This window comes from Nocardioides sp. NPDC057767, assembly GCF_042798275.1.
Classification (GTDB): Bacteria; Actinomycetota; Actinomycetes; order Propionibacteriales; family Nocardioidaceae; genus Nocardioides.
On record NZ_JBHVKJ010000049.1, the window covers coordinates 1 to 44,125 of the forward strand.

At 69.8% G+C, this 44,125-nt stretch carries 42 protein-coding genes; 28 read left to right on the forward strand and 14 right to left on the reverse strand.

All coding sequences use genetic code 11. The features are described from left to right. Positions 1–24: 24 nt before the first annotated feature. Positions 25–834, reverse strand: a complete 810-nt coding sequence (locus ACFVDI_RS21910; RefSeq protein WP_350715953.1) for a glucose 1-dehydrogenase — start codon at positions 832–834, stop codon at positions 25–27. A gap of 63 nt (positions 835–897) precedes the next feature. Between ACFVDI_RS21910 and ACFVDI_RS21915 the strand changes: the two genes are divergently transcribed. The 5 genes from ACFVDI_RS21915 (at position 898) to ACFVDI_RS21935 (ending at position 4,871) form a co-directional block, all read left to right on the forward strand. After that, positions 898–1,521, forward strand: coding sequence for a TetR/AcrR family transcriptional regulator (locus tag ACFVDI_RS21915; RefSeq protein WP_350715954.1), 624 nt, complete (start codon positions 898–900; stop codon positions 1,519–1,521). A 29-nt stretch (positions 1,522–1,550) separates the two neighbouring features. Beyond that, positions 1,551–2,330: an SDR family NAD(P)-dependent oxidoreductase gene (locus ACFVDI_RS21920; RefSeq protein ID WP_350715956.1), complete on the forward strand. Its 780-nt coding sequence runs from the start codon at positions 1,551–1,553 to the stop codon at positions 2,328–2,330. A gap of 223 nt (positions 2,331–2,553) precedes the next feature. Beyond that, positions 2,554–3,777: an amidohydrolase family protein gene (locus ACFVDI_RS21925; RefSeq protein ID WP_350715957.1), complete on the forward strand. Its 1,224-nt coding sequence runs from the start codon at positions 2,554–2,556 to the stop codon at positions 3,775–3,777. 11 nt (positions 3,778–3,788) lie between these two features. Further along, entirely contained in the window at positions 3,789–4,028 is a 240-nt protein-coding gene (locus ACFVDI_RS21930) for a hypothetical protein (RefSeq protein WP_350715959.1), read from the forward strand. Between the two features lie 51 nt (positions 4,029–4,079). Further along, positions 4,080–4,871: an SDR family NAD(P)-dependent oxidoreductase gene (locus ACFVDI_RS21935; RefSeq protein WP_179658677.1), complete on the forward strand. Its 792-nt coding sequence runs from the start codon at positions 4,080–4,082 to the stop codon at positions 4,869–4,871. A gap of 22 nt (positions 4,872–4,893) precedes the next feature. On the opposite strand, the gene ACFVDI_RS21940 is transcribed toward ACFVDI_RS21935, so the two are convergent. Further along, positions 4,894–5,481 (reverse strand): TetR/AcrR family transcriptional regulator, encoded by a 588-nt coding sequence (locus ACFVDI_RS21940; RefSeq protein ID WP_378910167.1) that lies wholly within the window; start codon positions 5,479–5,481, stop codon positions 4,894–4,896. A 422-nt stretch (positions 5,482–5,903) separates the two neighbouring features. Between ACFVDI_RS21940 and ACFVDI_RS21945 the strand changes: the two genes are divergently transcribed. After that, entirely contained in the window at positions 5,904–7,997 is a 2,094-nt protein-coding gene (locus ACFVDI_RS21945; protein ID WP_350715962.1) for a PKD domain-containing protein, read from the forward strand. 64 nt (positions 7,998–8,061) lie between these two features. On the opposite strand, the gene ACFVDI_RS21950 is transcribed toward ACFVDI_RS21945, so the two are convergent. From ACFVDI_RS21950 to ACFVDI_RS21960, 3 genes are all read right to left on the reverse strand, one after another. Beyond that, positions 8,062–8,925 carry a mycofactocin-coupled SDR family oxidoreductase gene (locus tag ACFVDI_RS21950; protein WP_350715964.1) on the reverse strand — a complete coding sequence of 288 codons (864 nt, stop codon included), beginning with the start codon at positions 8,923–8,925 and terminating at the stop codon, positions 8,062–8,064. A gap of 28 nt (positions 8,926–8,953) precedes the next feature. Then, positions 8,954–10,438 carry an aldehyde dehydrogenase family protein gene (locus ACFVDI_RS21955; RefSeq protein WP_350715965.1) on the reverse strand — a complete coding sequence of 495 codons (1,485 nt, stop codon included), beginning with the start codon at positions 10,436–10,438 and terminating at the stop codon, positions 8,954–8,956. 228 nt (positions 10,439–10,666) lie between these two features. Further along, complete coding sequence (locus ACFVDI_RS21960) at positions 10,667–11,281, reverse strand: cysteine hydrolase (protein ID WP_350715967.1); 615 nt, start codon at positions 11,279–11,281, stop codon at positions 10,667–10,669. Positions 11,282–11,490: 209 nt separating this feature from the next. Here ACFVDI_RS21960 and ACFVDI_RS21965 point away from each other — a divergent pair, with 209 nt between their 5' ends. Genes ACFVDI_RS21965 through ACFVDI_RS21985 form a run of 5 tightly spaced genes read left to right on the forward strand, consistent with a single transcriptional unit; the run spans position 11,491 to position 16,650 of the window. Continuing rightward, positions 11,491–12,738, forward strand: coding sequence for a cytochrome P450 (locus tag ACFVDI_RS21965; protein WP_378910175.1), 1,248 nt, complete (start codon positions 11,491–11,493; stop codon positions 12,736–12,738). Between the two features lie 9 nt (positions 12,739–12,747). Further along, complete coding sequence (locus ACFVDI_RS21970; protein ID WP_350715971.1) at positions 12,748–13,578, forward strand: enoyl-CoA hydratase-related protein; 831 nt, start codon at positions 12,748–12,750, stop codon at positions 13,576–13,578. Between the two features lie 10 nt (positions 13,579–13,588). After that, positions 13,589–14,008, forward strand: a complete 420-nt coding sequence (locus tag ACFVDI_RS21975) for a Zn-ribbon domain-containing OB-fold protein (RefSeq protein ID WP_179658671.1) — start codon at positions 13,589–13,591, stop codon at positions 14,006–14,008. A gap of 37 nt (positions 14,009–14,045) precedes the next feature. Beyond that, positions 14,046–14,969 (forward strand): SDR family NAD(P)-dependent oxidoreductase, encoded by a 924-nt coding sequence (locus ACFVDI_RS21980; protein WP_378910181.1) that lies wholly within the window; start codon positions 14,046–14,048, stop codon positions 14,967–14,969. Positions 14,970–15,015: 46 nt separating this feature from the next. Next, complete coding sequence (locus ACFVDI_RS21985; RefSeq protein ID WP_378910186.1) at positions 15,016–16,650, forward strand: bifunctional 3-(3-hydroxy-phenyl)propionate/3-hydroxycinnamic acid hydroxylase; 1,635 nt, start codon at positions 15,016–15,018, stop codon at positions 16,648–16,650. Here ACFVDI_RS21985 and ACFVDI_RS21990 read toward each other — a convergent pair. From ACFVDI_RS21990 to ACFVDI_RS22030, 9 genes are all read right to left on the reverse strand, one after another. Next, positions 16,642–17,544 (reverse strand): LLM class flavin-dependent oxidoreductase, encoded by a 903-nt coding sequence (locus ACFVDI_RS21990; protein WP_378910192.1) that lies wholly within the window; start codon positions 17,542–17,544, stop codon positions 16,642–16,644. The genes ACFVDI_RS21985 and ACFVDI_RS21990 overlap by 9 nt on opposite strands. 12 nt (positions 17,545–17,556) lie before the next feature. Next, positions 17,557–17,751 (reverse strand): ferredoxin, encoded by a 195-nt coding sequence (locus ACFVDI_RS21995; protein ID WP_378910195.1) that lies wholly within the window; start codon positions 17,749–17,751, stop codon positions 17,557–17,559. 5 nt (positions 17,752–17,756) lie between these two features. Then, positions 17,757–19,313: a class I adenylate-forming enzyme family protein gene (locus ACFVDI_RS22000; RefSeq protein ID WP_378910198.1), complete on the reverse strand. Its 1,557-nt coding sequence runs from the start codon at positions 19,311–19,313 to the stop codon at positions 17,757–17,759. Further along, complete coding sequence (locus tag ACFVDI_RS22005; RefSeq protein WP_350715981.1) at positions 19,310–20,461, reverse strand: acetyl-CoA acetyltransferase; 1,152 nt, start codon at positions 20,459–20,461, stop codon at positions 19,310–19,312. The genes ACFVDI_RS22000 and ACFVDI_RS22005 overlap by 4 nt, the downstream gene beginning before the upstream one ends. After that, on the reverse strand, positions 20,458–21,486 hold the full coding sequence (locus ACFVDI_RS22010; RefSeq protein ID WP_350715983.1) for an acyl-CoA dehydrogenase family protein: 1,029 nt from the start codon (positions 21,484–21,486) through the stop codon (positions 20,458–20,460). Before ACFVDI_RS22010 ends, ACFVDI_RS22005 begins: the two co-directional genes overlap by 4 nt. Positions 21,487–21,510: 24 nt before the next feature. Then, complete coding sequence (locus tag ACFVDI_RS22015) at positions 21,511–22,683, reverse strand: acyl-CoA dehydrogenase family protein (RefSeq protein ID WP_350715984.1); 1,173 nt, start codon at positions 22,681–22,683, stop codon at positions 21,511–21,513. An 88-nt stretch (positions 22,684–22,771) separates the two neighbouring features. Further along, positions 22,772–23,527 carry an HpcH/HpaI aldolase/citrate lyase family protein gene (locus ACFVDI_RS22020; protein ID WP_350715985.1) on the reverse strand — a complete coding sequence of 252 codons (756 nt, stop codon included), beginning with the start codon at positions 23,525–23,527 and terminating at the stop codon, positions 22,772–22,774. Continuing rightward, positions 23,524–24,351 (reverse strand): 2-oxo-hept-4-ene-1,7-dioate hydratase, encoded by an 828-nt coding sequence (gene hpaH / locus ACFVDI_RS22025; protein WP_343051618.1) that lies wholly within the window; start codon positions 24,349–24,351, stop codon positions 23,524–23,526. The genes ACFVDI_RS22020 and hpaH overlap by 4 nt, the downstream gene beginning before the upstream one ends. Continuing rightward, positions 24,348–25,262 carry an alpha/beta hydrolase gene (locus ACFVDI_RS22030; RefSeq protein ID WP_350715987.1) on the reverse strand — a complete coding sequence of 305 codons (915 nt, stop codon included), beginning with the start codon at positions 25,260–25,262 and terminating at the stop codon, positions 24,348–24,350. Before ACFVDI_RS22030 ends, hpaH begins: the two co-directional genes overlap by 4 nt. Before the next feature lie 250 nt (positions 25,263–25,512). Here ACFVDI_RS22030 and ACFVDI_RS22035 point away from each other — a divergent pair, with 250 nt between their 5' ends. The 17 genes from ACFVDI_RS22035 (at position 25,513) to ACFVDI_RS22115 (ending at position 44,089) form a co-directional block, all read left to right on the forward strand. After that, positions 25,513–25,797 carry a hypothetical protein gene (locus ACFVDI_RS22035; protein ID WP_350715989.1) on the forward strand — a complete coding sequence of 95 codons (285 nt, stop codon included), beginning with the start codon at positions 25,513–25,515 and terminating at the stop codon, positions 25,795–25,797. After that, entirely contained in the window at positions 25,794–26,951 is a 1,158-nt protein-coding gene (locus ACFVDI_RS22040; protein ID WP_350715991.1) for a thiolase family protein, read from the forward strand. Before ACFVDI_RS22035 ends, ACFVDI_RS22040 begins: the two co-directional genes overlap by 4 nt. Then, positions 26,948–27,391, forward strand: a complete 444-nt coding sequence (locus tag ACFVDI_RS22045) for an OB-fold domain-containing protein (RefSeq protein WP_350715993.1) — start codon at positions 26,948–26,950, stop codon at positions 27,389–27,391. The genes ACFVDI_RS22040 and ACFVDI_RS22045 overlap by 4 nt, the downstream gene beginning before the upstream one ends. Then, on the forward strand, positions 27,388–28,689 hold the full coding sequence (locus tag ACFVDI_RS22050; protein ID WP_350715995.1) for an aromatic ring-hydroxylating dioxygenase subunit alpha: 1,302 nt from the start codon (positions 27,388–27,390) through the stop codon (positions 28,687–28,689). The genes ACFVDI_RS22045 and ACFVDI_RS22050 overlap by 4 nt, the downstream gene beginning before the upstream one ends. After that, positions 28,686–29,219, forward strand: a complete 534-nt coding sequence (locus tag ACFVDI_RS22055) for an aromatic-ring-hydroxylating dioxygenase subunit beta (protein WP_179658658.1) — start codon at positions 28,686–28,688, stop codon at positions 29,217–29,219. Before ACFVDI_RS22050 ends, ACFVDI_RS22055 begins: the two co-directional genes overlap by 4 nt. 30 nt (positions 29,220–29,249) lie before the next feature. After that, on the forward strand, positions 29,250–30,803 hold the full coding sequence (locus tag ACFVDI_RS22060; RefSeq protein ID WP_350715997.1) for an AMP-binding protein: 1,554 nt from the start codon (positions 29,250–29,252) through the stop codon (positions 30,801–30,803). Continuing rightward, the gene (locus ACFVDI_RS22065) at positions 30,800–32,413 is read left to right on the forward strand and encodes an AMP-binding protein (protein WP_350715999.1); all 1,614 of its coding nucleotides are present in this window, start codon (positions 30,800–30,802) and stop codon (positions 32,411–32,413) included. The genes ACFVDI_RS22060 and ACFVDI_RS22065 overlap by 4 nt, the downstream gene beginning before the upstream one ends. After that, complete coding sequence (locus ACFVDI_RS22070) at positions 32,410–33,192, forward strand: enoyl-CoA hydratase/isomerase family protein (protein ID WP_350716001.1); 783 nt, start codon at positions 32,410–32,412, stop codon at positions 33,190–33,192. The genes ACFVDI_RS22065 and ACFVDI_RS22070 overlap by 4 nt, the downstream gene beginning before the upstream one ends. Before the next feature lie 28 nt (positions 33,193–33,220). After that, positions 33,221–34,708: an aldehyde dehydrogenase gene (locus ACFVDI_RS22075; RefSeq protein WP_350716003.1), complete on the forward strand. Its 1,488-nt coding sequence runs from the start codon at positions 33,221–33,223 to the stop codon at positions 34,706–34,708. 25 nt (positions 34,709–34,733) lie between these two features. Then, positions 34,734–35,939, forward strand: coding sequence for a thiolase family protein (locus ACFVDI_RS22080; protein WP_350716005.1), 1,206 nt, complete (start codon positions 34,734–34,736; stop codon positions 35,937–35,939). Between the two features lie 5 nt (positions 35,940–35,944). Then, complete coding sequence (locus ACFVDI_RS22085; RefSeq protein ID WP_350716006.1) at positions 35,945–36,862, forward strand: alpha/beta hydrolase; 918 nt, start codon at positions 35,945–35,947, stop codon at positions 36,860–36,862. Positions 36,863–36,866: 4 nt separating this feature from the next. After that, complete coding sequence (locus ACFVDI_RS22090) at positions 36,867–37,451, forward strand: flavin reductase family protein (protein ID WP_179658652.1); 585 nt, start codon at positions 36,867–36,869, stop codon at positions 37,449–37,451. Beyond that, the gene (locus ACFVDI_RS22095) at positions 37,451–38,626 is read left to right on the forward strand and encodes an acyl-CoA dehydrogenase family protein (RefSeq protein ID WP_350716008.1); all 1,176 of its coding nucleotides are present in this window, start codon (positions 37,451–37,453) and stop codon (positions 38,624–38,626) included. Before ACFVDI_RS22090 ends, ACFVDI_RS22095 begins: the two co-directional genes overlap by 1 nt. 25 nt (positions 38,627–38,651) lie before the next feature. Further along, the gene (locus ACFVDI_RS22100) at positions 38,652–39,566 is read left to right on the forward strand and encodes an LLM class F420-dependent oxidoreductase (RefSeq protein ID WP_350716010.1); all 915 of its coding nucleotides are present in this window, start codon (positions 38,652–38,654) and stop codon (positions 39,564–39,566) included. 215 nt (positions 39,567–39,781) lie between these two features. After that, complete coding sequence (locus ACFVDI_RS22105) at positions 39,782–42,544, forward strand: branched-chain amino acid ABC transporter permease/ATP-binding protein (RefSeq protein ID WP_179658649.1); 2,763 nt, start codon at positions 39,782–39,784, stop codon at positions 42,542–42,544. Beyond that, positions 42,541–43,287 (forward strand): ABC transporter ATP-binding protein, encoded by a 747-nt coding sequence (locus ACFVDI_RS22110; RefSeq protein WP_179658648.1) that lies wholly within the window; start codon positions 42,541–42,543, stop codon positions 43,285–43,287. The genes ACFVDI_RS22105 and ACFVDI_RS22110 overlap by 4 nt, the downstream gene beginning before the upstream one ends. Positions 43,288–43,333: 46 nt before the next feature. Further along, on the forward strand, positions 43,334–44,089 hold the full coding sequence (locus ACFVDI_RS22115; RefSeq protein ID WP_350716012.1) for an SDR family oxidoreductase: 756 nt from the start codon (positions 43,334–43,336) through the stop codon (positions 44,087–44,089). The last annotated feature ends 36 nt before the right edge of the window (positions 44,090–44,125 follow it).

Consider the following 44,125-nt stretch of genomic DNA (forward strand, 5'->3'; position numbering starts at 1 on the left):
ATGACGCGCCGACTCGGCTAGGGCCTACGGGATGCCGCCGTCCGAGCGGACGATCGTTCCTGAGGTGTAGCTGGAGGCGGCACTGGCCAGGAACAGCGCGGCCCCGATGATCTCCGGCGGGTTGCCGACCCGCTCCAGGTGCAACCGAGCGGCCATCTTGTTGGTGTGCTCCATGTCCCAGGCGCCGGCGACGTCGGTGAGGTACTGCCCCGGCATCAGCGTGTTGACCCGGACCTCGGGCCCGAGGAGGTCGGCGAAACCCTCGGTCATCGCGTTGAGGCCGTTCTTCGCCGCGGCGTACGGGATGATCGAGCCCATCGGGCGCAGCGACCCGGTGCTGCTCACGTTGATGATGCTGCCCGAGCCCTGCTCCTTCATCCGCGTCCCGACCAGCTGGGTCAGCCGGAAGGGTCCCTTGAGGTTGAGGTTGAGGACGCTGTCGTACATCCTCTCGGTCACGTCGGTGACCTTGTCGTAGACCGGTGACATGCCGGCGTTGTTGACCAGGACATCGACCCGGCCGAAGCGGTCGTACGCCGTGTCGACCAGCCCTTCGATCTCGTCCCAGCGGCCCAGGTGGCAGCCGTAGGCGAGACCGCGGCGGCCGGTGGTCGAGGTGATCTCGGCGACGACCTCCTCGCAGGCCTCGAGCTTACGGCTGGTGACGATCACGTCGGCTCCGGCCCGGGCGAAGGCCAGACTCATCTGGCGGCCGAGGCCCCGGCTGCCGCCGGTGACCAGTGCGACCTTCCCCTCGAGGCTGAAGAGGTCGAAGGGCGAGCCCATGGTGGCCTCGTGCCTCGGCTCTGTGGTCTCATGGCTTCCGGAAGTCATTGGTCTCCTCAGAACAGAATCGGATTACTCTCAGTGAAGAAAGATATACCACCAACGAGTGTCATGGGGTCGGGCGAGCGTGCTGCCCGGGCCACCGAGCGCCGCCTCGAGAGCCAGCGACGCTCGGCGGCTGAGGAGGTCGACCGGATCCTGGAGATCACGCTCGGGCTGATCGAGCGGTCCGCACCGGTGATGCCGTCGGTCTCGGACATCGTGGCAGCGGCAGGAATCTCCAACCAGACCCTCTACAAGACCTTCGGGAGCAAGGACGAGCTGGTTCTGGCCGTGCTCGAACGGGGGGTGCTCCGGGTCGCCGAGACCGCGCGTGCCCGGATGGGCGAGATCGATGACCCGCGTGACCAGATCCGGGTCTGGGTGCGCATGGTCCTGCGCCAGGTCAGCGCCGTCGATGCTGCCGAGACCAGCCGCTCGGTCCTCGGCTACCTCCACCAGGCGGGCGCTGTCGAGGGCGCGAACCAGGCCGAGCTGCTCGCTCCGATCAGTGCCCTCGTTCTCGACCCGGTCATCTCGCTCGGCGGTGATCAGGTGAGCGCCGACTGTGTCTCGGACCTGGTGCTGGGTGCCATGCGCCGCCAGCTGTGGACGAAGACGGTGCCGACGCGCGAGGAGATCGACGAGGTGGCGGCGTTCGTGCTGCGCGGCCTCGGCGCGGACGGGGCGAGATGAGCGGGGCCGAGGGGAGGGAGCCGGGATCCATGGACGGCAGGGTCGCCGTGGTCACCGGCGGCGCATCAGGCATCGGGTATGCGCTCGCGCGGGCGATGAGTCGCGAGGGCGCTGCGGTGGTGATCGCCGATGTCGAGCAGCCCGCGCTCGATCGCGCCGCGGCCGAGCTCGGAGCCGTGGGCATACTCACCGACGTCAGTCGAGCCGCCGACGTGGAGCGGCTCGCCGGGGAGGTGATCGGTCGGCACGGGCGGGTGGATCTCGTGATCAACAATGCCGGCGTCGCGCGGATCGCGCCCTTCCATGAGCTGAGCGAGGACGACTTCGCCTGGGTGCTGGACGTCAACCTGTGGGGCGTCATCCATGGCATGCGCACCTTCGTCCCACTCCTCGAGAGCACGTCGGCGGACGGCTTCCTGCTCAACACCGCCTCGATCGCCGGCCTGCGCAACGGGCCTGGCCTGGCGGCGTACTCCGCATCGAAATTCGCGGTCGTGGCCCTCACGGAGACGCTGGACCAGGAGCTGCGGGCACGGGACTCGAGCCTTGGGGTGGGGGTTCTCCTCCCAGCGATGGTGCGGACCGGCATCGCCGACAGCGAGCGCAACCGGCCCGGCGCGGAGGCGCGAGCGGCCGCGTCGACGAACGAGATGCCCGACCGTCCCGGCCTCCTGGGTGCGGAGGCCGTCGCGGAGATCACCCTGGCCGGAATCGCCCGTCGTGACCTCTATGTGATCACGCATCCGGAGACCCTCGACTCGGTCAAGGAACGGCACCGCCGCATCGAGGACGCTTTCGTGCGCAGCTGACGAGGTGGCCGCCGAGGAGGTTGAGAAAGTTGCACAAGCCGTCAGAGTGGCGGGATCACGACGGCGGAGCGTTCGCGGAAGGCACGTCGATTTTCGGTGAATCAAGCGGTCGCCATTGACCGATGTGATTGCGCTCACTAATGTACGAGGTGTCAGAAGCCCCGTGATCTGACGCGTGCGACAGCTGCGCCTGGGGCTGCCCCGACCCTATCGAGGAGGCTCCATGCCGCTCCAGGACCACATGCAACTCATCTCCGTGGACGATCACCTGATCGAGCCCAAGAACCTGTGGAGCGACCGCCTCCCCAAGAAGTTCCTCGATCAGGGCCCTCGCATCGTCGAGATGGACATGAGCAAGGCCCACGGTGACGAGGGTCTCTCGGCCGCCCTGATCGACGCCTCCCGCAACGGCAAGGAGGGGGAGGCCGTGAAGGCGCCGCGCCTGGCCGAGGTGTGGAACTACGAGGGTCGCATCTACCCCAACATCGGTCTGAACGCGGTCGCCGGTAAGAAGCCGCAGGACTACGGCATGGAACCGACCCGCTACTCCGACATGCTGCCGGGCTGCTACGACATCAAGGCGCGCGTGGCCGACATGGACATCGACGGCGTCCAGGCCGCGATGTGCTTCCCGTCGTTTCCGCGCTTCGCCGGCACCGTCTTCCTCGAGCACGACGACAGCGAGCTCGCCCTGCTCTCGGTGCAGGCCTGGAACGACTTCCACCTCGACGAGTGGGCCGCGAGCGCGCCCGACCGGATCATCCCGATGATGATCCTGCCGCTGTGGGACCCGCAGCTGGCCGCCAAGGAGATCTACCGTTGCGCCGCGAAGGGCGTCAAGGCGATCACCTTCCCCGAGAACACCGTGAGCCTGGGTCTGCCCTCGTTCTACACCGACCACTGGGACCCCGTCTTCCGTGCGGCCGAGGAGTGCAACCTGCCCCTGTGCATGCACTTCGGCTCTTCGGGCAAGCCGCCGATCACCTCGCCTGAGGCGCCGATGGCGGTCATGATCGCGCTCTTCGGCACGAACTCGATGGACGCGACCGCCGACCTGCTCTTCTCGCCGGTGTTCTACAAGTTCCCCAGCCTGAAGGTCGCGCTCTCCGAGGGTGGCATCGGCTGGATGCCCTACCTCCTCGAGCGCATCGACCTGACCTGGGAACGGCACCGCTGGTACCAGAACGTCAACAAGGAGGTCCGCCCCTCTGACCTCTTCCGCGAGCACATGTACGGCTGCTACATCGACGACTTCGAGGGCATCGCGCGCCGCCACCAGATCGGCATCGACAACATCCTGTGGGAGTGCGACTACCCGCACTCGGACTCCAACTGGCCCAACAGCCGGGAGTACGCCGCGAAGCTCCTGCAGGACGTGCCCGACGACGAGGCGCACCAGATCGTCGAGCTCAATGCCCGCAAGCTGTACAACTTCCCGCGGGCCTGAGGCGGACCACGATGCCTGAGAAGGACATCGACGCTCCCGACTGGGTCGACCAGGACCTGCTGACCAAGGACGAAGCCGCCGAGCGGCTCGACGAGGAGATCGTCCTCGTCCGGGAGCGGCTCGCGCGGCTGGAGGCCGGGTCGGCGGGGCCCGATCCCGAGTCGGCGATCGCGATGGTCCGGCGCCGGCTGGTTGCCATGGAGGAGCTGCGCGCCTCCCTGCGCGAGGAGCTCGAGACCGCGGCGCCCTGAGATCGGGCGCCTGACATCACAGCGCACTGGCGATGTACGAGAGGATCTGCAGTGGGTAACAGATTGAATGGCAGGGTCGCGCTGGTCACCGGCTCGACGCGGGGGATCGGGCGCTCGATCGCGGAACACTTCGCCTCCGAGGGGGCGAAGGTCGCGGTCACCGGACGCACCCTCGACAGGGGCAAGAAGGTGGTCGACCGGATCCTGGAGGCGGGCGGCGACGCGGAGTTCTTCGAGCTCGACGTGACCTCCGAGGCCAGCGTGCGGGAGGTCGTCGAGGCGACCGTGGCCAGGTTCGGCGGGCTCAGCACCCTGGTCAACAACGCCGCGCCCACCGGCGCCGTCGCCACGAGCGTGAAGCCGCTGCACGAGTACTCCACCGAGGAATGGGAGGCGATCCTGTCCGGCACACTGACGGGCAACCTCTTCTGGGCCTGCAAGTACGCCTGGCCCCACCTGGCGCAGGCGGACGGCGCCTCGATCGTCAACATCTCCTCGGGCCAGTCGGTGGCCGGCTTCAAAGGCTTCAGTGCGTACGCGGCAGCCAAGGGTGGCGTCAACAGCCTGACCCGCTCGCTCGCCGCCGAGGGCAGCGAGGACGGCATCCGGGCCAACTGCATCCTGGTCGGCCGGGTCGTCGCACTCAAGGGTGACATCGGCGGACACAAGGGCGGTGGGCGGCTGACCAGGATCGGCAACCCGATGGACATCGCCTATACCGCCACCTGGCTCGCCTCGGACGAGGCAGCCTTCGCGACGGGCAGTATGGTCACCGTCGACGGCGGTTTCTCGATCAACGGGGACGCCGCCTCGGGGGCTGAGCAGGAGGCGGCGCTCGCCTGAGCGGCTTCTCGCTACGACCTTTCTACGCCTCCGACGGGCGGGCGCTGCCCGGCTCGTCGGAGGCGTAGCTGCGCAGGATGAAGTCGATCCCGGACACGATCAGCTCCCTCGTGTTGCTCGCTGGATGGGGCGACGTCGGTCGGTTGGCTGCCATCAGCGCACCTGCGGTGTAGAGCGTGAGGATCAGGCCGACCTTCTCGACGTTCGCCTCGCTGTGGCCCGCCTCCACCAGCGACGCCCGGACGGCCGCGGAGAGATCCGGGTCGAGGTTGCCGGCGAAGAGCGTGTGGTCGGCCATGCCCGGGTGCGCCCGGAGCAGGTCGTAGAAGTGCATCACCTGGTCGCGTACCCAGGCCAGCGGATCGGATCCTGGAACGCGTTCGAGGTAGCTGCGGGTGTAGAGCCTGCGTCCGCAGAGCACGAGCAACTCGTCCTTGCTGGCGACGTGGCGGTAGGTCGCGCCGAGCGAGACGCCGAGCTCGGCGGAGAGCTGTCGCATCGAGAGGGTGTCGGCGCCGTCGCGTGCGATGAGCCGAAGCGCGGTGTCGACGATGAGCTCGGTGCTCAGACCGGGGCGCGGGGCCGGGGCTGCGGTCACGGGATCTCCCATCGCAGCATGATGGACCACCGCGCGGGGTCCTGCGCATCCGGGGAGCGATCGACCGACGCGGCTCCGCCGCCACGGAAGTTATCGAAAGTGTCAGATCGGGTCCTGAGTGGCGCGTTCTCGGGTCCGGAGGGGCTTGGTGGAGAGTTGGTCGCGCCGAGGTGGCGCCTCTTCACTCGAGTTGATCGCAGTGGCGAGTTATCCCCGCAGGCGCCGCAAGAAGTGGGCGGATTTCGCGTGAGCGTAGTCACATACTGGCCCGCAGTCAACAGTGTTCACACGTTTGCCAGATAGCTGGCGAAGGGCCGTTGACAACACATGACGAAAGCGTCAGAGTCGGTCGGGCAAGCACGTGCTTCAGAGCCGACTCGTGCACCAATTGGCGCATCGCCGGCCGACTCTGCCCTCGCAGGGAAGGACCACCAATGACCACCAACCCCTCTTCGCTGGACACCGCGAGCTACCAGGTCACCGACGGGCACTTCGGTGCTCCGTACATCGACCTCGACGAAGAGCGCGACCTCCCGGTCCCGCACCGTCACATCCACGGCGGCTTCGCCGACTGTGACACCCGATTCACCTTCTACTTCCCGCCCGAGGAGCAGTGGCAGGGCCGCCTGGTCATGCCGATGGAGGGCGCCCACGCCGGCCACGAGGACTTCTTCGGCGGCGCGCTCGGTGAGGCGATGGGCGGCCTGCCGCTCACCACCCGCGTCGGCGGCTACATGGTCGAGACCAACATGGGCCACATCGGCGACGACATCGATCCCGTCGGAGGCGAGGACCCCACCCTCTACGGCTGGCGGGCAGCCGTAGAGGGCGCCCGCTTCTCCAAGTACGTCGCCAAGCAGGTCTACGGCGACGAGCCGCACCACTCCTATGTGTGGGGCGGCAGCGGCGGCGGGCGGCGCTCGCCGCTGGTGCTCGAGAACGCCCCCGACGTCTTCGACGGCGCGATGCCGTTCATGGGTGGTGGCGACGTGCGTCCCTTCCCGGCGACCGAGCGGATCAAGGGCGCGCAGGTGATGAGCTTCGCCTGCATGTTCAACGTCCAGCGGCTGCTGCGCGACTCGGCGACTTCGGCCCGGCTGATCGATGCGATGCAGCCCGGTGGCAGCGGAAACCCGTTCGCGGGGCTCGACTCCCACCGCGCCGAGGAGCTGGCCAGCCTCTACCGGCAGGGCTTCCCGCACGGCAACGAGTTCATGATCTTCACCCCGATGGGCCAGATCTGGCTGTGGTCGTCGATCGCCGACCTCCTGGTCGAGCAGGATCCGACGTACTTCGAGAGCTTCTGGACCGAGCCCGGATACATCGGCCACGACCTGCCCTCCGCGGTCGAGCCCGACATCATCGACGTGGAGACCACGGTCACCCGGGTCGTGACTGTCCGCGACCTGCTCGCCGACCCCGCCTTCGAGGGGCCCGAGTACGCGATGACGAAGACCATGGCCGGGCTGATGGCCGGCGAGGCCGGCATGGACATGGCGTACGCCCTGGAGATCAAGGGGCTGCCGGACGGCTTCCGGCTGGGCGCCGGCATCAAGCTCACCAGCGGGAAGGCCGCCGGGCGCCAGCTGTACGCGATCAGCACCGTCGGTGACCTGTTCGCCTGCGACGGCCACGGTGAGGCCAACCTGCTGCGGTTCGAGGGCGTGGAGGCCGGCGACGGCGTGCACGTCGACAACCGGAAGTTCCTCGCCTTCTGCTACTTCCACCGCCACCACCTGATGGACGACCCGCAGTTCGACTCGCTGCGCCACGACGGTGCGCCGCTCTACGCCCAGCACCCGGTGCCGCTGATGTCACCGCTGATGGGCGTCTCCTACACCGGCCACTACTCGGGCAAGCTGCTGTGGATGCACCACACCCATGACTCCTCGTTGTGGCCGGGTCAGGGGCTCATCTACCGCGACGCCGTCCTGGCCACCGGGGGTGAGGAGTTCGCCGCGGACCACTACCGGCTGCAGTGGACCCAGAACGCGGAGCACATCCCGCCGTCCTACCTGCCGAACTCCTCGAGCCGGGCCACCGCGACCTGGCTGATCGACTACTTCCCGATCATCGAGCAGGGCCTCGCCGACCTGATCGCCTGGACCGAGGGTGGCGAGGCCCCGCCGAACACCGCCTTCGACTGGGTCGACGGGCAGATCAAGCTGCCCGCCTCGGCCGCCGAGCGCGGCGGGATCCAGCCGGTCATCGCGGTCACCGCGAACGGCGGCGCCCGTGCGGAGGTCGCCGCCGGCGAGGCCGTCGACCTCGTCGTCGAGACCGAGGCGCCTCCGGGTGCCGGCACGATCGTGTCGGTCGAGTGGGACTGGGACGGCTGGGGCTCCTTCCCGTATGCCCACGAGGTCAGCGGCAAGGACAGAGCGCTCACCTTCAAGACCGCCCACACCTACGACCAGCCCGGCACCTACTTCGTCACCGCCCGCGTACGCTCCCAGCGCGACGGCGACATCACCCAGGTCAACCGGCTGATCACCAACGTCGCCTCCGCTCGAGTCGTCGTCTCCTGAGCAACAATCTGCCGAGTCGGCGCGTCATGACGCGCCGACTCGGCATCGGGCTTCGTACGGTCGATCAGGCCGGGCCGCTCGGGAACTTGAGCAGCGAGCCGGCGTCGACGCGGATCTGCTGGCCGGTGATGTAGCGGGCCTCGTCCGAGGCCAGGAAGAGCACCAGGTTGGAGATGTCGACCGGCTCGACGTAGGGGATCGGCATCGCCTGGAACATGTTGAAGGCCGGCTCGGCATCCTCGCGGGTCGGGTGCTCGAGGTCGGGGCGGAACTGCTGGTAGATGCCGTCGTTGTGGAGCAGGTGGGTGTTGACGTTGGTGGGGTGGACGCAGTTGACCCGGATGAACTGCGATGCCAGGTGCAGCGCCATCTGCTCGGTGTAACCGATGAGCGTCTTCTTCGACCAGCCGTAACCGGCGCTGCCCGGGCCCATCGCGGGGTTGTCCGTCGTGTTCGGCAGCATCGCGGCCGTCGATCCGGTGACCACGATCGAGGCGTACGCCTGCAGGTGCGGGATCGCGACGGCGACGGTGTTCATCACGCCGACCAGGTCGACGTCGGTGACGTCGACGAAGTCGAGCGGGTCGGGGTCGCCCATCGCCATCGGCAGGATGCCGGCGTTGGCCACGACGATGTCGAGGCGGCCGAGCTCGGAGACGCCGGCGTCGAGCGCGTCGCGGAGCTGGTCGCGCTCGCGTACGTCTGCCTTGCTGGCGACGATGTTGCGGCCGAGATCCTTGACCAGGCGGACGGTCTCCTCCAGGTCCTCCGGGGTGGCCAGCGGGTAGGGGTTGGACTCGATCTGCTCGCACAGGTCGACGGCGATGATGTCGGCGCCCTCCTCCGCGAGCCGCACCGCATGGCTGCGGCCCTGCCCCCGCGCGGCGCCGGTGATGAATGCGACCTTGCCTTCAAGGCGACTGGTCATGGGATGACTCCTTCTCTGGAGGTGGTGATCAGGGCTGGACGGGGAACGAGACGGCCTTGGTCTCGAGGTACTGCTCGAACCCCTCGATCCCGTTCTGTCGCCCGAGCCCGCTGGTCTTGTAGCCGCCGTAGGGCGAGTCGGCGCCGTACCAGAGGCTGTTGTTGACCGCGAGCGAACCCGTGCGGACCCGACGGGCGACCGACATCGCTCGCTCGGGGGAGCCATGGACCGCTCCGGAGAGGCCGTACCTGCTGTCGTTGGCGATCCGGACCGCGTCGTCGTCATCGTCGTAGGGGATCACCGCGAGCACGGGTCCGAAGATCTCCTCCTGGGCGATCGTCATCGCGTTGTCGACGTCCACGAAGAGGGTCGGCTCGACGAAGAACCCCTTGTCCTGGCCGGCGGGGCGGTCCGGGCCGCCCACGACGAGCTTCGCCCCTTCCTCGATCCCGGTGCGGATTAGGCCGGTGACCCGCTCATGCTGGCGAGCGCTGATCAAGGGGCCCATGAACATGCTCGGGTCGGTGGGGTCGCCCCACGGAACCTGTCGCATCGCAGCGGTGATCAGCTCCACACCCTCGTCATAGCGTGAGCGGGGGAGCAGCATCCGGGTCTGCATCGCGCATCCTTGGCCCGCGTGCATGCACACGCTCATCCCGGCCGGCACGGTGGAGGCGAAGTCCGCGTCGTCGAGGATGATCGCCGCCGACTTCCCGCCCAGCTCCAGGAACACTCGCTTGAGCGTGGCGGCGCCCTTCTCCATGATCCGCTTCCCGGTGACGGTGGAGCCGGTGAAGGAGATCAGGTCGACCCGCGGGTCGAGGGTGAGGAGCTCGCCGACCAGGTGGTCGGAGGAGGTCACGATGTTGACCACCCCCGGCGGGATGTCGGTCTTCTCCGCAATGAGCCGCCCCACCCTGGTCGCGTTCCACGGAGTGTCGGGGGCGGGCTTGACCACGACCGTGTTGCCCGTGGCCAGGATCGGGCCGAGCTTGCCGATGAGGACTTCGAACGGGTAGTTCCACGGCACGATCGCGCCGACGACGCCGATGGCCTCCTTCCAGACCAGCCGCCGGCTGTTCATCCCGGCCAGGCTGCTCTGCGGTAGCTCGCGCTCCCAGCCGAACTGCTCGATCTCCTTGGCGGGCCACAGCAGGCCGTCGGCCAGCGGCCAGTCGAGCTGGGCCATGTAGGTCACCACCACCGGCGTACCGGCCTCGGCGACCAGCTCGGCCCGGAACTGCTCGCGCTCCGACTCCAGCGCCTCCTGCAGTTGCTCGAGGCCGCGCTTGCGGAAGGCATGGTTGGTCGACCAGTCGGTCTCGTCGAAGGCTCGCCGGGCAGCCGTGATCGCCCTGTCCATCTCGACCGCCGCCCCGTCGGCCACCTGGCCGATGGTCTCTTCGGTTGCTGGGTTGACGTTGGCGAACGTTCTGCCAGATGTCGCCTCGACAAGCTCTCCGTCGATCAGCATCCGAGTCTCGCCGAGCGTCACATCCTGGGTCACCGACATCATCTGCTCCTTCGCGCACCGGCTCGACTCACTTGTCGCGAGAGGGTCGCTGCGGTGCTGAATCACGCGCTCATGATCTGCGCTGGTACCCGCAATGTAGTGGGAGTCACATCGAAATGGAAAGGTGGCTGGCGCTTTTGTCAACTGCGTTTGGCACGGTTGACACAAGCCAAAAGCGGGAGGAAAAGTGCCTTGATGGGCATGGATTCTGACGATATCGTCGGGAGTCTATGGAAGGCGGGCGGCGACGTCGGCGGCGGTGGTGATGCGGGCGAGAAGGGCGAGCTGGTTGCGTACGAAGAACTCGTGGGCCTCGGCCGAGGAGCCGGCGGTGCAGTCCTCGGCGAGGGCGACGTCGTAGCCGCGGTTGACGGCCTCCATCGCGAGTCCGGGCAGTGCCACGTTGGTCGAGACGCCGGTCAGGACCAGGGTGCGGACCCGGCAGTGGCGCAGCATGGCGTCCAGGTCGGTGCCGTAGAAGGCGGTCAGGCCGGTGGCACGGCTGCTGACGATGTCGGAGGGCTTCGGCCCGAGCGCGGCAGGCACGGCCACGTCGCGCGTGCCGGCGGTCATCGTCCTCGACCGAAGCGCCATCGCGCCGAGGTAGGAGTTGGGCAGCATGCCGATCTGGTCGGCGCGGTGCTCGATGAGGCAGTGCACGACCGGGAGGCCGCGTTCGCGGAACAGGTTCGCGAGCGTGCCGATGCGGTCGACGATGCCACGGATCTCTGCCTGCTCGGCCAGGCCGCCGGTCACGGATCGGCCCGGCTCCAGGATGCCTACCTGGCACTCGCTGATCACCAGGGCGGGGGAGTCGTAGGGATCGGGATTCTGGTCGCTCATCGGGGTATCGGCCTCTCTGGGTCGGAGATCGTCGGCGACCTCCTCTGAAGGTGACATTAGCGCCAGTTTGGTGGCCCGTCGATCGTCGGCAAAGGGGCACATCAAGCCGAGCCTGGGCCTTGTCAAAAAGTGACACAACTGCCAGAATCGGAAGTGGCGGCCGCTGATCGGCCGTCCGTCCAACCTCAACCCTGCAGGAGCGTTGCCACATGTCCGGAGCAGAGTCGCTCGCGTCGAGTCCACTCAACGATCTCAGCTGGTGGCACGCCGACGCGGATGAGCGCGAGCGTACGTTCGCCCGCCACCGTCGCGAGGACCCCCGGCCGTTCGTCCGGGTCAGCGCTCAGAGCGAGTCGGGCTTCTGGGCCCTGACGCGCCACGAGGACATCCTCGAGGTCAGCCGTCGTCCCGAGGACTTCACCTCGGGGGACGGCGGCACCCAGATCTTCGACCAGCCGGCCGAGCTGCGGGAGTACCGCGGCTCGATCATCGACATGGACAACCCCGAGCACGCTCGGCTGCGCAAGATCGTCTCCCGCGGCTTCACGGTGCGGTCGCTGCAGGCACTGCGCTCCGACATCGAGGACACGGTCCGCGAGATCATCTCCGAGCTGCCCGCCGACGGGCGCTGTGACTTCGTCACCGACTTGGCCGCCCCCCTCCCCCTGCGGATCATCAGCAACATGCTCGGCATCCCGCGCGAGCACGAGCAGTTCATCTTCGAGGCCACCAACGTGATCCTCGGTGCCAGCGACGCCGAGTACATCCCCGACCAGACCGGCGCCGGGATCAACAAGGCGGTCACCGCGGCCAGCGTCGGCCTGATCGAGCTGCTCGAGGATCTCGCCAAGGACCGGATCGCGAACCCCACCGGTGACGTGATCAGCCAGCTGGTCGCGGCCGATGACGAGAACCTCACCCCGGCCGAGATGGCGAAGTTCTTCATCCTGCTGGTCGGCGCCGGCAACGAGACCACCCGCAACGCGATCACCCACGGTCTGATCGCGCTCACCGACCATCCCGAGCAGCGTGAGCTGTGGCGCGCCGACTACGACACGTACGCCGTCTCCGCGGTCGAGGAGATCTTCCGGTGGGCGACGCCGGTGATCCACTTCCGGCGCACGGTGGCTCGTGACGGGGTCATGCTCGGTGAACAGGAGCTCACGAAGGGGGAGAAGGTGGTGCTCTTCTACAACTCCGGCAACCGCGACGAGTCCGTCTTCGAGGACCCCTACACCTTCGACGTCACCCGCAACCCCAACCCGCACGTCGCCTTCGGGGCGGCCGGGCCGCACTTCTGCCTCGGCGCGCACCTGGCCCGGCTCGAGCTCCAGGTGCTGTTCAAGATCCTCTTCGAGGAGCTGCCCGGCCTGGCGGCCGCCGGTGAGCCCGACCTGCTGCGATCCAACTTCCTGCACGGGGTCAAGCACCTGCAGGCGACCTACACGCCCCGCTGAGGAGCGCCGATGACCGACCCTGTGATCGACACTGCTGTCGAGCAAGAGGCTGCGGTGCTGCACAGCACCGAGGCCGGCGTGCTCACCATCACGATCAACCGTCCCGACCGGGCGAACGCGCTGCGCCCCGAGGACCGCAACACGCTGATCCGGCTGTTCACCGAGGCGCATACCGACCACGACGTACGTGTCGTCGTGCTGCGGGCCAACGGCCGCCACTTCTGCTCCGGTGCCGACGTCGTACGTCTCGCCGACGGCCATGCCAAGAACGTCAAGCGGGCGACCGACCCGATGCGCACCATCATGGGTGGAGCGCAGACGCTGGTCGCCTCCGTCCTCGACTGCAGCAAGCCGGTCCTCGCCGTCGTGCAGGGCGGGGCGGCCGGGATCGGCGCCCACCTGGCGTACGCCGCTGACCTGGTCGTGGCCGCCGAGACCGCCTACTTCGCCGAGGCGTTCGTGAAGCGCGGTCTGGTCATGGACGGCGGCGGTGCGTACCTGCTGGCCCGGCGGATCGGGCCGGCCAAGGCCAAGGAGATGGCGTTCTTCGGGGAGAAGCTGCCCGCTGCGGAAGCGCTGAGTCTGGGCCTGGTCAACCGGGTGGTCCCGGCTGGCGAGCTCGATGCGACGGCCGACGAGCTCATCGCTCGCCTGGCCGGCGGGCCGACCACCGCGATCGGCCTGACCAAGCGGCTGATCAACGACGCCCCGGACACCGACCGGACCGGATCGTTCGTCGCCGAGGCGATGGCCCAGGAGGTCCAGTCCTACTCGGAGGATGCCAAGGAGGGCGTACGTGCCTTCGTCGAGAAGCGGCCCGCCGACTTCGTCGGCTGGTGAGGAGTTCGCAATGAGTCAGAGTGCCAAACCGCGCGCCGATCTGCCCACCGTCGAGTCGGCGACCCGGCCCTACTGGGAGGCCGCCAAGGCCGGTCGCCTCCTGATCGCGCGGTGTCGCGCTTGCGAGAAGGTGCACCACTATCCGCGGCCGTTCTGCCCGTCGTGCTGGAGCGAGGACGTCGAGGCGATCGAGGCCTCCGGGCGCGGCACGCTCTACACCTACTCGACCGTCTACGTGAACGATCTGCCGCCGTTCAAGGAGAGGCTGCCGTACGTCGCGGCGATGGTCGAGCTCGAGGAGGGCCCGCGGCTGATGACGAACATCGAGGGCTGCGACCCGGAGGCTCTCAGTGTCGGGATGGCCGTCGAGGTCGACTTCCGGGCGCTGAGCGACGAGCTCGACGCGATCGTCTTCCGCCCTGCCAGCTGATCCACCGAACCGTTTCGACCCAAGGAGACATGCACACATGAGCGGACTGCTCGAAGGAAAGGTCGCGCTGGTCACCGGCGCCGGTCACGGCATCGGCCGGGGCCATGCGCTGGAGCTGGCCAAGCAGGGCGCCACGGTCATCGTCAACGACCTCGGCACCTCGCTGGACGGCGAAGGCACCGGCAAGGTCGCCGACGAGGTCGTGCAGATCATCAAGGACCGCGGCGGCAGCGCCGTCCCGGACTTCAGCGACGTCGGCGACGAGGCGGCTGTCGAGGAGACGGTCGCGCGGGCGTACGAGCAGCTCGGTCGCCTCGACATCGTGGTCAACAACGCCGGCATCGTGCGCGACAAGGCGATCTGGAACATGAGCGTCGACGACTTCGACCTCGTCATGCGCGTCCACGTACGCGGCACCTGGCTGACCAGCCGCGCGGTCGCGAAACGCTGGCGCGCGGAGTCGAAGGCCTCCGGCGGTCCCGTCTACGGCCGGATCATCAACACCACCTCCGGCGCCGGCCTGCTCGGTCACTTCGGGCAGACCAACTACAGCGCAGCCAAGGCCGCGATCGTCGGTCTGACCCAGACCCTCAGCCTCGAGCTCGCCTCGATCGGCGTCACCGTCAACGCGATCAGCCCCGGCGGCCGCACCCGGATGTCGGCATCGATGCCCGGCTCCGCGCCCGCGATCGAGCCCGGCGACCTGGCCGAGGACGAGTTCGACCCGAAGGACCCCTCCCTCGGCTCCCCGGTGGTCGCCTGGCTGGCCAGCCCCGAGGCCGGCCACGTCAGCGGCCAGGTCATCCGCGCGGTGGGCGAGAACATCTCCCTGCTCAAGGCCTGGTCTCCGGTCGCCACGGTCTCCAACGGCGGCAAGCGCTGGGACGCCGACAAGCTCGGGATCGTCCTGGGCACCGACATCTTCGGCTCCCGCGCGGCCGGCCTGCGACTCGGCAGCTAGTCGCAGCGCGCGCCCGTAGGCGGAGCGGCACATGGAAGGAAGCGCGGTGCAGACGATCGAGCGGGACGTCGTGATCGTCGGCGCCGGGCCGTCCGGAGCGACCCTCGCCAACCTGCTCGCCGGCCACGGCCTCTCGGTGCTGGTGATCGACCGCGAGCCGGATGTGAGCGACGAGCCGCGGGCGGTCGGGATCGACGACGAGGCGATCCGGACCCTGCAGTCGTTCGGTATGGCCGAGGCCGTGCTCGACACCGCGGTACGCAACGCGCCGATCCGCTACTTCGACTCGCGCAAGCGGATCCTGGCTCACGTCGCTCCCAGCGCCCGACCCTACGGGTGGCCGCGCCGCAACCTGTTCTTCCAGCCGACGCTCGAGGCTTTGCTGCGGCGAGGCATCGAGGCGTACGACAACGTGGAGCTGCGGACTAGTTGTACCGCCCTCGAGCTGCGGCAGGACGCCGACGGCGTCACGGTCGTCGCCGCCGAGGGCGGTGAGCGGTTCGCGGCACGTGCCCAGTACGTCGTCGGCGCCGACGGCGGGAAGAGCTTCGTCCGGCAGGCCACCTCGGTGACCCTGCGCGGCGAGACCGCGCCGATGAAGTGGCTGGTGGTCGACGTCGAGGAGGACACCTGGGACGCTCCGTACTCCGCCGTCTACACATCCCCCGAACGACCCTCCATGACGATCCCGCTGCCCTTCGGCCACCGCCGTTTCGAGTTCGAGATCCTCGACGGCGAGGACCCGGAGTCGATGGCGGAGGAGGAGGCCGTGGAGCGGCTGATGAAGCCGTTCTACCCGGACTCGCCCGTGCCCCGGATCCTGCGGCGCCGGGTCTACTGGCACCACTCGCGCACGGCCGAGACGTTTCAGGCCGGCCGGGTCTTCCTGGTCGGGGACGCGGCCCACCTGCAGCCGCCGTTCTTCGGCCAGGGCATGAACTCCGGCATCCGTGACGTCACGAACCTGGCTTGGAAGCTCGGCTTCGTGCTCACGGGCAGGGCGGGCGCCGGGCTGCTCGCGTCGTACGACGCCGAGCGTCGTGAGGCGGCGCGGGAGATGGTGGACTTCGCGACCGGCATCGGACGCCTCTACCACCCGCGCAGCCGGGTGACGGAGGCGGTGCGCAACGTCCTCTTCCGCGGCGCTCAGCGACTGCCCGGGGCCAGGGACTACATCCTGCAGATGAAGCACAAGCCGGTGCCGCGCTACCGCGACGGGTTCGTGGTCACGACGCCCCGCAGCGACAAGGGCTCGCTCGTGGGTCGCGCGTTCCCGCAGCCCATGGTGCAGCGGCTGGACGGCGCTCGGGTGCGGCTCGACGACGTCCTGGGGAGCCGGCTCGCGCTGGTCGGTCTGGTGCCGGGTGTCGCCGAGGCGCTCGAGCCCCGGCTCGCCGCCCGGCTACGCGCCCACGGCGGCGCGGTCATGCAGGGACACGTGCCACCCGCCTATCGGCGGGCGGGGCAGCTCGACCCGGAGACACGGAGCGGCTCGGCGCCCGGTGGGTCGGACGTGATCGACGTGTACGACTTCGACGGCGGACTCCGCGACCTCCATCTCGCCCGGCCGGCCGAGGAGGTCTACGTCGTACGGCCCGACCGCTACGTCGCCGCCGCCTGCTCGCTCGGCGACCTCGACGACGTCCTCGGTCGGTTGTTCGACCTGCTCGGGTCAGGATGACCGCTCACGGAGCCGGGGGATGACCTCGGTGCCGAAGCGGCGGAGGGTGTCTGGGGAGCCGAAGTCGTCGATGCGTACGACGGCGAGCTCGACGCCACGGGCTCGCTCGGCCTCGAAGAGGGAGATGAGCTCGGCGGGGGTGCCGACGAGCGGCCGGCCCCAGGCGGCGACCGGCATCCGGCGGGCGATCCGGGCGGCGACAGTGTCACGGTCGGCCTCGTCGTGGACCACGCCGACCGCGTACTGGGCTGAGATCCGGGCCGTTCCGCGCAGCGGGGCGAGGTCGTCGAGGCGGTCGCGGGCGCTGCCCACGCAGTTCCACCAGTCGGCGTACGCCCTGACCAGCGGCATCGTGAGCTGCTTTCCGCCGCCGCCGATGTGGACGGGGACGCGAGGCTGGACCGGGCGGGGGAGGCCGTACGCACCGGTGAGGGTGAAGTGCTTGCCTGCGAAGTCGAAGGGCTCCCCTGCGAACATCAGGTCGAGGATCTGCAGGGTCTCGGCCAGTGCCTCCGAGCGCTCTCGGCGTGAGCCGGGCTCGAAGCCGAAGGCGGTCAGCTCGGACTCGACCGAGCCCCAGCCCAGGCCGAGCTCGAGTCGACCGCCGCTGATCCGGTCGAACGTGGCCGCCATCTTCGCCAGCAGCGAAGGGTGCCGGAAGGGCGCGCAGCCGACCAGGTGGCCGAGCCGCAGGGTGGAGGTGGAGGTGGCCAGGGCGGTGAGCAGGGTCCAGCTCTCCAAGGTGTCGCAGGGTGGGGCGCCGGGGGCGAGCAGGTGGTCCATCACCCAGAACGAGTCGAAACCGTACGCCTCCGCGGCCTGCGCCGCGGAGATCATGGTGGCGACGTCGGTCTTGAGCTGAGGCTGGAAGAGGCCGAAGCCGAGACCCGTCACGACGTCAGTCCGTCAGTCCGTCAGGACGTCGATGGCGGCCATCGGGCAGCTGGCGGCGCCGCGCTCCGCAGCCTCCTCGGCGCCGGCGGGCACCTCGAAGTCCGCGCGAGCGGCGAAGCCGTCGTCGTCGAGCAGGTACAGGTCGGCAGCCTGGAGGTTGCACTGCCCCTGACCGTCGCACTGGTCGATGTCGATGTGGATGCGCAAGGCTCTCACTCCTTCTTGGTGGGACGGGGGCCCGCGGGGTGGGCCTGGAGATACGCGCGCAGCTGGCCGCGGTCGGTCTTCTGCATCGCGGTCGTGGGGAGCTCGTCGAGGAGCACGAGCCGGTCCGGTGCCTTGTAGTCGGCCAGCCGCGCCTTGCTCCACACCCGCAGGTCGTCGAGCGTCGGCGGGGCGGCGGGGTCGGCAGGGACGACGAAGGCGACCCCGGTCTCGCCGATCACGGGGGCCGGCTCGCCCACGACCGCCACCTGGCGTACTCGGGGGTGGTCGGCAAGGACGTTCTCGACCTCGAGCGGGTAGACGTTGAACCCGCCGCGGATGTAGAGGTCGCCCGTGCGCCCGACCAGCTGCAGGTTCCCCTCAGGCGTGAACCGGCCGAGGTCGCCGCTGATCAAGTAGCCGTCCTCGTCGAAGGCGGCGGCGGTCAGCTCCGATTCTCGCCAGTAGCCGCGCATGACGCAGTCGCTGAGCACACGGACCCGGCCGACGTCCCCGACGGGCACGCTGTGTCCGGCCTCGTCGGTGACCCGGACCGCGACCCCGGCCTGGGGCCGGCCGACGGTGCGGAACAGCACCCCGGGTGGGTCGCCGGGCTCGGTGCCGCAGATGGTCGGCGACTCGGTCATCGCATAGCGCACCACCAGCGGTACGCCGATCCGGGCGGCGGTGCGCTCGACCAGCTCGGGTGGTGCCGGGGCGGTCGCGACGATGCCGACGCGCAGGTGGGGGAGGGTCTCGCGGCTCACGCCGGGCTGGTCGAGGAGCTTGGCCCATTGAGTGGGTACGCCGCCACCGACCGTGATCCGCTCGGCGCGGAGCACGTCGAACATCCGCGCGGCCGACCAGGGAACAGGGGAGGCGACCAAGGTGATGCCCCAAACGAGCTGGTCCCAGAGCTTGGCCATGTAGCCGGCGTGCGCGAACGGCGTCGCGGTCAGCCGCCGGTCGTACGGCGCGCTCATCACGCCCGCCGCGCGGGCGAAGGCGGCCATGTTGTCGCCGTCGAACCAGGCGCCCTTCGGCAGTCCCGTGGTGCCGCTGGTGAAGATGATCGCGACCGGGTCCTGGCGGGTGACCTCGACGTCAGGGACGTACGCCGCAGCATCCGCCCCCGGCAGCGCCGATCGGGCCAGGACCTCGATGCCGTCCGGCACCGGCGGCAGCCGGGCCGCCTCGTCGCGGACCACGAGCGCGGGCGTGGCCCTGGTCAGGATGGCGGTGACCTCGCGCGGCCCGAGCCGGGGGTTGAGGCCGGTGGTGATCGCGCCGATCATGGCCGCCGCGGCGTAGCAGACGGCGTAGTCGATCCCGGCGGGGAGCATCAGGGCGACCACATCGCCCTTGCCGACGCCGCGGGCATCGAATGCGGCGGCGACGGCGCGTGCCCGAGCCGCCCAGGACGCGAAGCTCATCCGCGAGCCGTCGGGCTCGACGTACGCGTCCTGCTCGCCGTAAGCCTTCGCAGCGGCCTCCAGCAGCGACCGGGTGCTGGCGAACTCCGCGACCTCCAGCGGCGCCGTGCTCCGGGTCGGGGCCGTGGTCATGGCCGCTCGGAGCCGAGCAGCACGGTGCCGCTGGAGCAGAACCAGCCGCCTGTGCCGCTGACGCACGCGATCTTGGCGTCGGGGACCTGCCGTGGCCCGGACTGGCCGCGCAGCTGGCGGACGGCCTCGACGATCAGGAAGAGCCCGCGCTGACCGGGGTGGCAGGCGGAGAGGCCGCCGCCGTCGGTGTTGGTCGGCAGGCTGCCGCCGAGGCGGAGGTTGCCCTTCTCCACGAACGCGCCGCCCTCGCCCTTCTCGCAGAAACCGAGGTCCTCCATGGTCAGCAGGAGCATGTAGGTGAACGCGTCGTAGATCTCGGCGACGTCGACGTCGGCCGGGGTCAGGCCGGCCCGCTGGAAGGCGAGGGGCCCGGTGACCGAGGCGGGTCCGACGGTCATGTCCTCCCACTGGGAGGTCAGCATGTGCGACGTCGCCTCGCCCGCCCCCAGGAACCAGACCGGGTTCGAGCGCAGGTCGGCGACCCGGTCCTCGGCGACGAGCACGGCCGCGGCGCCGCCGTCGGAGCGGATGCAGCAGTGCAGCTTGGTGAACGGGTCGGCGATCATCGGACCGGAGAGCACGTCCTCGACCGTGATCGGGTCGCGGTACATCGCCTCGGGGTTGTCCTGGGCGTTGAACCGGGCCGAGACGGCGACCTCGGCGAGCTGCTCGATCGTGGTGCCGTACTCGTGCATGTGGCGACGGGCCGCCATCGCGTACTTGGAGATCAGGGTGTGCCCGTACGGCGCCTCCCACTGCAGCGGTCCGCGCGAGCCCCAGTTGATGTTGGCGGTGCGCAGCCCCTTGCGCAGGTCGGCGCGCGCCGTGGAGCCGTACGTCAGCAGCACCACGTCGGCGTGACCGGCCGCGATCGCGTCGGCCGCGTGGGCGAGCATGACCTCCCAGGAGGCGCCGCCGACCGAGGTCGAGTCGATCCAGCGTGGCCGGATGCCGAGGTACTCCGCGACGTCGGTCGGGGGCAGCGTGCCCTGGCTGGTCGAGCCGAGCCCGTCGACCTGGTCGGGGCGCAGCCCGGCCTCGGCCAGGGCCCGGCGGCTGGCCTGCCCCATCAGCTCGTAGGGGTTCTTGTCATCCACTCGGCCGACGTCGGACAGCGCGACACCGGCGATGGCGACTCTGCGGTTCACTGGGGTGCTCCCTGCTCGAGAAGGTCGGCGAGGACGTGCGTCGGCTCGCCGAACAGATGGCTGATGACGTGGGCACGCTTGAGGAACAGATGCGCATCGTGCTCGTAGGTGTAGCCCATGCCGCCATGCACCTGGATCGCCGCAGCGGCGTTCTCGATGGCCGCCCTGGCGGCGACCGTCTTGGCGGCCAGGGCCTGGAAGAGCGCGTCGGGGCGTCCGGTCTGGACGCAGACGGCGGCGAAGAGGGTCTGCGACATGGCCGCGTCGGACGCCACCGCCATGTCCGCACAGGCGTGCTTGATCGCCTGGTGCACACCGATCGGGCGGCCGAACTGCACGCGCAGCTTCGCGTGCTCGGTGGCCATCGTGGTGACCGCGGAGGCGAGCCCCGACAGCCCGGCAGCGGTCAGCACGACCGCCCGCAGCCAGATCGGGTCGTCCTCGCTCGGCAGCCAGTGGCGCACGGGTGCCGCGGCCGCGTTCGCGGTGGCCAGCCGGATGCCCGGATCGGAGGGGATCAGCTCCTCGATCTCGCCGAGTTCGCCGGTCTCGACGATCGCGGCGCCCTGTTCGGTGACGAGCAGGACCTGGCCGACGCCGACGCAGTCGATGAGGTCGAAGGTGCCCTTGATGCCCTCGGGTCCGATCTCGCCGTCTCCGCGGAGCTCGGCGAGCCCGACCATCGCAGAGCCGTCGGCGATCCGCGTGGCGAGCTCCGTGTCGCCGCACCCGGCCGCGACCCGGGCGGCGAGCGTGGAGGCCAGGAACGGTCCGGGCGCCAGATGCTCCGCGAGGGCGGCGAAGAGGAGCGCCTCGTCATCGAGGCCGAGGCCGGAGCCGCGGTGCTCCTCGGCGAGGCCGAGGGTGAGCAGGCCCATCTCGGCGCCCTCGCGCCAGGCCGCGGCGTCGACTGCGGACGGCTGCCCGTCGCGTGTCCGGATGGCCTCGATCGGCATCCGCGACTCCAGGAAGTCGGTGGCCGCGGCGATGAGCTCGCGCTGGTCTTGTGAGGGGAGGAGGTCCATGTCAGCTCTCTTTCCTAATGCCGCTCATCGCGGCAGACCGAGGACGCGCTCCCCGATGATGTTGCGCTGGATCTCGGAGGTGCCTCCGCCGATGGACTGCGAGAAGGAGTAGAAGTAGTTGCCCACCCAGCCGTGCTGGTCCCACCGCGACGTGCCGCGCAGCGCGTCGGCCCCGACGATGTCCATCGCCAGCGCGGCGATCTCCTTGCACAGGTCGGCGTAGTAGAGCTTCAGCATCGAGCCGCGCGGACCTGGGGTGTCGGCCTTCATGGTGTGGCAGATGCCGACGTACGTCATCGCGCGCAGCGACGCGACCGAGGCGCGTGCCCGGGCCAGTCGGCGGGCGATCTCGTCGTCGGCGATCGCCGGCCGGCGCCCGTCCGGTCCGGTGTGGTCGCGGGAGAAGTCGATGAGGTCCTCGACCACCTTCGCGAGCCTGACCTGGTTGGCGGTGAACGCGGTGCCGCGCTCGAAGGAGAGCGTCGACATGGCCACGCTCCACCCGTCGTCGACGTCGCCGACGACGTTGGTCAGCGGGATGCGTACGTCGTCGTAGAAGACCTCGCAGAACTCCGCGCCGCCCTCCATCGTCCTGATCGGGCGGACCTCGATCCCGGGGGTGTGCATGTCGCAGATGACCCAGGTGATGCCCTGGTGCTTCGACCCGGTGCTGTCGGTGCGTACGAGCAGCTCCTGGTAGTCCGCGCAGGCCGCCGAGCTGGTCCAGATCTTCTGTCCGTTGACGACCAGGTGGTCGTTGTCGACGACCGCCTTCGTTCGCAGCGCGGCCAGGTCGGAGCCGGCCTCGGGCTCGGAGAAGCCCTGGCACCAGATCACCTCGCCCTTGAGGATGCGGGGGAGGTGGAAGGACTTCTGCTCCTCGTTGCCGCGCAGCATCAGGGTCGGTCCGGCGTGGCTGAGCCCGACGAAGCAGGCGTCGATGCCGGGGAAGCCCTGGGCGGCGTACTCCTCGTACCAGATCAGCTGCTGGAGCAGGGTGAGCCCGCCACCGCCGTACTCGGTGGGCCAGGCGATGCCCGCCCAGCCGCCTTCCCACTGCGTACGCTGCCAGGCGAGGTCGTACTCGCGTATTCCGGCGTCGTCGCGAGGTCGGGGCTCGCGGGGCTTGTTCTCGGTGAGCCAGGTGCGCACCCGTTCACGGAACTCCACCTGTTCTTTCGTGAAGTCCAAATCCATCGGCAGACCTTCCAGGCAACGGACCCTCTCGGTCCGGGAGACATAGGAACACTCTAGGTGACATTAGCGTCAGATAACAGTCCTGGGGTCAAAGAGATCCATACTGCTTCGCCAGTCCTTCGGCGCCGCGGGCCAGCAGGGTGACGTCAGCTCCGACGAGGACGAAGCGGGCGCCGGCGGCCAGGTAGCGACGGGCGATCGTCTCGTTGAACGCGTTGACCCCAGCAGCCTTGCCTGAGGCGGCAATCGTCGCGATCGTGCGCTCGATCGTGGCGACGACATCGGGATGCTCGGGCTGGCCGAGGCGGCCGAGGGACGCGGCCAGGTCGGCGGGTCCGATGAAGACCCCGTCGATCCCTTCGACGTCGAGGATCTGGGGCAGGGCGTCGAGACCGGCGGCCGACTCCACCTGGACGGTGACGCTCAATGTGGTGGACGCGGTCGTCAGATAGTCGGAGATCCGGTTCCACTGCGAGGCTCGTGCGAGCGCGCTGCCGACCCCGCGGATACCCTCGGGTGGATAGCGCGTGGCCGCGACCACGGCCCTGGCCTCGTCGGCCGACTCGATCATCGGCACGATCAGGTTGGTCACCCCGAGGTCGAGGAGCTGCTTGATGGCGACCGGGTCGAAGACGGCCGGGCGCACCAGCACCTCGACCGGGTAGGCGGCCACCGCCTGGAGCTGGGCCAGCGTCGAGCGTAGGTCGTTGGGAACGTGCTCCTGGTCGAGCATCAGCCAGTCCAGGCCCGACCCGGCGCAGATCTCCGCGGTGTAGGCGCTTCCCGACGCGATCCACATCCCGGCCTGGGGTCGCTCGCCGAGTCGTTCGAGCCAGCGGTTCATGACAGCTCCTCACGGGCGAAGGCGCACGAGACGGTGCCGAGCGGGCCGTAGTCGGCAACGAACGTGTCGCCCGGCAGGGCGAAGACCGGCTTGGTGAACGAGCCGGCGAGGATCACCTCGCCCGCCTGCAGCGACACCCCGTGGGGCGCGAGCCGATTGGCCAGCCAGGCGACGCCGTTGGCGGGGTGGTTGAGCACCGCGGCGGCGACGCCCGACTCCTCGATGGAGGCGTTGCGCAGCAGCAGGGCGGAGACCCAGCGCAGGTCGACGTCGTGCGGGCGTACGACCCGGCCACCGAGCACGATGCCCGCATCGGCTGCGTTGTCGGCGATGGTGTCGACGATGGTACGCAGGTGGCCCGTCTCCGGATCGCTCATCTGCACCCGGGCGTCGAGGATCTCCAGTGCCGGGGTGACGTACTCGCTGGCGCGCAGCACGTCGTAGAGCGTGACGCCGGGACCGGTCAGGTCCGCACCGAGCACGAAGGCCAGCTCGACCTCGACCCGCGGCTGGATGAACCGGCCGGCCGGGACCGTGCCGCCGTCGTCGAAGAACATGTCGTCGAAGATGGCCCCGTAGTCGGGCTCGTCGATGGAGACCGCCCGCTGCATGACCTTCGAGGTCAGCCCGATCTTGCGGCCCCGAACGGCCCGGCCGTCGGCGACCTTCAGGTCGACGAGCGCGCGCTGCACGGCGTACGCGTCCTCGATCGTCATCTCGGGGAAGTCCAGCGAGAGCTGGCGGATCGGCTTGCGAGCCTGTTCGGCCTCGTAGAGCCGCTGCGCGCACTCGGCGATGGTCTCGGGAAGCATCGGGGCGCTCACTTGGACAGGAAGGCGATCGCGGCCGGGTTGAACGTGGCCGGGTCCTCGAAGTGCGGCCAGTGGGCCACGCCGGGCATCTCGAGCACGTCGGAATCGGGGATGAGCCGAGAGACGGTGCGCGCCGTGCTCATGTATTCGCTGTGGTCCTTGCCCGCCGCGACGACGAGCGTCGGGGCCTGGATCGTCTTCCACGCCTCCTCGGGGATGAGGTTGCGATCGCGAGCCTCGGCGTCCTGCAGGATCAGCAGCCGGTCGATGGTCTCGCGGGTGTCGTCGCGGCGGTAGATCGCCTGGCGCAGCGCGATCAGGTCGGGGAGGCGGTTGGCCTCCTCGGCGATCAGATGGGCGAAGACCTTGTGGATCGAGTCCCAGGTCGGGTTCTGCACCGCGGCGGTGCGCTCGGCCCGGATCCGGGCCATGTTGGAGGCCGTGGCGATCAGCCCGGCCGGCGACATCAGGATCATCCGGTCCACTCGCTCCGGGTGGGATACGGCGGTGGCCGCGCAGACCCATGCGCCCAGCGACATTCCGATGAAGTGTGCCTTCTCGATGCCGAAGTGGTCGAGCACGCCGAGGGCCTGGCGGACGTAGACCGGGATCTCGTAGTCGTAGTCGGGCTTCTCGGAGAAGCCGTTGCCGACCATGTCGACGGCGATGCAGTGGAAGTGCTCGGAGAGCGCGGACAGGTTGGGCGCGAACGTCTCCCAGTGGCCGCCGGTGCCGTGCAGCATGATCACCGCCGGCAGGTCGGGGGAGCCCGCCTCGGCGTACCGGGTGCGGACGCCGCCGATCTCGACGAAGCCCTGCCGGAAGTCGAGCTCACGCAGGAATCCCCAGATGCTGCGGTGGTCCGCGGGCTGATCGGTGGCGGTCTGCGTGGTCGTAGCGGTGCTCAACGTGGTCTCGCTCATCGGTGAACCTTCCGGTATCGGGTGCGTCACGGCCTGTGGCGCGAGTCTCAATCTGACGACTCCGTCTTAATAGTACGTCTGAGTCGTAGTCTGCCGTCGCTCCGCCTGTTTGGCCAGTCTTTGGCGGGCATTGGGGCCTCGTCTCGGTCTGTCTCCAATGCTTCACAGGGGCTTGTTTCTGACAGTCGTATGCGATAAAACATGAGAGCCATCGATCCAATGAGTTCCAGTGAGTAGGTCAGCAGACGCAATGACGCAGGAAGAGCGCATCCGCCCGGTCATCCGGCAGGAGCTGGCGACGCTGGCCAACGAGTTCGCCGTCGTCCGCGTCTCGCTGGACACCACGGGCAATGGCCCGCGTCTGCTCGTCGAGGACGTCGAGACGGGCGAGCAGATCTTCCTCTCCCCGCTCGAGCTCGCCTGCCTGACCCAGGCCACCCCGGACGACCGGGTGGAGTGGATGCGCGTCGGCGCCTACCGTGACGAGCGCCCCCCGCGTCCTGAACCCACCGGCGAACCCGAAGGCGTGCAGTGACCTCCGCCGATGTGGCCCTGGTCGGGCTCGGCATGACCGAGATGTCGCTGACCCCCGGGCGTACGCCGCAGGGGCTCGCCCGCGAGGCCGTCGGCCTGGCGCTCGCCGACGCCGGGCTGACCCGCGCCGACGTCGACGGGCTGCTGGTCGGCACCTCCCAGGGCGTGCGCCCCGACCGGCTCGGCGTCACCTTCGCCGCCCAGGGCGGCTTCGGCGACCTGCGCCTGCTCGAGCACGTCGAGATCAAGGGCGCCACGACCATCGCGATGATCCAGCGCGCCGCCCTGGCCATCGCGACCGGGGCGGCGAGCACCGTCGTCTGCGTCTTCGCCGACGCGCCGCTGGTGGCGGGCAAGGGCGCCGGCTCGACCTACGCCCACAGCGGCGGCCAGTCCGGCGTACGCGGCCTGGAACGTGCCTCCGGCGTGCTCGGCTCGGTGCCGACGTACGCCCTGCTCGCCCAGCGCTGGATGCACGTCAGCGGCGGCACCCCTGAGGACCTGTGCGCCGTCGCGGTGACCACCCGCGCCTGGGCGCTCGGCAATCCCGCTGCCGTGGTGCGCAAGCCGCTCGACGCCGAGGGCTACCTCGCCGCGCCGATGATCGCCGACCCGCTGCGCCGGCTCGACTGCGCCCGCCCGGTCAACGGCGCGGTCGCGGTCGTGGTCACCGGCGACCCCGGTCTCGGCAACCCGATCCGGGTGAACGTACGCGGCACCGGCCGCGCGCACCCCGTACGCCACCGCCGAGCGGGCCGAGAGTCCTGGTTCGGCGGCGGTCGCCGGGCGGTCGACGATGCGCTCGACGCCGCCCGGATGACTCGCGGCGACCTCGACGTCGCTGAGCTCTACGACCCGTTCTCCGTGGTCACCCTGATGCTGCTGGAGGAGTACGCGCTCACCGGAGGCGTGCCCGCCGGCAAGTTCGTCGCGTCCGGCGAGACCAGTCGCGGGGGAGCGCTGCCCACCAACACCGGCGGCGGCCAGCTCTCCGGCTTCTACCTCCAGGGCATGACTCCGCTGGCCGAGGCGCTGGTCCAGCTCCGCGGCGAGGGCGGAGAGCGCCAGGTCGACGGCGCCGCCACCGCCCTGGTCGGCGGCATCGGCGGTCGCATCGACCATCACGCGGCCCTCATCCTGGAACGTGCGGCATGACGACCGACTGGCTCCTGAGCGAGACCCTCGCCCCGCAGGTCGAGGGCGACCTGCTCGCCCCGCTCTACGAGGCGGCCGCGCACGGCGTACTCGCCCTGCCGTTCTGCGGCGAGTGCAGCACACCGCTCGACCTCGACCAGCAGGTCTGTGACGGCTGCGGTGCCGACGAGATCGCCTGGCGGCCGGTCGAGCCGGCCGGGACGGTCCACTCCGCGACCCGCGTCCACCGCCGCGAGCCGGGGCTGGTGGTCGCCGAGGAGCCCTACCCGGTGCTCGACGTCGAGCTCTCCAGCGGACACCGGCTGATCATGACGACCCGCACCGCACCGCCGGGTCTCCCACGTATCGGCGACCCGGTCGCCGTCGTCTTCCGCGAGCTGGGTGGGGTCTCCATCCCAGCAGCACTCACCACCCCATCCACATCGGAGGTCACCCCATGACCACAACGGACCCAGAGGTCCCGACCAGCGGGGCGTTCGACGTCTCGACGATCGTCAAGAACCATCGTGTGCACGGGTCGGTCTACACCTCCCCGGAGATCTTTCACCGGGAGATGGAGACGATCTTCCGCACCGGGTGGGTCTACGTCGCCCACGAGAGCGAGGTGGCGGAGGAGGGCGACTACCTGACTCGCCGGATCGGCCGCGACCCGGTGGTCGTCTCGCACGGCAAGGACGGCGTGATCCGGGTCCTGCTCAACCGCTGCAGCCACCGGGCCAACCGGCTGTGCAACGCCGAGTCGGGCAACGCGACCTCCTTCCGCTGCCCCTACCACGGCTGGACCTTCAGCAACGACGGCTCCCTGATGGCGGTGCCGATGCGCGGCGGCTACGGCGAGGAGTTCGCCAAGGTGCGCGAGCAGCTCGGCATGGCCGAGGCCCCCCGGGTCGACAGCTACGGCGGCTTCGTCTTCGCCTCGCTGGCTTCCGAGGGCATCTCGCTCAAGGAGCACCTGGGCGCCGCGATGGGCGCGATCGACCGGGTTCTCGACCTCTCGCCCACCGGCAAGATCGACCTCAGCCGGGGCTGGATGAAGCACCACCACCACGCCAACTGGAAGATGGTCGTGGAGAACAACGTCGACGGCTACCACGCGCTGTTCACCCACGCCTCGGTCTACGACGCGATCCGCCCCGCGAAGGTCTCCCACGTCCCGGCGAAGGTCAAGACGGTCGTCCGTGACCTCGGCGGCGGCCACTCCGAGATCGACTACTCCGCGGAGTACCGCAAGCTCGACGAGGAGTTCGTCTGGTACGGCCGGATCCCGCGCGCCAAGCTCCCCGAGTACGTCGAGGCGCTGGAGGCGGCCCACGGTCCGGAGAAGGCTCACGACGCTCTCGTCGTCGGCCCCGCGCACACCCTGATCTGGCCCAACCTGTTCCTCGCCGAGATGAACGTCATGTACGTCGAGCCGATCGCCACCGACGAGACGATCGCCTACACCGCCGCCGTCGTCATCCCGGGCCAGGAGAAGCTCAACCAGCGCACCATGCGCCGATCGGAGGGCGCGATGGGCCCGGCCGGCTTCCTCATCGCCGACGACGGCGAGATCGGCATGCGCAACCAGGCGGGCCTGGCCGCCCGCAACCCGGAGTGGCTCGAGCTCTCCCGGGGGCTCGAGACCGACGTCACGGACGAGACCGGGATCGTCAACAGCGACAAGAGCGCCGAGACCCCGCAACGCGGCTTCTACCGCCAGTGGGCCAGCGTCGTAGGACAGGAGATCCCCGCGTCATGACGATGATCGCAGCTCAGGACCAGCCCGCGTACCCGCGGAATCAGGTGGCCGCCCCCGGGCCGCTGCCGGCACCCGATGCCGACGTCGCCGCATACCTCTTCTATGAGGCCCGGCTCGCCGACGAGGGCCGCTACTCCGAGTGGGAGGAACTCTGGGAGGACGACGCCCTCTACTGGGTGCCGATGCACCCCGACGACGACCCGAAGATGAAGCTCTCCTACATCTATGACAACCGCAATCGGATCAAGAGCCGCGTCGCCCAGCTCAACACCGGCAACCGGCACTCCCAGACGCCGCCCTCGGTGATGCGGCGGCTGCTCAGCAACATGGAGGTCCTCGACGCCGACGAGTCCACCGTCACCGTCGCCTCCAACTTCGCCCTCTTCGAATACCGCTACGAGCAGCGGGTCTGGGCCGGTCGGGTCGTCCACAAGGTCAGGCGTACGCCGGAGGGCCTGCGCCTGGTCAACAAGACGGTCCACCTGGTCAGCGCCGGTGGTCCCGTCAACACCCTGGCCTTCCTGATCTGACCAGCCGGTCAACCCCGTACGAACCAGAATGTGAGGCAGCCCGTGCTGATCGGTCAGATCTCGACCAACAATGCCCGCCGCGTCCCGGACAAGGATGCGATCGTCGTGGACGGTCGCACGCTCTCGTGGGCCGATGTCGACGAGCGCGCCCGGCGCTTGGCCAACCACCTGGCCGGGGCCGGCCTCGGCAAGGGCGACCGGGTCCTGGTGATCGCCCGCAACACCGTCGAGTGGCCCGAGATCGTCTTCGCGCTCGCGAAGGCCGGGTTCATCGCGGTTCCGGTCAACATCCGGCTGGCGGCCGACGAGCTGGCCTACGCCCGCGACGACTCCGGCGCGCGGGGTGCGGTCATCCACACCGACCAGGTGGAGCGGTTCGGTGAGGAGCTGAAGAATCTCGACGTCGTGCTCGAGATCGGCGGCGCCGGCGTCGGCACCGACTACGAGTCGGCCCTGGCCGCCTCGACGGCGACCGACCCGACGCCGGCCGATCTGGTGCCGGACGACCCGCAGTTCATCCTCTACACCAGCGGCACGACCGGCCGGCCCAAGGGCGTGGTCAACACCCACCGCGGGATGCTCGCCCAGGTCGTCGACACCTCGATCGTGACCGAGGCGAACCGCGCGGACGTCTACCTCGCCACGACGCCGTTCTTCACCGCCGGCGGGATGGTGCGCACGCTCTCGTGGACCTATCTGGGTCAGACGATGGTGATCCACCAACGCTTCGACCCGCAGGCCGTCATCGACGAGATCGAGCGCAGCGGGATCACCTTCACGACCTTCATCCCGACGATGCTGCAGCGCACCCTGCGCATCCTGGAGGAGGGCCCGGCCCGCGACATGTCCAGCCTGCGCCGGATCAGCTACGGCTCGGCGCCGGTGCCACCGGGGCTGGCCGAGAAGGCGATGCGGCTGCTCGGCTGTGACCTGCAGCAGCGCTACGGACTGACCGAGTGCGGGGGCCAGGCGACGATCCTCACCCCGCAGGACCATCGCGACATGGTCGCCGGCAAGAACTCGATCCTGACCGCCTGCGGCCAGGAGACGCCGATGTGCTCGATCCGGATCGTCGACCAGGACGGCAACGAACTGCCCACCGGCGAGATCGGCGAGATCGTGATCGTCAGCGACGCCTCCGCGGTCGGCTACTGGAACCTGCCCGAGGCCAGCGCGAAGACGTTCCGGCCCGAGGGGCTGTGGTCGGGCGACCTCGGCTTCCTCGACGAGGAGCGCTACCTGCACGTCACCGGACGCAAGACCGACATGATCATCTCCGGCGGCTTCAACGTCTACCCGGGCGAGATCGAGCGAGTCATCGGCCAGCACCCGGCCATCGACCTGGTCGCGGTCGTCGGCGTCCAGGACCCGGAGTGGGGCGAGACCCCGGTCGCGGTCATGGTGCCGCGCGGCGAGATCGACACCGAGGAGCTCGGCACCGAGATCCAGACGCTGTGCCGCGAGAAGCTGGCCGGCTACAAGCAGCCGCGGCGCTTCGAGTTCCGCACCGAGCTCCCGCTCGGCCCGGCAGGCAAGATCCTCAAGCGCGAGATCGCCGCCGAGCTCAGCGCGGTGGGACGATGACCATGCCCGACAACCTCACCCAGGCGCTGTCCGAGAGCCCGGCGGGCCTCTCCAGCACGACCATCTGGCAGCTCACCCAGGACCGGGCCGAGCTCACCCCCGACGCCGAGTTCGCCGTCGACGAGCATGGCCGACACGTGACCTTCGCGGCGTTCCGAGACCTGGCCGCGGAGCTCGCGGCGGGCATGATCGAGCGGGGCATACGCCGCGGCGACGTCGTCTCCTGGCAGCTCCCGACCAGCGTGGAGTCGATGGCGCTCTCGGTCGCGCTCACTCGGATCGGGGCGGTGCAGAACCCGATCATCCCGATGCTGCGAGCGACCGAGGTCGAGTTCATCACCCGCCAGGTGGACGCCCGGCTGCTGATCGTGCCGAGCAGCTACCGCGGCTTCGACCACGCCGCCATGGCGAAGCAGGTGCAGGCGCGTGTCGACGGCCTCGACGTGCTCGTCGTCGACGACGGCGAGTGGCCGGTCGGCGACCCCGGGAGCATCCCCGAGCCGCGTACCGACCCCGACGCGGTCGGCTGGATCTTCTACACCTCCGGGTCGACCGCCGCCCCGAAGGGCGTCAAGCACAGCGACGCCGGGCTGATCGCCGCGGCGCGTACGTTCGTGGTCAACCTGGAGCTCACCGCGGCCGACCGGCTCGCGGAGTTCGTCCCCGTCGCCCACGTCGGCGGCATCGCGCACATGCTCGATGCGCTGCTGGTGGGCCACGCGCTGATCATGAGCGCGGTCTTCGACCCGGTGGCCTGCGCCGACCTGCTGATCGAGCACGAGGCCACCCTGATCGGTTCGGGGCTGCCCTTCACCAACGCCTACCTGCAGCTGTCGGCCGAGCGCGGGGTCGCGCCGCTCTTCCCGCGCTCTCGGGCGACCCTCGGCGGCGGCTCCGGTCGCCCGCCGGGGCTGAGCGCGGCGACGGCCGAGCGCCTCGGCGGCGTCGGCATCATCTCCGGCTACGGCATGACCGAGTGCCCCTACATCACCTGGGGCACCCCGCACGACACCGCCGAGCAGCACGCGGTCTACGAGGGCATCCCGTCCGGTGGCGGCGAGGTGCGCATCGTCGGGCCCGACGGCGAGGTGCTCGGGGTCGGTGAGACCGGCGAGATCCGGGTACGCGGCCCGCAGCTCTTCCGCGGCTATGTCGATCCTGCTCTCGACGACGGCGCGCTGGACGAGGACGGGTTCTTCCGCACCGGCGACCTCGGCCACCTCGACGCCGACGGCCGCCTCGGCGTCACCGGGCGGCTCAAGGACGTCATCATCCGCAAGATGGAGAACATCTCGGCCCAGGAGGTCGAGGCCGTGCTGGTCGGCGACCCGGCCATCGCCGACGTCGTCGTGATCGGGCTCCCGGACGAGGTCTCGGGGGAGCGGGTGTGCGCGGTCGTGGTGCCGCAAGACCCGGCCGCGCCCCCGACGCTGGAGTCGGTGCGGGCCCACCTGCGCACGACGACCCTCAACGTACGCAAGTTCCCCGAGCAGATCGAGCTGGTCGACACGCTGGCCCGCAACTCGCTCGGCAAGATCGTCAAGTCGGACCTGCGACAGCGCTTCCTCGCTGCCGAGGGGCTCGACCCGAAGACATCGGAGAAGTCATGACGGATCCTCGCTTCAAGACCATCGAGTACGACGTGACCGACCACGTCGCCACGATCACCCTCGACCGTCCCGAGCGGCTCAACAGCTTCAACCAGACGATGACCGAGGAGATCGCGCAGGTGTGGGCCGAGGTCCGCGACGACGACGACATCCGCGTCGCCGTGCTGCAGGCGAACGGCGAGCGGGCCTTCTGCACCGGCATCGACGTGGAGGAGGGCGCGTGGTGGGCCCACCTGAGCCCGTGGAACCAGGAGGACCCGGGGATGTCGCTGGGCCCTCGCCACCACCGGGTGTGGAAACCGGTCATCTCTGCCGTGCACGGCATGGCGGCGGGCGGCGCGATGTACTTCCTCAACCAGTCCGACATCGTGATCTGCTCCGAGGACGCGACCTTCTTCGACCCGCACGCGAACGCCGGCATCGTCTCCTCGCTCGAGCCGATCGGCATGCTCGCCCGCGGCGTGAACCTCGGTGAGGTGTTGCGGTGGGCGCTGCTGGGCAGCGACGAGCGGATGACCGCGGCGACCGCGCTGCGGGCCGGGATCGTCAGCGAGGTCGTCCCGTCTGACGAGCTGCGCGAACGCGCCCAGCAGCTCGCCGGCGAGATCGCCGGCCGCCGCCCCGAAGGGATCCAGGGCACCGTACGCGCGATCTGGGAGTCGCTGGAGATGGTGCCGGCCACCGCGCTCCGCAACGGCCTGTCCTACACGCAGATCGGCAACGCCGGTAGCGGGCGCAGCGACTCCCGTACCAACAAGCGCCCGCCGCGCTTCCGCTGACCACCCGAGCTCGACGAGGAGACCTCTGATGACCACCGAGACCGAGACCGTGCCGGCGTTCAGCCTGCTGATCGGCGGGACCGAGACGCCTGCGAGCAAGGGGCGGACGTACGAGAGCATCGACCCGTACACCGGTCAGCCGTGGGCGGTCGTGCCCGACGGTGACACGACGGACGTCGACCGGGCGGTCGCTGCGGCGCGCGACGCGCTCAACGGGCCGTGGGGCCGGCTCAGCGCCACCGAGCGTGGCCGCCTGCTCCACCGCCTGGCCGACGTGATCGAACGTGAGGCCGACCAGCTCGCCGACTACGAGGTACGCGACGGCGGCAAGCTGCTGCGTGAGATGTCGGGCCAGATGCGTGGCCTGCCCGACTACTACCGCTACTTCGCCGGGATGGCCGACAAGCTGGAGGGGACGGTGATCCCGACCGGTAAGTCCAACTACCTCGTCTACACCACCCACGAGCCGGTCGGCGTGGTCGGCGCGATCACGCCGTGGAACTCGCCGCTCCTGCTGCTCACCTGGAAGCTCGCCGCCGGGCTGGCCGCAGGCTGTACGTTCGTGGTCAAGCCCAGCGACCACACCCCTGTCTCGACCCTGGCCTTCGCCCGGCTCTTCGAGGAAGCAGGGTTCCCGCCGGGCGTCATCAACGTCGTCACCGGATGGGGACCGGAGACGGGGGCGGCACTGGCTGCGCACCCCGGCGTCGACAAGATCGCCTTCACCGGATCCACTGGCACCGGCATCAAGGTCGGTCAGGCCGCGATCAGCAACATGACCCGCTTCACTCTCGAGCTCGGCGGCAAGTCGGCACAAGTCGTCTTCCCCGACGCCGACCTGGACGCGGCCGCCAACGGTGTCATCTCCGGCATCTTCGCGGCCACCGGCCAGACCTGCCTGGCCGGCTCGCGCCTGCTCGTGCACGAGGACGTCGCCGAGGAGCTGGTGGCCAAGGTCGTCGCCCGCGCCTCGAGGATCGTGCTGGGCGACCCGCGCGACCCGGCCACCGAGATGGGCCCGGTCTCCAACGCACCTCAGTACGAGAAGGTGCTCTCCCACTTCGCCGCCGCGCGTGAGGAGGGTGCGACCATCGCGTACGGTGCCGAGCCGGCGGGCGAGCTCGGGGGCTACTTCGTACGCCCGACCGTTCTCACCGACGTCACCCCGCACATGCGTGCGGTCGCCGAGGAGATCTTCGGGCCGGTCCTGGCCGTCTCCACCTTCCATGACGAGGACGAGGCGATCGCCGCTGCCAACGGCACCGACTTCGGCCTGGCCGGCTCGGTGTGGACCAACGACGTCCACCGCGCCCACCGGGTCGCCGCCCGGCTGCGCGCCGGCACGGTCTGGGTCAACGCCTACCGCGCGGTGGCACCCAGCGTCCCCTTCGGCGGCATGGGAGCCAGCGGCGTCGGGCGCGAGAACGGCCTGGAGGCCGTCAAGGACTTCACCGAGACCAAAGCCGTCTGGATCGAGCTCAGCGGGGAGACCCGCGACCCGTTCACCCTCGGCTGACCCACCACCACGAAGGACCATCACCATGTCAGAGAAGATCGAAGCCGTCATCGTCGCTGGTGCTCGCACAGCGATCGGCACCGCCTTCAAGGGCACCCTGCGCGACACCACCGCCATGGAATTGGCCGAGGTCGTCCTCCGCGAGGTGCAGGAGCGCTCGGGCCTCGACGTCGCCGACGTCGACGACATCATCCTCGCCGAGTCGAACTACGGCGGCGGTGACATCGCCCGGCACGCCGCGGTCGTCACCGGCATGACCCAGGTGCCTGGGCAGGCGATCAACCGGCACTGCGCGGGCGGCCTGACCGCGATCGGCAACGCCGCGGCCCAGATCCGCTCCGGAGCCGAGCGCGCGATCATCGCCGGTGGCACCCAGTCGACCTCCACCTCGCCGTTGCAGCAGTTCCGTACGCCCGGCACGCTCGACCAGTTCACCGAACGGTGGATGCCGCCCACGCACCCGGACACGCCCGAGGCCCCCAACATGGACATGTCGATCTCGGTCGGCTGGAACACCGCCAAGGAGGTCGGCCTGACCCGAGAGGAGATGGACGCCTGGGCGTTCCGCTCCCACCAGCGTGCCGTCGCGGCCATCGACGCAGGTGCGTTCAAGGACGAGATCGTGCCGGTCCAGGCCCGCCAGGCCGATGGCACCACCGTCACCTTCGACACCGACGAGCACCCGCGCCGCGGCACCACTCTGGAGAAGCTGGCCTCGCTCAACCCGCTCCACCCCGAGATCGAGGACTTCTCCATCACCGCCGGCAACGCCAGCGGCATGAACGACGCAGCCGCTGCGGTCATGGTGGTCTCCAGCGAGCTCGCCGCCGAGAGGGATCTGGAGGCGCTCGCCGTCGTCCGGGCCTGGGCCGCCACCGCGACCGAACCGGCCCGAATGGGCCTCGCGCCGCTCGACGTCATCCCGAAGGTCCTGGACCGGGCGGGTCTGGCCATCGCCGACATCGACCTGTGGGAGATCAACGAGGCGTTCGCGTCCGTACCGGTCGCGGCCTGCAAGAAGCTCGGCATCGACGAGGAGCGTGTCAACACCGCCGGCAGCGGCTGCAGCCTCGGTCACCCGGTCGCGGCCTCGGGCACCCGCATGGTCATCACCCTGATCAACGAGCTCCGCCGCCGCGGCGGCGGTCTGGCCGTGGCCGCCATGTGCGCGGGCGGCGGTCAGGCAGGAGCGGTCGTCATCGAGGTGCCCGCGCCCGCCGAAGGCAGGTGAGCGCCGTGGACGCGACGGTCGAGGCAGAGCGAGTCAGCCTTCCGGGGGCCGGGCTCCGGCTCGCGGCGGATCGCTGGGCCACCCGTGAGGCGGGGCCGGACCCCAAGGGCGTCGTCGTGCTGCTGCACGGCGGCGGGCAGACCCGGCATTCGTGGCGTCGTACGGGGGAGCGGCTGGCCGTCGACGGCTGGGTGGCGTACTCGGTCGACCTGCGCGGCCACGGGGACAGCGACTGGTCCGCGGACGGCGACTACGGCATGGAGGTCATGATCGCCGACCTGCGCGAGCTCGTCGCCCACATCCGGAGAGTCGAGCCGCAGGTTCCGTTGACGCTGGTGGGCGCGTCCCTCGGCGGCAAGGTCTCCCTGATCGCGGTCGGTGAGGATCCCGCGCTCGCCGAGGCGCTGGTGCTGGTCGACATCGCCGTCCGGGTCGAGCGGAAGGGCGCGGGCCGGGTCAAGGCCTTCATGCAGGGCGCGCCCGAGGGGTTCGGCTCGCTCGAGGAGGCGGCTGCGGCAGTCTCCGCCTACAACCCGCACCGGAGTCGCACCGGAAGCCTCGACGGGCTGCGGAAGAACCTCCGGCTGCGCGACGGCCGCTGGCACTGGCACTGGGACCCGGCGATGATGCGCCTGGACCGGCCCGCCGACGAGGACGTCGACTCCGCGATGAGCGAGGCGATCTACGCCCGCTCGCGGGCCGCATCCCGGCAGATCCGGCAGCCCGTGCTCCTGGTGCGCGGCGTCCAGTCCGACGTGATCTCGGACGCCGGCGTGGCCGAGATGCGCGAGCTGATCGGGCACATCAGCGTCGTCGACGTACGCGAGGCCGGGCACATGGTCGCCGGCGACGACAACGACATCTTCACCGCCAACCTCCTCACCTACCTCGATGAGGCCCTCCAACCATCCGCGAAGGAATGAGCACATGAGCATCGACACCGACGCCGCCAACAAGGTGCTGGGCGGGCTGCGGCCGTTCCCGGTCGCGGTCACGACCATCGACGGCGGCTTCGCCAACGGGCTGATGTCACTCTCGGCGGGTGCCGCCAGCATCGTCCCCGAGGCACCCCGGGCGACGATCAGCCTGACCAAGTACAACCTGACCCACGACCTGGTGGTGAACTCCGGCATCTTCGTGATGCACCTGCTCAGCGCCGAGGACGACCAGATCGAGGAGTCGCTCGAGATCCTGATGACGCTCGGCGGCAGCTCGGGCCGCGACGGCGACAAGCTGGGCAAGCTGCGTACCAAGACCGGGGTGACCGGCGCTCCGGTGCTGCTCGGTGCGCACAGCTACGTCGAGGCGAAGGTGGTCGGCACCCTCGACGTGCAGGAGAGCTCGATCTTCGTCGGTGACGTGGTCGCCGCGGAGATCCTCAACCCCGGCCACCGGCTCCAGATCGGCGAGGCGTGGGGGAAGCTGCCGAAGGAGTGGATCGAGCAGTACGAGACCAACCACGGCCCACAGCTCGACAACGCCCGCACGCGCCGTTTCGCCGAGGACGGCTGATGTCGACGGTGACCGAGCTGGGCCACACCGGCGCCTGGGAGCTGCCCGAGGAGCTGGTTGCTCTGCGCGACACTGTCCGTCGATTCATGAAGGCCGAGGTGCAGCCGCTGGAGTCGACCCTCCCGCACGACACAGCCGGCCTGCCCCGCGACCTGTTGGTCGACCTGCAGGCGAAGGCTCGCAAGATCGGTCTCTGGTCTCTGCAGACCCCCGAGGAGCACGGCGGAGCGGGGCTGAGCCTGCTGGGCCAGGTGGTCGTCGCCGAGGAGGCCGCCAAGTGCCGGATGGGCGCGTTCTTCCCGGCCCTGGGCGCCTTCGGCGGCAACCCGCCGATCGTCATGTACGGGGCCACGAAGGAGCAGTTCGCGCGCTTCGCGCAGCCGATCCTCGACGGCACCGCCACCAAGGCGTACACCGCGATCAGCGAGCCCGGCGGCGGCTCCGACCCGGCCCGGGCGATCCAGCTCAAGGCGGTGCGGGACGGTGACGCGTACGTCCTCAACGGGTCGAAGATGTGGACCAGCCATGCCGACGGCGCCGACTGGGGCGTCGTCTACGCGCGCACCGGCGAGGGCCGCGGCGGCATCTCCTGCTTCATCGTCGAGAAGGACACCCCCGGCCTGAGCATCCGACGGATCGAGGTGATGGCCTCATTCGCACCGTACGAGCTCCACTTCGACGACGTCCGGATCCCGGTGGAGAACCTGATCGGCGAGGAGGGCAAGGGCTTCGCCCAGGCCAGCTCGACGCTGGTCAACGGCCGGATCCTGTACGCCGCCGGCCCGATCGGCATCGCCCAGGAGGCCCTCGACCTGGCCTGCGCCTGGGCCAAGGACCGCGACGTGTTCGGCGGCAAGCTCGCCGACAAGCAGGGCATCCAGTGGATGCTCGTCGACTGCGAGGTCGAGCTGCGCGCCGCGCGGCTGCTCACCTACCAGGCGGCCTGGAACGCCGACCTCGGCAAGGACGTACGCGTCGACGCCTCGGTCGCCAAGATGTACGGCACCGAGGCGGCCTACCGGATCCTCGACCGCTGCATCCAGATCCACGGCGCGCTCGGCCTCGCCGAGGAGCTGCCGCTGGAGCGGTGGTTCCGCGACCTGCGGGTCAAGCGGCTCGGCGAGGGGGCCACCGAGGTCCAGCGCGTCGTCATCGCCCGCGACCTGCTGCGCTGACCCTGGCAACACGACACGAGCGGAGATGGCTGTGAAGACGAACCTGATGTTCCCGATGCGGGCGGTGAAGCGCTTCCCGGAGTGGATCGGCGAGGGCAGCCTCGGTGAGCTGGCCCGTTTCGTGGAGGACGCCGGCTTCGACGGCTTCTCCGTCAGCGAGCACCCCTACCCCGACAAGGCGTGGCTGGCCAACGGCGGGCATCACGCCTTCGACCCGTTCGTCGCGCTCTCCATCGCCGCCGAGGCGACTCGGCGGCTCGAGCTGATCACGTACGTCATGGTCGCCGGCTACCGCAGCCCCTATCTCGCGGCGAAGTCGGCCGCCAGCCTCGACCTGCTCTCCGGCGGCAGACTCACCCTCGGTCTGGCGGCGGGCTACCTGGAGACCGAGTTCGCGGCCCTGGGCGCCGACTTCAAGCGGCGCGGAAAGCTTCTCGACGAGGGTATCGCCGCGATGCGCGCCACTTGGTCGGGGAAGGAGCACGACGGGCCCGAGTTCGGCATCGCCGGGCACGAGTCCCTGCCGTTGCCCGCCCAGCCGGGTGGCCCGCCGATCTGGATCGGGGGCAACAGCAAGGCCGCCCGCCGCCGCGTCGTGGAACTGGCCGACGGCTGGCTGCCGATGGCGCAGTCGGCGCAGACGGCGGCGATCACCCGAACCCCGCCGCTGGAGGACCTCACCACCCTGCGGGCGCTGATCGACGAGCAGAACAAGCGTCGCGCCGACCTCGGCCGAGGGCCGATGGAGGTGAGCTTCGTGCCGTTCGAGAAGGGCCTGCTGCGTACCGGCGCCGCGGAGTTCGCCGCCGCCGTCGCCCCCCGGCTCGAGGAGTATGCCGAGGCCGGGGTCACCTGGCTGACGATAGAGCCGGACAGCCGGTCCTACGCCGATTTCAGGCGCGACGTCGCGGTCATGAGCGAACACCTGCTCCGCTGTTGACGGCCAAAAACTGACACCCGTGACCACATAGCCCGATGCGTCGACCACGCCTCGGGCCATGTGGTCGTACTGTCTTTTTGGGCGAGTAGGTGGCTCAGTTTTGTCCGCGACGTGATCGGCGACACATTTTTCCCTTCGATCCGTAGCGGTAGGCATCCTTCATGATCTAACGTCTGTGTCACTGATCACACTTCCATTCGAAGGGACTGCCGCCGATGACGCAGCATCTCGTGTTCCTCTTGCTCGGCCTCGGCAACGGAGCCGTCTTCGGGGCGCTGGCCCTCGCCATCGTGCTGACCTACCGAAGCTCCGGAGTGCTCAACTTCGGCAGCGGCGCGATCGCCCTCTATGTCGCCTACGTCTACGCCTTCCTGCGCCAGGGGCAGATCCTCCTGCCGATCCCCGGGCTGCCCAACACTGTCGACTTCGGCCAGCCGCTCGGACTCTGGCCGGCGCTGGTCATCTCGCTCGCCTTCGGGGCGCTGCTCGGCCTGCTGCTCTACGTCGCCGTCTTCCGGCCGCTCCGGACCGCGCCCCCGGTGGCCAAGGCGGTCGCCGCCCTCGGCCTCTCGCTGCTGGTCACCGGCCTGCTCGCCGAGAAGATCGGCACCGACGCGGTCGCCGTCGCGCCGATCTTCCCCGTCGAGCAGTGGCGCAGCGGTGACCTCTTCGTCTCCTCCGACCGCGTCTACTTCGCGCTCACCATGCTCGGGCTCGCGGTCCTTCTCGCACTCGCGTTCCGGTTCACGAAGTTCGGCCTCGCCACCCGAGCCGCGGCCGAGACCGAGCGCGGCGCCTACCTCAGCGGCATCTCGCCGGATCGGATCGCGGCCTACAACTGGATGCTCAGCTCGGCGGTCGCCGGCCTGGCCGGGATCCTGATCGCCCCCATCGTCCCGCTGGTCCCCGTCGCGTACACCCTCTTCATCGTCCCGGCCCTGGCAGCAGCGATCGTCGCGCGCTTCCAGTTCGTCATCTGGGCGGTCGTGGCGGGCATCGCGATCGGTGCGCTCCAGTCCGAGGCGCAATACCTGCAGACCGCCTACCCGTCGCTGCCCTCCTCCGGCCTGCCCGAGCTGATCCCGCTGGTCATCATCCTGCTCGTGCTCGTGGTGCGTGCCCGGTCGCTGCCGGCCCGCGGCGCGATCATCCTGCAGACGCTCGGACGTGCACCGCGCCCGCGTCACGTGCTCACGACCACCCTGATCATGACGGCGGTGTCCGTGCTGGCGCTCGTCCTGCTCCAGGACCGCTGGCGCAACGGCCTGATCACCACCTTCATCATGGCGATCATCGCGCTCTCGATCGTGATCGTGACCGGGTACGCCGGCCAGGTCTCCCTCGCCCAGCTGACCATTGCCGGCGCGAGCGGCTTCCTGATGGCGCCGATCGGCGAGCAGCTGCACATCCCGTTCCCCCTGGCCCCGATCGTCGGGGCGTTGGCGGCGATGGTCCTCGGGGTGGTGATCGGGCTGCCGGCGCTGCGCATCCGCGGGCTCACCGTCGCGGTGGTGACCTTGGCGCTCGCCTTCGCCGTCGAGGCGTTCTGGTTCCGGAACCTCGACTTCGTCGGCACCTCGGGCGTACGCGTCGACCCACCGACACTGTTTGGCTGGGACCTCGGCATCGGCGCCGGCGCCGACTATCCACGCATCCGCTTCGGGCTGCTGTGCCTGCTCGTCCTGGTCGCAGTCGCCGTCGGCGTCGCGCGGCTGCGACGCAGCCAGCTCGGTGCGCAGATGCTCGCCGTACGCGCCAACGAGCGCTCCGCGGCCGCGGCCGGTGTCAACGTGGTCCGGATCAAGATCCTGGCGTTCGCGATCGCCGCTTTCGTCGCGGGGCTCGGCGGGTCGCTCATGGCCTATCAGCAGCAGACGATCAGTGAGACGTCCTTCTCGGCGATGGCCGGGCTGTTCCTGTTCGCCACGGTCTACCTCGCCGGGATCACCTCGGTCTCGGGCGGTCTCCTGGCAGGCGTCACCGCGGCCAACGGCATCTTCTTCATCATGATCGACGAGGTCTTCTCGGCGGGCGGCTGGTACCCCGTCGTCGCCAGCGTGCTCCTGGTGTTCACCGTCATCCTCAACCCCGAGGGCATCGTCGGCCCCGCCCACGCCCTGATCGCAAAGCGTCGGCAGACGGTCGGGCGAGACGCCGTCGTCGGCTCGGGCGCCTCCTTCGACGATTCCGAGAAGACCGAGCACGTCGGCATGGACGCCGAGGCCTCCATCGAGCTGGAGCTGCGCGGCGTCGCGGTCCACTACGGCGGCGTCGTCGCGGTCAAGGATGTCTCGATGACCGCGCCGCGAGGCTCCATCGTCGGGCTGATCGGCCCCAACGGTGCGGGCAAGACGACCCTGATCGACGCGATCAGTGGCTTCGCCCCGCACACCGGCGAGATCGTCCTGGCCGGCGAGCCGCTCCAGGATCTCCTGCCCCATCAGCGGATCCGTGCCGGCTTGGGCCGTACATTCCAGGCGATCGAGCTCTACGAGGACCTGAGCGTGCTGGAGAACGTCAAGGTCGGCCTCACCGCCTCCGGTCATCGGCCGGAGGCCCCGGGAGCGCCGAGGAGCGGCGACACCGAGCGGATCGAGGCGGTCTTCCGGCTCCTCGGTCTCGACGCGGTCCGCGAGCGCCCGGCGGGTGAGCTCTCCCAGGGCCAGCGCCAGCTGGTCTCCATCGCGCGTGCCCTGGCCGGCCACCCCCGAGTGCTCCTGCTCGATGAGCCGGCCGGCGGTCTCGACACCGCCGAGAGCACCTGGCTCGCCGAACGCCTGCGGCGGATCCGCGACAGCGGCGTCACGATCATCGTGGTCGACCACGACATGGGCCTGATGCTGAGCCTGTGCGACCAGATCACGGTCCTCAACTTCGGCGAGGTGATCGCGTCCGGTACGCCGGCCGAGATCCGCGTCGACCCCCGCGTCGCCGAGGCGTACCTCGGCTCCCAAGCAGACAAGGTGGCCACGGCATGACGTCGAAGATCGAAGAGTCGGGCGAGCGCCCCACACCGGTGCTCGAGTGCCGGGGACTGGCTGCCGGGTACGGTGCGGTGACGGTCGTGCGAGATCTGGACGTGAGGCTCTCCGCCGGTCAGGTGCTCGCAGTCCTCGGCCCCAATGGCGCCGGGAAGACGACGGTGATGACGACGCTGGCCGGCCTCCTGCCCCGGATCGAGGGCGAGGTGGTGGTCAACGGCACGCCGTTGCCCAGCGCCCGTCCCGGCGCTGCCAACAAGGCGGGGCTCGTTCTCGTCGCCGACGACCGCGCGCTGTTCACCAGCCTCTCGGTCAGAGAGAACCTCCAGATCGCCCAGAAGAGCGGAGGCCCGAGCCTCGAGGCCACCATGGAGATGTTCCCGGCGCTGAAGAAGCGGCTCAAGGTCTCCGCCGGCTCCATCTCCGGAGGCGAGCAGCAGATGCTCGCCGTCGCGAGGGCACTCGTGCAGCAGCCCAAGGTGCTGCTCATCGACGAGATGAGCATGGGTCTGGCCCCCGTCATCGTCGAGGAGCTGCTTCCCGTCGTACGCCGCATCGCCGACGAGACCGGAGCCGTGGTCGTGCTCGTGGAGCAGCATGTCCACCTCGCCCTCGAGGTCGCCGACGAGGCGCTGGTGCTGGTGCACGGCGACGTACGCCTGCAGGGAAGCGCCGCGGAGCTGGCTGTTCACCCCGAGCGGCTCGAGGCGGCCTACCTGGGCGAGGCCGCCGCGGTCTGAAGCCGGGCCCGAGAACCGCTCGGGCACAGGGAAGGAAGGTAGCGCCATGACACGATCCCTCGAGGGCAAGGTGGCCCTCATCAGCGGGACGGGTGGCGGCATCGGTCGCGCCGGAGCGTTGCGCTTCGCCGAGGCCGGCGCCCGGGTGGTCGGCTGCGACGTCGACGCCGAGAGTGCGGCACAGACGCAGGCGCTGGTCACCGAGGCGGGCGGCACGATGATCGATGTCTCGCCGCTCGACCTCGGCGATCTCGAGGAGTGCCGGCGGTGGGTGGACCGGGCGGTGACCGGGTTCGGCCAGGTGGATGTGCTGTGGAACAACGCCTCCACGGGCGCCTTCGGCACCATCGAGTCGATGACGGCGCAGGAGTGGGACCGCTCGATCCGCAACGAGCTCACCCTGGTCTTCCTTGCCACGAAGGCGGCCTGGTCGCAGCTGGGCGCGGGCGGCGGACTGATCATCAACACCGCCTCGGTCGCCGGGCATGGCGGCAGTGTCGCCGGGATCGCTCACTCCGCGGCCAAGTGGGGCGTACGCGGCATGACCCACGTCATGGCCGCCGAGGGCGCCCCGCGCGGCATCCGGGCGGTCAGCATCAGCCCCGGCGTCGTCGAGACGCCCGGTTCTGCCGAGCAGCTCTCCCAGCCCGGGGTGCTCGACGGGCTGCTGGCGAAGTCGCTGGTGCCGCGACTGGGTCAGCCTGACGACATCGCCAAGCTCGCTGCCTACCTCGCCTCGGACGACGCCTCGTTCGCCACCGGCGCCGACTTCCGCGTCGACGGCGGCCTGGTCAACCACTGATCTCCCACACCACCGCCGAGTCGGCTCGTCCTGACG

Bases quoted from the DNA above. Each gene is read 5' to 3' on its own strand.
- ACFVDI_RS21910 (WP_350715953.1), bottom strand. From the start codon at position 834: ATGACTTCCGGAAGCCATGAGACCACAGAGCCGAGGCACGAGGCCACC.
- ACFVDI_RS21915 (WP_350715954.1), top strand. From the start codon at position 898: ATGGGGTCGGGCGAGCGTGCTGCCCGGGCCACCGAGCGCCGCCTCGAG.
- ACFVDI_RS21920 (WP_350715956.1), top strand. From the start codon at position 1,551: ATGGACGGCAGGGTCGCCGTGGTCACCGGCGGCGCATCAGGCATCGGG.
- ACFVDI_RS21925 (WP_350715957.1), top strand. From the start codon at position 2,554: ATGCCGCTCCAGGACCACATGCAACTCATCTCCGTGGACGATCACCTG.
- ACFVDI_RS21930 (WP_350715959.1), top strand. From the start codon at position 3,789: ATGCCTGAGAAGGACATCGACGCTCCCGACTGGGTCGACCAGGACCTG.
- ACFVDI_RS21940 (WP_378910167.1), bottom strand. From the start codon at position 5,481: ATGGGAGATCCCGTGACCGCAGCCCCGGCCCCGCGCCCCGGTCTGAGC.
- ACFVDI_RS21945 (WP_350715962.1), top strand. From the start codon at position 5,904: ATGACCACCAACCCCTCTTCGCTGGACACCGCGAGCTACCAGGTCACC.
- ACFVDI_RS21950 (WP_350715964.1), bottom strand. From the start codon at position 8,925: ATGACCAGTCGCCTTGAAGGCAAGGTCGCATTCATCACCGGCGCCGCG.
- ACFVDI_RS21955 (WP_350715965.1), bottom strand. From the start codon at position 10,438: ATGTCGGTGACCCAGGATGTGACGCTCGGCGAGACTCGGATGCTGATC.
- ACFVDI_RS21960 (WP_350715967.1), bottom strand. From the start codon at position 11,281: ATGAGCGACCAGAATCCCGATCCCTACGACTCCCCCGCCCTGGTGATC.
- ACFVDI_RS21965 (WP_378910175.1), top strand. From the start codon at position 11,491: ATGTCCGGAGCAGAGTCGCTCGCGTCGAGTCCACTCAACGATCTCAGC.
- ACFVDI_RS21970 (WP_350715971.1), top strand. From the start codon at position 12,748: ATGACCGACCCTGTGATCGACACTGCTGTCGAGCAAGAGGCTGCGGTG.
- ACFVDI_RS21975 (WP_179658671.1), top strand. From the start codon at position 13,589: ATGAGTCAGAGTGCCAAACCGCGCGCCGATCTGCCCACCGTCGAGTCG.
- ACFVDI_RS21980 (WP_378910181.1), top strand. From the start codon at position 14,046: ATGAGCGGACTGCTCGAAGGAAAGGTCGCGCTGGTCACCGGCGCCGGT.
- ACFVDI_RS22000 (WP_378910198.1), bottom strand. From the start codon at position 19,313: ATGACCACGGCCCCGACCCGGAGCACGGCGCCGCTGGAGGTCGCGGAG.
- ACFVDI_RS22010 (WP_350715983.1), bottom strand. From the start codon at position 21,486: ATGGACCTCCTCCCCTCACAAGACCAGCGCGAGCTCATCGCCGCGGCC.
- ACFVDI_RS22015 (WP_350715984.1), bottom strand. From the start codon at position 22,683: ATGGATTTGGACTTCACGAAAGAACAGGTGGAGTTCCGTGAACGGGTG.
- ACFVDI_RS22020 (WP_350715985.1), bottom strand. From the start codon at position 23,527: ATGAACCGCTGGCTCGAACGACTCGGCGAGCGACCCCAGGCCGGGATG.
- ACFVDI_RS22030 (WP_350715987.1), bottom strand. From the start codon at position 25,262: ATGAGCGAGACCACGTTGAGCACCGCTACGACCACGCAGACCGCCACC.
- ACFVDI_RS22035 (WP_350715989.1), top strand. From the start codon at position 25,513: ATGACGCAGGAAGAGCGCATCCGCCCGGTCATCCGGCAGGAGCTGGCG.
- ACFVDI_RS22045 (WP_350715993.1), top strand. From the start codon at position 26,948: ATGACGACCGACTGGCTCCTGAGCGAGACCCTCGCCCCGCAGGTCGAG.
- ACFVDI_RS22050 (WP_350715995.1), top strand. From the start codon at position 27,388: ATGACCACAACGGACCCAGAGGTCCCGACCAGCGGGGCGTTCGACGTC.
- ACFVDI_RS22055 (WP_179658658.1), top strand. From the start codon at position 28,686: ATGACGATGATCGCAGCTCAGGACCAGCCCGCGTACCCGCGGAATCAG.
- ACFVDI_RS22065 (WP_350715999.1), top strand. From the start codon at position 30,800: ATGACCATGCCCGACAACCTCACCCAGGCGCTGTCCGAGAGCCCGGCG.
- ACFVDI_RS22070 (WP_350716001.1), top strand. From the start codon at position 32,410: ATGACGGATCCTCGCTTCAAGACCATCGAGTACGACGTGACCGACCAC.
- ACFVDI_RS22075 (WP_350716003.1), top strand. From the start codon at position 33,221: ATGACCACCGAGACCGAGACCGTGCCGGCGTTCAGCCTGCTGATCGGC.
- ACFVDI_RS22080 (WP_350716005.1), top strand. From the start codon at position 34,734: ATGTCAGAGAAGATCGAAGCCGTCATCGTCGCTGGTGCTCGCACAGCG.
- ACFVDI_RS22090 (WP_179658652.1), top strand. From the start codon at position 36,867: ATGAGCATCGACACCGACGCCGCCAACAAGGTGCTGGGCGGGCTGCGG.
- ACFVDI_RS22095 (WP_350716008.1), top strand. From the start codon at position 37,451: ATGTCGACGGTGACCGAGCTGGGCCACACCGGCGCCTGGGAGCTGCCC.
- ACFVDI_RS22100 (WP_350716010.1), top strand. From the start codon at position 38,652: ATGGCTGTGAAGACGAACCTGATGTTCCCGATGCGGGCGGTGAAGCGC.
- ACFVDI_RS22105 (WP_179658649.1), top strand. From the start codon at position 39,782: ATGACGCAGCATCTCGTGTTCCTCTTGCTCGGCCTCGGCAACGGAGCC.
- ACFVDI_RS22110 (WP_179658648.1), top strand. From the start codon at position 42,541: ATGACGTCGAAGATCGAAGAGTCGGGCGAGCGCCCCACACCGGTGCTC.
- ACFVDI_RS22115 (WP_350716012.1), top strand. From the start codon at position 43,334: ATGACACGATCCCTCGAGGGCAAGGTGGCCCTCATCAGCGGGACGGGT.